Below are 57,088 nucleotides of genomic sequence, written 5' to 3'. Positions count from 1 at the left end.
GCCGTCGTGGCGTCAGGAAGGATCGTTTTTGGGTCTAAAATTGAGTGGCGCCGTCTCCGGCATCATGAGCATGGCAAAGAGCCCGGCTGCGCTCGCGAAAAGCATGTACCATGCGGGCACGAGTGCGCTCCCCGTAAGGTGGATCAGCCAGGTGACGATTGGTTGAGCTGTGCCTCCGAAAACCACTATCGCAAAAGCGTAGATCGTCGCGAAGGCGCCACCACGAATGTTCCTGGGCAACCCTTCGGCCATGCTCACGTAGAAGGCGCTATACGGAATCGTTCCGATCAGGGTGAGGGCGCCGAGGCCTCCTAGAAGTGCGAAGGCACTGCGGCTCTCCGCAATCCACAAGAATACCGGATAGGTCATCAGCAATGCAGTGACCTGCGGCCATATCATGATGAGACGACGGCCTGCGCGGTCGGCGAGCAGGCCGCCCAGCAGTGCTGCAGCAATTCCGACCGCATTGCTGATGAGCGTGGTACCAAAGGCGACGGGTGCGGAAACGTGGAGAGTGTTCATCGCGTAGGTGGTCATATATCCGGTAACATAAGTCGTGATCGTGCAGCTGGCCAAGATAACAAATCCCAAGCACATGATGCGGCGATCGGCACGCGATTGCCCTCCAGGCTCGGTGACCAGAACAGGCGCCTCGGGCCGGTGCAACGTTTCGGGCAGGACGCTCCGCAACCAAAGTCCAAACGGCAACGTAGCGGCACCGAGCAACAGCGCGATCCGCCATCCGTACGCATTGAGAGCTTCGCTTGTCATGGTGAGCGACAGTATTTCTCCAACCAACGCTCCGGCCGTCGCAGCTATCTGTTGGCTCGCGGGCTGAAAGGAGACAGCAAGACCGCGGGCCTCAGCGGGGGCCGCTTCCATCAAGTAGGCGGTCGTCGGACCCACTTCACCTCCGAGAGCAAAGCCTTGCAGCAAGCGTGCGAAGACGACCAGTGACGGAGCGGCAAGTCCTATTGTCTCATACGATGGCGTGATAGCTAACAATAGGACCGCGGCACTCATCATGGTAAAGCTGGCGGTCATCGCGGGCCGTCGGCCGGCCCGATCCGAATACGAGCCGAGCACGATGGCCCCGATCGGTCTGGTTACAAAACCAACGCCGAAGGTTGCGAGTGAAAGCATGAGGCTAGCGAACGAGTCGGTTGCCGGGAAGAACGCTTGGCCGATCTGTATCGCGAAAAAGCTGTAGGTCCCGAAGTCGTAGAATTCGAGAATATTGCCGATGGTTGCGCCCAACACGGCGCGGCTCGTCAAGCGTTCCTCTGCGGGATCGAGGACCGGCTCCAGCCTCTCTCGAGTAGATTGCCTCGACATCCTCGACCTAATCTGAAGCGCGATTCCGACCCAAAATTTTGGCCAGACAGGACGCACCGTTGCATTGCACTGCCCGCTCCCGTCCCTCACGGCCATTTCGTCATGCAACGTGGAGGCTGAAGCGTGTCACGACGAATCTCATCGTAACGTCTGCAATAAAAATGCCTGCGTCTCCGCCACCATTTAGCCCTTGATCTGATCGCTGGCCCGGCCGGCAAAGGCAAATATGCCAACCTGCTGCATCCGTGAGGTGGATGCAGACTTTTGCGCTGCTGTGGCGAGTGTGCGACAAAATTGACGAGCGTCGCACACGACTGACGACGACTCGAGCCATTCCGCCTCGGCCAGGTTACGTCCACTCCCTAAGGAGCCAATGGGCTAGGCCCTTCATCGTCTAGCATTACAGTTGCATTTTCATGGAGGTTCTGAATCCATGGGCGACCATGATTCGGGATCTGATGATTGGTGGTGCGTCGGTTGAGGATACGCTGACGCTGTGGGCTTCGTCGTTGCGAGATGCCAAGCAACGGATCCGTCGGCTGTTTACGCAGGAGCGGGTCGCGGCCTCGGCGGGGCAGTTTCTCGACGGACTGTTGGGCAACGAGCCGCGCAAGACGGGTTGGATGCGGGCGGAAGCGGCCGGCGATCCGGGCCCGTGGTGCCAGCAAGCGATCCTGGGCCGGGGGCAGTGGGACGCCGATGCGCTGCGCGACATTGTGCGTGAGTACGCGCTGGAAACGCTCGGCGATGAGGACGCGGTTCTGGTCATCGATGAGACCGGCTTTTTGAAACAGGGCAAGGCCTCGTGCGGGGTTGCACGCCAAGTACATCGGCTCGGCGGGCAAGATCACCAATTGACAGATCGGAGTGTTCGCCTCCTATGTGTCGCGACATGGCCATGCCTTCATCGACCGGGCGCTCTATCTGCCAAAGGAATGGATGGACGACCCCGCTCGCCTGAAGGCAGCGCATGTACCGAGCGATGTGGGCTTTGCGACGAAGCCCAAGATCGCGCGTCGAATGATCGCTCGCGCGATCGCCGCACAGGTGCCGTTCTCGTTCGTGGCCGCTGACAGCGTGTATGGCACGGGTGAGATCGAAACCCTGCTGCGCAAGGCGGGCAAAGGCTATGTTCTGGGTGTTGCTTCCAATCACGTGTTCCGTTCCTGGGGCAAGCAGCAGCCTGTCGCCGGCACCGCTTCCGCGATCGCGCAGAGCCTTCCCAAGAAGGCTTGGCGCCGCCTGCCGTCCGGCGAAGGGACCAAAGGCCCGCGCTGGCACGACTGGGCCTATCTTAAGCTGGCTGATCTTGACGCCAGCGAATACAACACGCCCTTGCCGGGGAATGGACGCGGGGTCTTCTGATCCGCCGCAATATTGCCGACGGCAGCTTGGCCTTCTTCTCCACATGGTGCCCCAAGGGCACCTCCATGCAGAAGCTGGTGTCGGTGGAAGGCCATCGCTGGGCCATCGAGGACAGCTTCGAAACCGCCAAGAACGAACTCGGCCTTGATCACAACGAAAGCCGCTACTGGCATGGCTGGCATCGCCATGTCTCACTCGTCATGCTGGCCTTCGCCATGATGGCCGTCATCCGTCACCGGGCCAACACCGGGCCATTGCTCAAAAAAACGCGACCGAAGCATCGTTCTTGATCCGCTGGTCGATCCAGGAAATCCGCCGCATCGCCATGAAGCTTGCCCAGCGGCGCATCTCGCACGCCCACATCCTCGCATGGTCGTCCTGGCGCAGGGCTCATCAGGCCAACGCGCGCAAAGCCCATCTCAGGCAAAAATTGCAACTGTAATGCTAGGGTCTGTACCTAATTAGCGAACTCTGATTCCCTCGGCCGAGTTGATTCGGTGCGAGGGACTTCGATGCGAAAAGGACTGTTCTGGCTCAACGACAAGTAGTGGGTTCGGATAAGACCGCATCTGCCAACGAACCAGACCGGGCCGACGCGCGATGACGATCGACGCATTATCAGCGGTATCATTCACATGCTTCAGTGCGGCGCACGCTGGCGCGATTGCCCGTCCGATTATGGTCCTTACACAACGATCTACAATCGTTTCAATCGCTGGGCCAAGCGCGGGCATTGGCAGGCGATCTTTGAAGCGCTCGCCCGCTGCGGCAAGGACGGCGTGACTTTGTCCATCGACTCCACCTCGATCAAGGCGCACCGCTCGGCGAGCGGCGGAAAAGGGGGGAGCATGGACAGGCGATCGGCCGTTCGCGTGGTGGGCGGACCACGAAAATCCACGCGCTGAGCGACCCTGATTGCAAACCTTGCGCGTTTCATCTCACTCCGGGTCAAGACGCAGATATTTCCGCAGCGTCAGCCCTTTTGAAACTCGCGCCGCCGATGTCTACCCTCATCGGAGACAAAGGCTACGACGGCGACGGCTTTCGCGCCGAAATCGTCAATCGCGGCGCAAAGCCGGTCATTCCAAACAAATCCAACAGGGTGACCCTCCACAGTTTCAGCAAGCGCGCCTATAAAGGGCGCAACGTTATCGAGCGCTGCTTCTGTCGGCTCAAGGATTTCAGGCGTGTCGCAACTCGGTATGACAAACTCGCCAGGAACTTTTTGGCTGCCATCCACCTCGCCGCCATCGTCGCCTATTGGATCAATTGAGTCTGAACCCTAGAGCTTCGTATTGTTCGCGCGTCACCGCAATGTCAACGATCGGGTTGTGAATCCAAAGTAGCGCGCCTTTAGGCAGACGAGTTGCAGAGAAACGTCCAATACCGCCAAACTGGTCTGGCTTCAAAATAGTTTCAACAATCAACATCGAAGAAATCTCCCAAAGTCACTAACACCGAGCAAGCTAACTGACGTGAGCGGCGAAATCTCCTGCACGAATTGGTAGGATCGTCTATCCGCGCCTTCCGAGTTCCTCGGGATTCGTTTCGGCTGCTTGGTCCGGATCGCCCTCCGCGGCACTGCCATCGTGGTGATGCTGGAAGGGGCTGCAGGTCGGTGGGATTCCGGGCAAAGATCCGCGCCGATCAAGCAGTCGAGTGATCGTGACCTGTGGACTCTCAGCGCGGCGGCACGCCGGACTTTCTCGCGACCCTGCAAGCCGCCGACAAGACCTTCATCAAGACCTTCAAGAGCAGGGTATTCCTCCGTTGAGGGCCGCCTTGTTTGACGGACGCGAACGCTGCAGGTCCTAGGGGTAATCCTAGGACAAGCGCTATGACGATTTCGCGGACAGAGGTGATCACATCGGTCGAGCGGCGGCGCCGGTGGTCGCAGGATGAGAAGGAGCGGCTTGTTGCAGCATCGCTCGAGCCCGGCGCATGGCTGGCCTTCATGTAAGCCAGCTGTTCAGGTGGCGCAAAGAGCTTTGCAAGCACGGTGAAGCGAGTATGGCGTCGTTCGTGCCGGTCGAGATTGGGCCGTCTGTGGCGCCCCGGGTGGTGGCCGAAGCGCCCTTGACGACGACGGCGGCGCGTCGACGGAAGAGCCTGGGCATCATCGAGATTGATCTTGGTAGCGGGCACCGCATCCGGGTCGATGGCGACGTTGATGGAGACGCGCTACGTCGCGTTCTCGATGCTTTGGTCCGCCGATGATCCCGGTTCCGACGGGCGCGCGCGTGTGGCTCGCGACAGGCTACACGGATATGCGACGAGGCTTTCCGTCGTTGGCCCTCCAGGTGCAGGAGGTGCTGCGCAAGGACCCGCTCAGCGGTCATCTGTTCGTCTTTCGCGGTCGCCGAAGCGATCTTTTGAAGCTGATCTGGCACGGTGTGCTGCAGAGCATGAAGGAGGTGAATAACCGAATTTAATGCGTACAGCTTTATGAGAGATGGAGGGTGGCCCTCCTGCATCGGCGTTTCAGGCGCAGATGCAAAACCACGACACTGTGGCTTCGCTTAAAAGGCGCGGTCATGAGCAAGTGCTGTAAAAGTTCCGGGTTTACGGGGCAGGTAAGTATCCAGAAGGCGAGCGAAAGCGAATCTTCCGATGACGCGTCGAAAATTACTAAGGCGTCGCCAAAATCAGGGGCGCGTGCCATCCCTGAGATCAATCCGTGAGGCGCCTGGATTACTGCGCGGTTGGTGACCGGCGTTTAGGGGACGCGATCTGGATACAGGCTCTTGTAGAGAACTGAAGGAACCAGTCGTTGTGATGCCAAGGGGAGAAGTTCAAGCGGCGCACACCGCGAGACGAGAGTACCGAAGCACAACACTGGGGCGGATCGGCTCGTAGTAGTGATGAAGGTGCTGTAATGGGACTGGAGCGAAGGGGCCGAAACAAGTGGGTTGCTCCCATATGCAACTGTGATGAGCAGGAGGACATGTGAGTGTAGACCTGACTCGGCTGATAAGCAGCTTAGCTGTCCGTAAGCTGACGCGGGCAAATAAAGGGAGAACTAAATTCGGTGAAACGACGGGGCGAGGCGCGCAGTCCGGCGCCGCGCTCGCCGGGGCGTCTTCATAAGTGTCGTCCGTGAAGAAGTCCAAGCCGTTGAGTGAGATTCGGTTCTTGGCCCCGCTGCGATACGAGATTGCAAGCTTTTCACGGCGGAAGGCCGGAAAGCCTGCAGATTAGCCAGCCGTGATTCCTTCGTAGCGGAGGCGCGCGATGCGACCGAAGAAGCCGGAAACGACGGGGGAAGGCGACCTGTTTCGCGCCAGGTTCGATCGGATCATCCACCTGAAGCACGAGCAAGGGTTTACTCGTTGCTTTCTTGAGGCGTTTCCGTGATCAGGATCTTTTCGATGCGGTGCGGCTTGGCATGGAACGCGACCAAACTCAGTGGCTCTGCTTCGCCACTCAGGGCGGATGAAGCCTGACCACGGGCCGATCTTGAGTAGTCGATTAATTGTAATTGCGAAGTTCGGTGTCATACATCCTCGTGCGCGTTAGACTCAGAGCAGGGGCCGAATGCGTCAATGCTTATTCGTTCCTGTGCCTTGCCAGAAAGAAAGTGGAGACATCGGCAGACATTATAACGACGAGCGGCCCCTGAGGGGTCGGCAGTCACCTCCGATTTTTTCTGCACTATCACCTCGCCGCAATCAGCCCGCAACGTGATGACGCTGTTCACAAACAGGAAGGGGCCGTGGCTGTTCGGCTCAACAAGGAGCCGCTAAGCGATGGCGCCCGCAAGTTCGTTGGGGCCGGCAGTGCTTATCCGCACCGCCCTGAGCCCCACTAAGCTCGCAAGAGTCGCTCAAGCAAGCTATGGTCCATCACCAAGTCCGCTACCTGAGCTATCTGGAGCGGCCCCTGACGTAGCGACTGTTCCGGGTGTCTACATCTGTGGATGGTGGATGAGCCGAACGTCGTTCGGTCCTCCCGGCCCCAAGAGGGCCGTGTAACGCTCGCCGCGAATGTCGTATTGCTTCATCGGCTGCGCTGCGTCCGGCAAGAGGCCCCAGTGGCCGAGCCTCGAGATCATCGTGATTGGGGCGGGTTGTGTGCCGTGCGAAAAGCCCTCAGGAACGGCGAATGATGCGGCGTAAATCTCGCGGGCCGCGGCCGGCGTCGTCTCAGCTCTGACGGACGCCGGAGCGGCTTGCTCCATCGTCTCTGCAAGCGGTGCTGGCGAGGACCGATTCGCCGGCTGTGCGCTCGGCTGCGAAACGCTTTCCGGTCGAGATCCGAAATGAATGGTTGCGCCTGATAGATTGAGTGGAGAGCCGCCCCTCATCGCCGCCGCGGGTACGAACAGCGCCGTGAAGCGGTCGTTATGAACTATGAACGGAGCGCGTGGGCTGTCCTGGCTCGGCGGGACGGTGCTACCCTCATGCGCAGCTGACGTGCGCTGGTCGTCCTGCCGCGAGTTGACGGAACGAACGGCCGCTCCTGAATCCAAGGGGTGGTCATGAGGGGCGGTTGCCTCGAGAGACGACGATGAGCCGGCGTTTCCCAGCATCGCCCACAGCAGATCCTGGTCGTAGTCTTCCGCAGGAAGGATCAACGGACCGCTGGCCCGAAACAGTGTGCCGGCGTCTTCAATCAGCTCGCGAGCGGCTGAATTGCTAGGGTCGGTGGGCTGGCGCTCAATGGCATCGCCTTCCGTCTGGCTTAGTGTCCTCTGCCTCTTCGTAGGCCTCAACTGGCCGGTGTAGCCCTCGCCCATCAGGGCAGCGGCGTCCTCGCGTCCGATGACTGCCTGTTCGGAATGAGAACCGTCGGCCCTCTGGTGCTCAAGTCCCAAGGCCTCGGCGAGCCTGAGGCCTTCTTCAGACAGATGAGGATAGTAGGGATCAGGAGAAACCGGATCCTCTGCGACGGTAGAGGTACCAAGCTGAGGCACTTCATCCAAGTACGGCTCAAACTCCGCTTGCTGCTGTTGCGCTTGCGGCACCGCGGCGTTGTAAGCAGAGAACTCTGGGTCGAATGGGTTGATGCGGTTAAATGGGTCCATGTCCCCCTCGGTTCAAATGTTTCGCTCTCTAGTTCTCGCTCTATTAGGACCAGCTGTCGACAAGCTGACGCACTCAGAGAATTCGGTGAGCCAAATGGGCCTGCCCGATCTCCACACTTTGCTCGAGAAACGCGGCAAGATGCCGGATTGCGCTTTATGTGGCACGCCTTGCCGCAATTCGCGGTATCCTGCTGGATCGAGGCCGGCCTGAACTAAAAGCAGTTCGAAACTTTGCCGGCCATAGCAGTCTTTAGGTCAAGGACCTCTGCGGCCATCTGTTCAAATCGGACGACCACAATACTCGCTGGACATGGTTGCGAGAAGTCCATTTGAGTGAAAGGCATAAGGGGTCTTCGGATCGCTCATCGATATGCCGCACTGGGCGGCGGCATTCACCGGGTGTCTGATCCGCGTGAGTACCTATATCAAACGGATCGATCGCAATGATCAAACACTCATGAACATGGTGAGCGGCTCGGCAACGGCGTCGTGTTCAGCAACTTGGCTTTCTTGCGTAGCGACGTTCGGACGGCGTATCACTTGCCGAACTGTGCCGCACGGCGCACGGCAGGAAATGCGAAGCTTCATCCCGCGCTGGATTATTCGCGCCTCGTCTCAAGATGGCGGCTCTTCATTCCGTCGACCTGGGTTCGCGGAGGCAGACATTAATCGGCAAGCGCCCAATTCTTGCTGTCGCAGGACAGAGCTCGCTCGTTCCGCATGTTGTCGAAAAGGACTGCGTTCTCGGCTGATTTATCGCCGGCGTCCGCGCGCATGAGGAACTCGCCGAAGGCTAGGTCTTCAAGGGCGGTACCTGTCTGAAAACATGCTTATAAAGCGGGTGTTCGCGGAGGTGGCGCCTGGGTCTATGACGAAAGCGGCATCGTGGTCCCGGTGGATCAGCAAGAATTCGAACTCTTCCAAAATCCGCGCGGCAAGCTCTCATGTCAAAGCAAGATCAGCTACAAGGGGCCCGTTTCACGCCCCGTCCACTTCCGCGAAATAAACTTGGTTCGACGGCTGACGAACGCATCCTCTTGCCGCCGGTGCCCGTCGATATCTTTCACCCTTATTCCGACATGCTTGAAGACGGCATCGAGGTCCTGGCCTACGACTACTTGAGGCGTTCGCGTAAACCTCAGCGCTTTGGCCGAGCGAACGCGCCCGCGCGATCTCTACGAGGTCCTGAATCTTTGTCTAACCGCCGGTCGAGCAGACAGAATGTTGTCTCGATCGAGCGACCTCCCCTTAAGGGCGCCATTAAATATCTCAGGCTGATCGCCTGCCTCTTCTATTGTGAGGCAGGGACTTATAGTGGCCGCCTCGCGACGTAACGGCAGGAATCGAATTAGAAGCTTTCACCCGTTCCGTCGGCGTAAGATAATCTGGACTTCGGCCCGCGCTTTCCGAACTGCAAGCGCGTCGAGATCAGATATATTCACTCGACCTCGTGGTATTCGGCCCGGTCGAAATCCGAGCCGAACAGCGCTGCTGCGGCGTCGTAGAGCGCGACCGTATTGACGGTTGACTGCATGGCTTACCAGGTGCGCAATGCCTCGATAGCCGATGCATCGGCTAGCAACTGACGGGATTTGGCAATCGAGCACCTCCAGCTTGGGCGCCTCACGCTTCGTGCCGCTCTCGATGTTCCGGTCGATTGTCATTTCTCTGCCTTCGCCGTCCTAGTTGGTCCGCCAGACTCTATGCGGTCGCTACCAGGCTGCCAGTCTGCGCCGTGTTGACGGATCATTTCGCGATGGGACCGTTTGACGAAGGCGCGCTCGGCGCAAAAGCCGGCGGTGACTGAAGCGGCTACCGCTAGGCCGCAGGCGACGTAGTCATCCAGCAAACTCCAAATTATGTTACTGCCGGCGACCACGACAAAAGTGAGTGCCATGACAGTATTTCGAAATGCTTTAACCATGCTTGTTCCCCCAGCCGATGGGCGAGGGATGCTAACATTGCAACCAGGACGTTCTGCGGCGTTTGAGGGGCATGATCGGTCGTATTTCTGCTAGATCAGCTTGTAGTTGCGCGCGATCTCGCGCGCGACTAGACGGCACTCAGCGGTGCGCCAGTTCGCGAGAGGAGGTCCTTCCCCGGCTTTAACTGCACGATGGTCCCATGTAGCCGCAGGCCAGACGAACGACTTGGAAAGAACTGGTGGCCGACACGGGATGTGATCACCGGCACCAGGGCTATATCGCGCCGAAGCAGCATCTGCAGCTCAGAGCAATTTACTGCAATTGCTGTTGGCGCAGTGGCCTCCGGCTGCGACGTTGGGCGTGGCTTGGTAAGACTCGTGGAAGGACCGGTTGCTCCGACGACATGTTAGGAGAGCCGAATGGTATGAGAGAAGCTTCGTCAATGACAAAGCCTCCGGACGGGGCTGAATTGGACAAAACTACAGGCTAATCTGCTGAAATCCTGCAATGTGAGGCTGCTGACCAAACGATCATAGCGCGCGAATCGCGCTAATATCGTGAGAGCGATGATGTTTTCGCGCGACGTGTAGCGATGATATCGAGGCGCGAACGCAGCGCGGGCGTCCAAAGTTCCGATGAGTTATCAAGGCCGGTGATGATGCGCGAGCAACGAATCCCATTCCGAATTTTATATGACGGCGAGTGCTTCATCTGCTCTCGAACTGTGACTGGCATCAGAAAGTTGCGTCAGACCGTTGCTGTCCCTGGGTTTGGCGTCGAGGTGGACTTGGCCGTTTATAGTGAAAACAACGCTCATCCAATCTCGAGCATGGAGAACGCGGCCATCCTTATCGCTATCCAGATGGTCTCGCGCGCCAGCCATGCTCGTGTTGCGCGGCGCCGCGCCGCCCCAGGCGCGTAGTTGTCTTTTGCTATGCTACCGTGGCCGCCAATGGTCAAAGGATGCGGCTTTTCCAATCTGCGCGAAGTTGGGCTTGGGAGTTTTGAGAGCTACCTAGGCCCAGCCATATTCGTGTGCATTTCTTTTCCGGAACGCCCTTCGAGCGCATCGCACCGTGCGATCATGGCCTTGATTTCCTGGGCGGTAAACGGTGTCATGTTCGCGCGTGCGGCATGGTCATTGAGCTGCTTGGCAGCACGCAAGGATGCGAACGGAAAACTGGCTAGATAGCGGTGAGAAACCTCTTGATCCTGTGTCTGTTGCCATAACATCGCTGGTGAAGCGCCGCGCCTTGTCCCATCGGAACGCCGCATGCAGCGTAGCATGAATGTGCAGGGCGTGAGCGCGTCCCGTTAGAAATTCGAAGAAGGTTCTGTCGCTGATTGGGCAGAAAACCTCACCGTCCTGCACCAGCTGTTGCTTCGAGGAAAGCAGATCAGACACTTCCCCACGCTGCGGGCGCAGCGCTTATCGCACCGCCGTTCGGCCAGTCGAGAGACCAGATCGTCGGTGCGATGGGAGATTGCGAAAGGTTGCGACAATGTGTCGTTATTCTGCAGCGAGTTGTCGTCTCTATTGAGGCAGCCACTCAAGACGCGCCTGTGACGAGCGGCGGGATCAATAGAGCATTTGAACCAGCTACTGATGCAAAAGCGCGAGCAGTTGGCCAGGATCGCCCCTTCGGAGCTGGCTTCGCGGGGCCTGAACATGCGCCTGCATTGATCATCTCCACTATGGCGTCCTGTGATGCTGCTTTCTTGACTTACCCAATGTTACCCAACTTCGATCTGAAGGGGTGCATATGGGCGGAAAATGGCGGTTAGCGTTCCCAACACTCGCGGCCCTGGAAGAGGAGGGGCATGTGAATTGCGGGCCAATGAGCCCAGAGGAGGGACTAATGCCAAGGACGCCAGCCGCTTTGCGCGGCCATTCGGCTCATTATGTCAAAACCGCTCTGATTTGCTCAACGCTCTTGGCCGGTGCGGCCGCATCTTTCGTCCAGGCCAAAGCGGAGGATATCAACTGGCGCCAGTTCGAGGGCTCTTCGATCGTGTGGGCTTACGACATCCATCCATATGCTGACGCCGTTGCAGCACAGCTGCCTGAGTTCGAGAAGTTGACAGGCATCAAAGTGACGCCCGAGCTTTATCCGGACGACGCCTACTGGAATAAGCTGACAATCCAGCTGAGCACGAAGTCGGCCTCGTGGGACGTCGTCGGCACGGGGATTCAGCCGGCTTGGGATCTCGCGCCCGGTCAACTACTCGAGCCGCTCGACCGCTATCTGAACAACCCAAAGCTCACCTCGGCAAGCTATGACTACGAGGACTTCTTCCCCGCATTGCGTGACGCGCTGACGTGGCAAGTCGATGGCGGGCAAATCGAAGCGGGCCGGGGTCAGGTGTGGGCTATCCCGCACGGGTTCGAAAACATCCAATTATTCTACCGTAAGGACATTCTGGACAAGCACGGTATCAAGGTTCCGACAACCCCGCCGGAAATGTCCGCGGCTTGCGAGAAGCTGAAATCTGCGGATCCGGCGATCACACCCCTGGGCGTGCGGGGAGTCCGCTTTTGAAGCAGCATCCACACGGCCGCCATCTCGATTGCCAAGTCTTACGGTGTGCACGACTTCGTGGTTAAGGACGGCAAATTAGAAACTGGTCTCGATTCGCCCGAGTCGGTCGCCTTCCACAAGGATTATGTGGAGATGATCAAGAAGTGCGCGGCTCCATCCTTTGCCAACGACAACTGGTATCAGGTGGTCGATGGCATCAATTCGGGTCGGACAGCGATGGCGATCGATTCCAACATGTTCGGGTTCTGGAACAATGTCGCCGGCAAGCCCGCTTCGGGCAAGATTGCATTCGCTCCCCCTCTGCGCGCTCCAAACGGCAAGAATTTTGAATCGAACATCTGGATCTGGTCCCTCGCCATGAATGCGGCCTCTCAGAAAAAGGGAGCAGCCTGGCTGTTCATCCAGTGGGCGACGTCAAAGCAGGTCGAGCTCAACGGTGCCGTCGCCGGGAAGCTCGTCAACTCTCCGCGCGCCTCCACCTGGAGCGACAAGGTTTGGCTCGACTACGCGGCTAAACCGGAATTCACAAACTTCGTGGATACCTTCAAAATCGTGCAGGACAGGGCTGCATTGGCCTTTACGCCGCGCGCAGGATTTGCCGAGGCAATGAACGCCTGGGCAGTCGCCATGCAGAAAATGGTCAACGGCGCGGACGTGAAGGCGACGTTGACCGACCTCGCCTCCGAGATCCGCTCCTCCATGTAAGGCGGTCGGAGGGCGGCATAAGGGTTTGCCGCCCCACCGCGCCCGAGTAACTTTTGAGAAGTGAGCGATGGACCTTCAAGGCATCGACGCAATCGTGACGCTACAATCATCGGTCGACCAGCTGGCCTCGTCCAAAAACGAGCGGGCGCAAAAGGCCGAGCAGAATGCTCTTGACTGGTGGAGCCTTGCTGCGATTGCCCCCGCAATCATCATCCTCCTTGGATTTCTTTTTCTGTTTTTCTATGGGGTCTTTCAATCACTCACCGATCTCAAGTTTGGCCGTCCCGTGGTTCGCTTCATTGGATTCACCAACTATGAAGTGGCAATCAAGACCCAAGATTTCTGGAATAGCGTGCGGGCGACTATGGCGTATGCCTGCTCCGCCGTGCTCGCCGAAGCGTTCTTTGGGCTTGCGATCGCCAAATTGTTCGCAAGTGGGGTGTTCCTTGCCAGGCTGATGCGGCCCGTCATTCTCCTTCCCCTGGTTCTGCCGCCAATGAGCGTCGCCTTGATGTGGACCACAATGATGGATCCGCAGATTGGGATCTTGAACTATTTGCTTTCGCTCGTTGGGATCGGACGGTTCGCATGGATTTCGGATGCCAGCACGGCGATGGTCTCACTGGTACTCATCGACATATGGACTTACACACCATTTTTTGCGCTCATCATCTTCGCCGGGTTGCAGGGCATCAACGATGAGGTCAGAGAAGCCGCGCGGGTCAATGGCGCGCGGGGTTGGGCAACGTTCCTCCATATCGAGCTTCCGCTCATCGCGCCGTACATTCTGATCGCCGCGGTATTTCGGCTGATCGAATCGCTCAACCAGTTTGATATCATCTTCGGAACAACCCAGGGGGGGCCGGGTGACAGTACTTCCGTGCTCTCGGTTCGCGCCTACATCACGGCCTTTCAAAATCTCGCCTTCGGGCGTGGTGCCGCGCTCATGGTTGTCAATTGGATGATCGTGCTTCTCGGGGCCTTTGCCGTGGTGAGATTGTGGCGGTTGGTCCGTCAGCGCGTAAGCTAGAGGAGGCTGACATGCGTTTCAATCGCTCAACGCCTGCAAGCTTGTTCCTTAATCTCCTGATTGTTGCTTGTACGCTGATCCTGACATTTCCGCTGGTCTGGATCGTGATGATGTCGGTGAAGCAGCAGGCCGAGGTCATGACCTGGCCGCCGCGCTTTATCTTCACTCCAACATTTGAAAACTTCCGCGTTTTGTTCGATGCCGCCCACGCCGGGGCAACAAGCTACGGCACTATCAAGGTTGATTTCTTGACCCCGGTCACCAATAGCGTCGTGATCTCGCTTGGTGCGGTGCTCGTATCGCTCGTTGTCGGGGTACCGGCAGGCTACGTCCTGGCGAGGCGTGATATCCCTATGAAGGAGGACATCGCATTCTTCATTCTGGGCTTCCGCTTCGCGCCGGCACTCCTTGTCGTCATACCGCTGTTCAGCGTGTTTCAGACAATTGGCCTTTATGACACCTATTTCGGTATGATCTGGGTCTATCAAGTCGTCACGCTGCCAATGATCATTTGGCTGAGCCGTTCATATATCGAGGACATCCCAAAGGACGTTGAGGAGGCGGCCGCCATGGATGGCGCAAAGCCAATCCGGGTTGTCTGGCACATCGTTCTTCCGCTTCTAAAGCCCGGCTTGATAGGCGCTTCTTTGCTTATCTTCCTGCTCGCGTGGCACAACTTCGCGCTCGGCCTGATCCTCAGTTCGACGAAAGCACCAGTCACCGTCGCCCTGCTCAAGCTGCTCAATCCGGGCGTTCAGTTCTATCCGGTGATGGCTGCGGGTCTGGTGGTGACCATGATTGTGCCGGTCGTCCTGATCATCCTTGGCCAGCGTCATCTCGAACGTGGTCTTACCTTCGGGGCCGTGAAATGAGCCCCAGACCATTGATGTTCTTCGGCACGACAAATCTCGACCTCTGCTTCAACGTCGAGCGGATTCCAATGCCGGGTGAAAGCTTGATGGGAAGCTTGAAACGGAATGCGGGAGGCAAGGGGGCCAATCAGGCGGTCGCCGCCGCTCGATTGGGCCTTCGGCCGAGCTTCTACACCCGGCTTGGCGGCGACGAGGCCGGTCGATCCTTGCTGCAAGCGCTGCGTGAGGCAGGTGTCCGTCTCGATGCCATAGCGGTGTGCCCAGGGGAGATATCGGGTTCTGCTCTCGTCCTTGTCGGTGACGACGGCTCCAACATCATTGTCATAGACCCGGGAGCCAATGCAAATGTCACACCAAGCATGGTCGAAAAGGCGGCCGAATTCATTGAGCGAGACGCAATCGTCGTTGCCGAGATGGGCATGCCGGTCCCCGCGCTCAATCACCTGTTTGCAATGAAGAGCAGCAAAGGATTCGATCTCATTTTCAATCCAGCCCCCGTGAGGGCAGGCCTGTCCGCGGCGGCGTGGAGGAGTGTCGATTTCCTCACTCCAAACCAGACGGAAGCTTTCGAGCTCACCGGCGTCGAGGTGCACGACTTCGACGGCGCAGCTCAAGCGGCCGGAAAGCTTCTCGATCTCGGGCCGAGAGCTGCCCTGATCACGCTTGGTGCGCAGGGGGCCTACTACGCCGATGCCAGCGCGTCTTTTGCGCTCAGGGCATTTCCTGTGAAGGTCGTTGATACGACCGCCGCGGGCGATGCCTTTAACGGAGCCTTCGCAGCCTCTCTTGCCCACCGGTTGCCGATTCGAGAAGCGATTAAAAAGGCGCTCGCGGTTGCTGCCTTATGCGTGACGCGACGCGGGGCCCAGAGCTCGATGCCCAGCAGTGGGGCCGTCGACGAATTTCTGAATTCTCAAACGATCTTGGAGTTGGAATGACTGAACAGTTCTCAGTTGCAGACAGGACCGTGCTCGTGACCGGTGCGGGCGGGGGCATTGGCTCAGCCATTGCCAATGCTTTCCGTCAAGGCGGTGCGAACGTCCTGGCAACCGACGTAAATGTGGAAAATGTCCGGAACATTCTGACGCGCTTGCCGCACGGCAATGGCATCCTGCCCATGAGCATGGACGTGTCTCGAGAAGATGATGTGGGCAGGGTGCTTGATGAGATCGCCAAGCGCTTCGGCAGGCTCGATGTCCTGATCAATAACGCTGGAATAAAATCGGCTCAGCCGCTTCTAACCGGCAATGCCGACAGAATCGAAAAGACCATACAGATCAACTCCGTCGCGGTGCTTCGCTGTGCCAAGCAAGCGATCGAGCGCTTCATGAAGAGCAAGGGCGGCCGCATCGTCAATGTCGGGTCCTCGTTGTCATCTCAAGGCGCGGTTTTCAACTACCAGGCTGGCGGCGCTGATTATTGCTTGTCAAAGGCGATCGTACACGACGTGACAAAGCTGCTCGCTTATGAATGTGCTCCGCTCAAGATCAACGTCAACGCGATTGCACCCGGAATCATCGATACACCCATGCACGGGCGTCCGCGGGAGGAGACCGAAGCGCGCCACAGTGGCCGAATTCCGCTGGGCCGGGTCGGATTGCCGGAGGATATCGCAGGCCTAGCGGTGTTCCTGGCCAGCCCCGCGGCCTCCTACATGACCGGGCAGGTCGTCCATGTGAATGGCGGGATGCTGATGCATGGTTAGCACCGGCTCAAACGTGAACTGGCCGCCAATAGAAGGGATCATCTCTGACCTGGATGGCGTCGTCTATCGTGGCAGCACCCCAATCGTGGATGCGATAGAAGCATTTAAGCGATGGCAGGAAGCCGGCGTGCCGTTCTGTTTTGTAACGAACAATTCCACGCATGCCCCGGAGGACGTCGTTCGCAAGCTGAGAGGATTTGGTCTTTCCATCGCACCGTCAAAAGTGGTTACAAGCGCCATCACCGTCGCAGACCTCATTCGAGCGAATTATCCGCACTTGACGCGAATCTATGTCATCGGCGCTCCCTCACTTGTCACGGCCATGCGCAATGTTGGGCTGGAGGTCACTGACCGAACGCCCGAAGCCGTTGTAATGGGGCTTGACCGGGATATCACGCACGAGAAGATGCGAATTGCCGTTGAGGCGATCCTCAATGGCGCCGTCTTCATCGGAACCAATCCCGATCTTCTGCTGCCGACGGCCAGCGGGTTTGAGCCTGGGGCTGGCGCGACGATTGCAGCTGTGGCTGCCGCCACGCAAGTGCAGCCATCGATCGCCGGGAAGCCGCAAGTGCCGATGATCGAGACAGCGCTCTCACGCCTCGGCACGAACCGCGCTTCGACCATTATGATCGGAGACCAAGTTCCTACGGATATTCAAGCGGGAAAGAGGGCGGGGCTTGCCACGGTGCTTGTCACAACCGGCGTGCCGATGCGTCAGGATCCCTCCTTGATGGCCCCGGACTTCATCGTATCGAGCTTGCGCGAAATTGAGGTAAGTGCTGCTCGCGCGGCCGAGGTGCGACAGAGGAGGGCATAATGGCCAACGTTCGCCTGGAGAGCATGAAGAAGGCCTATGGGACCATCGAGATCCTGCGTAATATCGATTTGACCATCGATCACGGCGAATTTGTCGTCTTCGTTGGTCCGTCCGGGTCTGGCAAATCCAGGCTTCTGCGCATGATTGGCGGGCTCGAGCCCATCAGCGGCGGGCGGCTCTTCATCGACAATGAGCTCGTCAACGACATCGATGCGGCCGATCGTAACCTCGGCATGGTCTTTCAGAGTTACGCTCTCTATCCGCATATGACGGTGAGAGAGAACCTGGCCTTTCCCCTGCGCATGGCCAAAGCCTCAAAAGCCGAGATCGCCGCCAAGATAGCCAAATAGCGTCGCTATTGCAGATCGACCATCTATTGGATCGCAAGCCTCGACAGCTTTCAGGCGGGCAACGCCAGCGCGTCGCAATCGGGCGCGCCATCATGCGAGAACCAAAAGTGTTCCTGTTCGATGAGCCCCTGTCCAACCTCGACACCGAGTTGCGCGTGCAAATGCGGGTTCAGATCGCCAAGCTCCACAGGCAGCTCGGAAATACCATGATCTATGTGACGCATGACCAGGTCGAGGCGATGACCATGGCCGACAAGATCGTCGTCCTCAAGGACGGCAACATCGAACAGGTTGGCAGCCCCCACGATCTCTATCACAATCCGGCCTCGCGTTTTGTGGCAGGATTCATCGGCTCGCCGAAGATGAACTTCCTGGGCGGCAAGGTCGAGGCAGCTCATGAGCAAGGCCTGGACGTCCGACTGGAGGCTGGTTCTACAATCTCCGTTCCGGTCGAGCCGGACCAAATGCTAGTTGGCAAGCCGGTCACTGTCGGAATCCGCCCGGATGACTTCTCCTCGCCGGCACCCGAGCAGCAGGAGATCTCCATTGGACTTGAGATCGATTTCGTTGAGCATCTCGGTAGCGTCACGTACATCTATGGCAACGTTGGAGACGAAACGGTCGTCGCCAGGGCGCCAAAATCCGGCTCGCCCAAAGGCGCCGGAAAGCTTACCCTCACCGCCGCTCCAGCCGATTGCCACTTGTTCATGAGCAATGGAAAGGCGGTTCGGCGGTTGCAAGCGCCTGCGACTTGGAGCTAGTCTTGACGTTGAGCCGTGCGATGATGCCGGCTCCGGATCGACACGCGGACCACTGAGGTGAAGGGAGCCGGCATCAGGCAGTTCTTCCGGAATTCCCGTTCGTTTGTACTTGGTGCGGGGATCGGATCGGGCATGACGGCCAGGGCCGCGGAGCGGGCGGGCGCCGATTTCGTGCTCGCACTCAATGCTGGCCGTTTTCGTGCCATGGGCGGGGCCTCGCCCGCCTCGATTCTTCCAATCCGCAATAGTAACGAGTTCGTAGCGGGGTTCGGACGGACCGAGATCCTGCCAAATACGAAACTGCCGGTCTTCTTCGGCACCTGTACATTCGACCCCGAGCTTGATCTGGATCGATGGCTCGACCGGATCATCAAATGGGGATTTGCTGGCGTGACCAACTTCCCTTCGGTCATACACATCGATGATGATCGCAGGTCGTTGCTCGAGAAGTCCGGCCTTGGCTATTCCCGGGAGATCGAGCTCCTTGTGAAGGCTGCAAAACGCGGCCTGATGACGATTGCCTATACTCGCACTCAATCTGAAGCGCGTCGAATGGTCGAAGCCGGCGCCGAGGCCATTTGCATCAACTTCAATCTAAACCGCGCGGTTGAAAGCGGGTCCGATCCGTCGATCAGCCTGTCTGAACTTGCAGCGCGTACGAATGCCGTTGCGCGCGTTGCTCAATCCGTCAACAAGAGCACCATCTGCTTGCTTGGGGGCGGCCCGATCACAAAGCCGGACGAGCTCCTGGACATCTGCCGCGAAACCGGAATCCAGGGGTTCATCGGAGGCTCTTCGCTGGACCGCGTGCCTCTGGAGATGTCGGTCCTCGAGGTGACGTCGGGCTTCAAGACCATCCACCTGTTGCGCGAGAAGGTGGATCTGCTCGAAAGGAAGCTGCAGTTGAGTGGCTTCAGGCACGGCGTGATCGCGCAGTCCTCGGCAATGAAGCGCGTCCTAGAGATCACCAAACGCGTTGCCGCAACCCCAAGCCCAGTCCTCATCTGGGGAGAGGCCGGCTCCGGCAAGCGTAGAATAGCTAGCCTGGTTCACGCGTTCAGCGACCGCAGGCACGCCAAGGCGACGCTGTTTCATTGCCGACCCGGTCCGGCGATAGATACACTCGGCCCGTTGTTCGGCGCCGAGCGCCTTGAGAGTGGCAGACGCCAATTGTCGCTCCTGGAGGCGTCGAACGAGGGCGCCGTCTTGCTGCTGCATGTTGACCAGCTTTCGCGCGAAGGCCAGGAGCGCCTTGCCGATTACCTGGAGACAGGCGGGTTTACCCCTCTGAACGGGGTAACTGTCATGCGTTCCCACGCCCGGATCATTGCGACCGCGACGGTGGCCCGAGGCGCTGGCCTTGAAACGGTTCTGTGCGCGCGGCTTCTCGACCTTTTTACCGGGTTGGATGTCCAGTTACCTTCGCTAACCGACAGGCTTGAAGATCTGCCGCAACTCGTTCAACACTTCACCGTCGAAGCCAAAGGAGATTCCAGCGCCCAGACGCTCACAATCGAAAACTCTGCTTTCCTTGCGCTAGCCGGGCACGACTGGCCAGGCAATTTGCGCGAGCTGCGGCAGGTCGTGAACCAGCTCGTGACCCTGCCATCAACTCACATCACCGGTGAGATGCTAAAGCCGCTGTTGGAGCCGACTTCAGGCGCACGGCCCGCCGCCTCCCTGTCCGAGAGAGACTGGATTATCGAGGCCCTGAAGAGAAACCGGCTTCACCGCGGCAAGACTGCTCGCTCTCTCGGGCTTTCGCGCAAAACCCTCTACAACAAAATCAAGAAACTGCGGATCCTCGAATAAGGCCTCATGCCCGTCGGAGCGGCTGCTTGGCCGTGGCAGCCTGCTCCAGGGAGAACTTCGGTACCGACGACGATCCATGAGAGCCAAGGCTCACGAGCCCGATGTCAGATCCAATCGGCAGCGCAAGCGCCTCGGGTCGCAGATAGACGGACCCATCCAGCTGCGAGCCTAGGCGTTGCTCCGCTACTGTCATCTTTGCCTCGTCCGCCGCAACAAACAGGACTTTGAACCCTCGGCTTGCAAACCACTCCATACGGCGAAGCTCGAGTTCCTGACCGCGATCGAGCGGCACTCCTGCCGGTGTCCGTTCAATCATGGAGGCAGGCGGAAAGTTCGTCACTCCGGTCATCCTTGCGCCTTCCAACAAATCAACAAGATCTTCCCAGCATGCAAACGGGTCAATCATGACGATCGCTGCATAGCAGGAAGGGGGCACTTTGGGCCCCCCTTGCAAGTCCCGCAGGAGACGGTCGTTCCAGTCGATGACGGGAAGCGTGGCCATGACCAGCATGGCGTTTTGTGGAAGGGTCCGCAGTGACGGCGCATAGATCGTCATCTGATCACCGCGAGACGAAGAGAGACTTACGGCAAGGCGACCTAAGACATTGGCTCTCACGGTTTCTACCCAACCCTACCCAATTGATGCTTCCGCCGATCTTACACGCCGCTTCATCCAGGTCTAGACCACGACGTCAATCGTTATCGGAAGGAATGGTCGTTGGCGCCGTTCCTCCTGGCTGCTTAACTGGGCTCTCGCGCGGTCCTGAGTGCCGGATGCGATTTGCTGCAGGCTACTGAGCGAGCTCGGCTCGCGGTGAAAGAGGGCCATGAAGCGTCTCGGGTAAAAAATTCGGGCGAGCTATCTGCGCCCTACGGATCCGCTAGCAGACCGGCTCGTCTGCTTCCTCCCCGACTGGCGCCGCTGCTGGAAACTCCGGCAGCGGCTCTTTTTGACTCGCACCGCGCTTCGCCGCGCGAGAGAACTGGTGTCGCGGAATTGGACGGCTCGCGACCATGCCGGAGCCTAAATTCATCAAAGATCCGCCAGCTAGCTGAGCAAGGAGAGGCAATCGTTCAATCGCGCAACTTCTTTGCAGTATTCGAGTCAGCGGAGGAGTGGCGACTTACTGTCTCGGGGAGAACCCTGGGGACATTGCCGATATCGTTCCCGGTCCATAAGGATATCCACGCAATCCGCACTTTTGAGCCGGGCAGAAATCGCCCGCTCTTTAGCAAAGAACTGGCTTTGCCACATTGAGCGGTTGAAAGGGCAGTCTTCGATGTTCCTGTTATGTACTCGCGGCCGCCGTCAATTGGTTTCCCATCTGATGCATGTCGGGGATCGGATCAGCGGGCCCATGTTGAGGCGCAAGGTGCACACGGTAAACTCTTAGCCTTTCTAGGGAGCGCTTGGCGTTTTAAGGCGCCAATATGTGGCTTTGCGGTAGCTTAAGGCGCCAAGCAGTTGACTGCAGGGAGGGGGTGCTATATTTCTCGGTGCCATAAGGCGCCAATAAGCCTTTTAAGGGAGCCTTAAGACGCCATGCGATCGACGATGCCGATCACGAGCTTGAAGCGGCTGGCAACGCCATGTGCGCCGTTGGTGTCAATCAGGTGGCGTGGGAAGGGACCGTCAAGGTCGAAGCCGGTGAGGTCCAGGCCGGTCATCTGGCGCAGCTGAGTCAGCGAGAATTCGGGCTGGATCAGCGCATTGAACTCCTCCTGGCAACCGGTCAGCCTCGAGCTGCGTACTGGCGATGAACGGCGAGATGCCGGGCAGGATCTTGATCTGATCGGGATTGCGATCAAACGCGCGTGCCTGACGCTTGATGTCGGCATAGAACTGTTGCGCGCTCGCCAGCGTCTGATGTGCCGTGAAGATGGCCTCGGCGAAGCGCGCCGCGAAAGCGCGTCCATCCTCGGAGGAGCCGGCTTGGACATAGACGGGGCGCCCCTGTGGGGGCCGGGAGACGTTGAGCGGCCCGCGCACACGAAAATGCTTGCCGATGTGATCGATGCTGTGGATTTTGGCCGTATCGGCGAAGATCCCCGAAGCCGGATCGTTGACCAGTGCGTCGTCTTCCCAGCTGTCCCAAAGCCTGGTGATGACATCCAGATACTCGCGTGCGCGCTCATAGCGCTCATGATGAGGCGGATGCTCGGGAAGCCCGAAGTTCTGTGCCGCTTGCGGCGAGCTCGTCGTGACGATGTTCCAGCCGGCTCGGCCTCCGCTGATGTGATCCAGTGAGGCAAACAGACGTGCCAGATTGTATGGCTCGGAGTAAGTCGTCGATGCCGTCGCGATCAGTCCAATTCGTTTCGTAGCGGACGCGATTGCCGCCAGAAGCGTGATCGGCTCGAGCCGGAACCATTGTGCATAGCGAACATTGTCCGCAAGGGCCGGGGCATCGGCGAAGAACACCGCACCGAATTTGTGCGCCTCGGCTCGCTGCGCCAGCTCCTGATAGTAGGTGACATCGAGAATGCGATCCGTCGTCGAAGCCTTATGGCGCCACGCGGCTTCGTGATGGCCGTCGGGATAGATGAAAAAATTGAGAGATAGCTGCCGCTTGCTCATGCCTGCCTCGCCAATGATCCGATGCCGCGTTGTCTCGTGCGCCCGAACAAAACTCTACGTCGGCGATTACAAACCTGTCGATGAAATGAATTTGCTTTGTTGTGTGGCGGGCCAGCACGAACCGCGTGAGATGGCCATCCATCGCAGACGACTGCGTGCGCGCGCACGAGACACAGCATAGATTGAGGTGCTTCCGCGCGTCATTCGGTCCGATTTTGTGGTCCGCGAAGCAATCGAAATTGCGGGCCGGGCGGTCACGATTGCAAATCTTTCAGCGGTTGGGTCACGGGCGAAGCGATCATTGCCTTGCAGCAAAAACAAAGCTGATTTCGTTTCATTGACTGGATTGCGATCGCTTTTACGATCTGCGGTGTCCAAACGAGGTCGTTCATCATGCGGCAATCCGATCAAATCTGCGTCCTTCGCAAAGCGTTGCAGCCGGCTTCGGCTCTGAACGCGCTGCGCTGTGCAGACGCGACGACGGAGAGCTGTATCACCGCGCATCGGCTACAGCGGCCTGTTCGCCGACCGCCGGAGCGCATCGCGGTCCACTAGGATCGAAGCCAGAAAATAACTCCATCCCTAACTCCGCTGTTGCTCGGGCGACCAGCGCGCGGCGGAGCTTTGTTCAGACATCCCAATCGAGAGCACAATCATGAGCAATATTACCATCATCGACAACGTCATTCCCCGTGCGGACATCGTCAAGCGCGCGGCCCGGCTCGGAGCCGAAATCAAGAACGTCAGGTTGTCAGGGGATCTCCCCGACGACGTTGTTCGTGCCATCAATCAGGTGCTGCTCGAGCACAAGGTCATCTTCTTCCGCGATCAGGCACATCTGGATGATGCGGAGCAGGAGCGCTTCGCCGTCAGGCTCGGCAAGCTGGTGCCGCATCCGACCGTGGGCGCAACCAAGGGAACGTCATCGATTCTGGAGCTGGATTCGGAGCGCGGCGGCGGTCGCGCGGACCAATGGCACACGGACGTGACGTTCGTCGATGCTTATCCGAAGATCTCCGTGCTGCGAGGCGTTGTGATTCCGGCCTTCGGCGGCGACACAGTGTGGTCGAACACCGCGGCGGCGTATCTCGATCTACCGGCCCCCTTGCGCAAGCTCGCTGAGGAGCTTTGGGCGGTTCACAGCAATGCCTATGATTACGCGGTGAGGACCCGCGCGAGTGAGGCGGACAGGAAGCATTTCGAGGAAGTCTTCACCGGCACGATCTATGAGACCGAGCATCCGGTGGTGCGGGTTCATCCGGAGACCGGCGAGCGGACGCTGGTGCTCGGCAACTTCGTCCAGCGTTTCGTCGGCCTGCCGAAATATGACGGGCAGAAGTTGTTCAACCTGTTCCAGTCCCACATCACGGCGCCGGAAAACACCGTGCGATGGAGCTGGAAAGCCGGTGACGTCGCGATCTGGGACAATCGCGCGACCCAGCACTATGCGGTCAACGACTACGGTGATCAGCACCGGGTGGTCCGCCGCGCCACGATCGATGGCGACGTTCCGCTCAGCGTCGATGGCCGCCGCAGCGTGACCCGCATCAAGACATCGAAGCCGCAGGCGGCGAAGGCCGCCTGATCCGATCCGAGCAACCACCAGGATGCATGCAATGATCAAATTCCTTCGTGCGGGGCACGACGCCGCGCGGCTTCTGCTCGCAGGTGCATTGAGCCTTGGCCTGATGGCCCCGGCTTTCGCTGAGCCACCGCTTGAGAAGACCGAGATCCGCTACCAGGGTTGGGCCGGGCAGGTGACGTTCATCGAGCTCGCCGAGGACCTCGGCTATCTCGCGCCGCTGAAGCTCAAATGGGTCGGCAACACCATCAGCGGGCCGCAGGATATCCAGGCTGTCGTGACCGGCGATATCGACATCGGGGGCGCCTTCTATGGCGCGATCCTCAAGCTGATCTCGGCGCGGGCACCGATCAAGGCCGTCGTCGGCTACTACGGCTCGGACGCCAACACTTACCAAGGCTACTACGTCAAGGACGACAGCCCGATCAAGACGGCGCGAGACCTGATTGGCAAGAAGGTGGCCGTCAATACGCTGGGCGCCCACTTGGAGTTCGTCCTTCGCGAATATCTCGCGCGGAACGGCCTTAGCGCAAGCGAGGCCAAGCAGGTCACCCTGGTCGCGGTGCCGCCCGTCACGGGCGAGCAGGCGCTGCGTCAGGGACAGGTCGAGGTGAGCACGCTGAGCGGCATCTTGCGCGACAAAGCTCTGGAGCGCGGCGGAATCCACGCGCTCTTCAACGACACTGATCTATTCGGCCAATTCACCGGCGGTTCCTACGTGCTGCGGGAGAAGTTCATCAAGGACAATCCCGAAGCATCCCGCAAGCTCGTGGAGGGCGTCTCCCGCGCCATCGGATGGGCACAGACAGCACCGGCTGAGGAGGTGAGGGCGCGGTTCGAGCGGATCATCGCAGATCGCAAGCGCAATGAAGACGGCTCCTCGATCAAATACTGGAAGAGCACGGGCGTTGCGGCCAAAGGCGGCGTGATCTCGGATGCCGAGATCCAGGTGTGGATCGACTGGCTTGTGGAGGATGGCTTGTTCAAGCCGGGTCAGATCAAGGCGTCAGATACCTATACCAACGCGTTCAACTATTTCCGTCCTGGGAAGACCGCGGAGGCCAGATGACCACGTCCAAGATCCGCTTCGAGCATGTGCGCAAGGAATTCCTTGTCCGCGGCAAGGATGGCAGGCCGGCGCAGGGCTTGGCAGCTCTGGATGACATCACGCTGGACGTCCGTGCCGCCGAATTCCTGGCGCTGGTGGGACCGAGCGGCTGCGGCAAGTCGACCCTGCTGGACCTGCTCGGCGGCCTCACCCGGCCGAGCAGCGGACGGATCCTGATCGACGGCAAAGTGATCGAGGGGCCTGCGCGCGATCGGGGCATCGTGTTTCAGCAATACGCGTTGTTTCCGTGGCGTACGGCCGCACAGAATGTCGAGTTTGGGCTCGACATCGCTGGTTTAAAGACGAAGGAGCGGCGCGAACGCGCGCTGCATTACCTCGACCTGGTCGGGCTATCCGGCTTCGCCGACCGGTACCCCCACGAGCTCTCCGGTGGCATGAAGCAGCGCGTCGCCATCGCGCGAAGTCTCGCCTACGATCCCGAGGTCCTGCTGATGGATGAGCCCTTTGCTGCATTGGATGCGCAGACGCGCGAGACGCTGCAGGGCGAGCTGTTACGGATCTGGCGGGCGACCGGCAAGACCATCGTGTTCATCACGCATGGGATCGATGAAGCGATTGTGCTCGGACAGCGCGTGGCTGTGATGACGTCGCGTCCGGGGCGTATCAAAAGGATTATCGACGTTTCAGAGGGGCTGCGCAGTGAGCACGAGGATGTGCGTTCTCTGCCGGAGTTCGGGCGCATCCGGCATGAACTGTGGAGCTCGCTGCGCGAGGAGGTCCAGAAGGCACAGCAGGCGGGCGCTGGCGCTGACCGTGTCATGCGCGAAGTGAAGGAGGTTGCCTATGTCTAGCGAAGTGCTGGGGTTGCTCGAGCTGACGCAGGGACGTCAAAGCCAGCGCGCCGGGGCAGGGGCGCCACCGCCGCTACTCCTGCGCCGGGTTGCTGCGGTTAGCCGATCATTAGTCGGCTACGGACAGCGGTCGATCTTGTTGATCGGCCTTTTGATGCTATGGGAGGAGGCTCCGAGATTAGGCCTGATCGACGCAGTATTTTTGCCGCCGTTCTCGGAGGTCATTGCCGCAGGTTGGCAGCTAGCGCAAACTGGAGAGCTCTATGATGATGTCTCCGCGAGCCTGCTACGGGCCTTAAGCGGCTTCCTGATATCAGTCGTGCTGATCGTGCCACTTGGTCTCGCTGTCGGTTGGTATTCGCGCCTCGGCAATCTCCTGAACCAGTTCATCGAGATCTGCCGGAACACGGCCCCGCTCGCGCTGTTGCCGGTGTTCATCTTGCTGCTCGGCATCGGCGAGATGTCGAAGATCACCATGGTGATCTATAGCTGCGCTTGGCCGCTTCTCCTCAACACCGTCGCGGCTGTAAAGCAGGTGGATCCGCTCCTCATCAAATCGGCGCGAACCATGGGGGCGACGCCGCAGCAACTCTTCCGCAAAGTTATTCTTCCCGCCGCGCTTCCGACCATCTTTGTCGGCATCCGCCTTGCGAGCGCGTCCGCGATGCTGGTCTTGGTGGCGTCCGAGATGGTCGGGGCGAAGGCTGGCCTTGGCTACCTCATCATCAACAGTCAGTACAGCTTCCTGATCCCTCAGATGTATTTCGGTATCTTGGGCATCACCGTGATCGGCCTCGCGTTGAATGCCATGCTTCAAGGTCTGGAGCGGCACCTCATGCGATGGAAGCCACAGGCAGCAGCCTGAAGCACCACCAATCGCGATTTCGGGCCGATCATGATCGCCCCAAGCCAGCGCGGAGGGCAGATCTGCGCCGGCCGGAATATTTGAACTTGATGCCGTCGCGTCGTGCTGGTGTTCGACGGCAGACCCGCAGGCATCTGAAAAGCGGTGCGTGCAGCCGATGTCATTCATGCTTGCCACAGGGATTTCGCGGAGCGCCAGTCCGGCGGTTCGGGGTGCCTGATATACGTGTGATCGGTGTTGTGTATCGGCGGTACAGTCGGCTACCTGATCGTGGCTGTCCCTCCTGCCGTTGGACAATCTCCGAGCTTAAGACGATGTCCCGAGAAAGTGCAGGACCTATCTCACACGTCGAGCAGCGTTGCCCAGGGGGCTTTGAAAATAAACTCGCTCCAAACAGGCTTATCAATCCTTGTCCTGGTCCACCTGATTCATTCAGTTTAACGAAAAGGTGCCAAAGTTTCGAATAGACATCTGACTGTAGCGTTTTCGTCAGCCTCCTGGTCCATCGTTGTGTCACCATTGGGAGATCTCGAAAATGCTTGATGCCGCCATAACTGCGCTTCTACGATCCGTCCTCGATGAGGTCTGTGCGAGCCTTCCCCGCGATGAGACCGGCGCTCGCGCTCACGTTGCCGCAAAGATCTTAGAGGCGGCCAATACAGGTGAGAAAGCACGCGAGCGTCTGAAGCACATCGCTCGTGAGGCTCTGTCAGGAACGACTAGAAATGTCAGAGCTGGAAGCAAGAATGTTGTGCAGGTGATCTGATGTATGGTCTGCAGCAGACCAGCGTTCACGGAAGGCAGCCGGACCGCCGAATACGATCGCTGAGCTCTGATAGGTCGGCGCGGATCGACCTTATGCTCAAGCTCGTCTGCTTCGAGATGAGAGTAGACCCAAGTTTGCCGCGTTCGGCGCGCCACTGGCGCTCATGCGCCGGACTGAGCCCGACGCGCTGCTTCGGAGCGCGGACCCTCTGAGAGCAGTTCAGCTCTCGTCCGCCTGCGTTGCTTTAGGGTGGAAAACTACCATACGCGCCTGAATATATCCGCGCCCTTCAGCTTGCGCGGCTTGCCTTTGTTGTCAACGTAGAACAGCGTCCATGACGTTGGCATCTGCGATCCCTTGATTGTACCCACCCAGCGAGTGAAGGAATTGCACTGGGCAAAAGTGACAACAAAATACAAGCCGGTTGGACTAACCGATCCCGATGCAGGATACGGTATGCCCTGGCAGGCGAAACCTTGGGCATGGTTTGTGAAGGTCCCTTGTAGTACCCCGCCATTGGTAGACCAAACAAACAGTTCAGAGCCGCGTTCATTTTTCCAGTAAGAGGGGGCAGGAAGCCCTTGCGCCATGGCCTCGGCGGAGAGCAATACGGATTGAACGAGCAACAAAAATCCTAGAAGTTTCTTCATATTGAAGCTCCCAAACAGACTTGAAACACCGTGCAGTCTGGTACAACCTGAGGTCACGTTCGCGGCTCATATCGTGCATTCGACAACAGAATGCGGCGCGCATGCCCCAACTCACGCTGGATCGCGGCGCAGGGCTCAGTTGAGTCCCACACTCTTACTTGCCACATGGTTTCTGGCGATGACTGCCCCGCTACTCGGCTCGTTGACGTTTGCGCCGAATGAGTTTTGATCGCGAGTTGGAGAGCGACTTTGGCCCGGACTTTTCGTCAAGGCATCGATTGCGTGTCTATACTGCGGCTGAGTTAGGCCGAACAGTCGTCGAGGGCGAGAAGATTGTCGTTCCAGACCCTATCGGCATAAGTCTGAATGAATTTACGTCCCGAGGGGCTTTTTCGCACGGCAACCCAGGCCGTCGAATTGCCGGTTTGCGTATAGAACCGATGGTACTTGTTCTCGATAGAATGGACGACGTTCTCCACCTTGTCCCGCCATCGTCCTCCTTCGGGCTTGGGTCCACCACCTCCGTGATGTGTTCATGCTGGCTCATGCGGTTCGGCTTGCGAACACAATCAACACGGTAAGTCGCCATAGTCTTAGTTTCCTTCCAACCAAGAATATATTCGGCGCGATCAAGCCCTGTGTCGGTACGTGAGGGGCTTACCGGAGCTCCTGCGAATGCGTCGCGCACGTCCTTGATCGTCAATTCAGGTGCCAGCGGCAATACCGAGAACGATGGCGGCTGGGGTGCCACGCAATGCTTTCAGTACTGCGTGATCCGATTTGCATCGATAACACAACGCGATGCAGATATTCGGCAAAAAATCTCTACTGGTCGCCGCGAATCACTATCGAACTGGTATTACGCAGCACGGGAGGCTATTGCTTACCGCGATCAGCAATGTGCGGCGCCAGTCGTGCCCGCTAGTGTCGAAGCTATGGTGAGGCCTTTACTCGACTCCATCGACAGAATTCCTGAGCTTGCGGCTAGAGCTCTAGACATTCAGCGGCGACAATTGATGGCTTTAGTCGGGGAGAAAGAAGCTGAAACATGTAAGTTGGCTTGCGCGGCTTCTACAATCACCGGTAAATGATGATGTTTTGCTTGCCGGTGAAAATAAATGGCTCAATCCCGTATCCTTGCTGTTTACGTCGCGGCGCTAACGGTTCTGTTTCTCTCTGCGCCGGCGAGAGGGCAGCAGGCTCAGCCGGCACAGGGTGACGGACAGAGCCCTGCGCAGTCAGCGGGCGCTAACGCCCCTCAGATCGCGCCGAGCGATCCGCAGAAGCAATGTGTCAAGCCCGGAGAGTTCGCTGTAGAACTTCGATTTGGTCGCAATCCTGTAGGCTCCCCAATCGTCCTGGCCACGAACTTCTTGCCCACCAACCAGCGGGTCGATGTTGGCGTGCGCGCGCCGTTTGTCGATGATGTGCGCTATTTCGCGGGCATCGACTACGGAGACGAGACCTATCTTTTTAAGCGGCAAGACGTCGTCACCCACCGCGCGACGGAATCGGACGCCTTAGTCAAGAAGCATCTGCTCGAGCCCGATCAGACCATCGTCACATTGAATATGGGCGACGATCTGGCCTGGTTTTGGAGTAGGGTCGATCTCTATCTCTACACCTGCAAAGGCCTGAGTCGGCATGCGCTCCCCGTCAATGCGGCCTAGGGCGCGGGTGCGGGTGATGTACCGGATGTGCGCAGCGGCGGTGTAGGGCTCGTCCTGGGTGGACTTGCCAATCGAGCTGTGATGCAGGCTGTAAATCGCCATCAACACCTCGGGTACGGGCGCGGGTTTGCCTGCAAACCCATAAGTGCGCACTACCGAAAGTTTAACCTCGGCTATTCGGTTGGCAAGCGCCTCGGGGGCCCACGGACCGCGACACTTTCGCAGATGTCCCGGCTCCCCCAGCACATTTCCAAACCGCCGAATGGCGCTGCCACGCTCAAGCCGAAGCGCCGGCGCGACGGAATGGCGCGACGCGGCGCGGCCGGGTAGGGTACGCTGGCGGACCGACCGCTAGAGGCTAGTGGCGAGCCGCGAAGAACGCGCCCGGCGGCGCGGGACATGGGGCAGAGGACATGGTGGGCAAGGCGCCTTTGACGCTCGGCGTATTCAAGGAGACCGGTCAGGAATACATCTTCGATGGCGCAGAAAGCCTGATCACGATCGCCCGGCCGGGGCGCGGCAAAACGCAGGCCCATGTAGTCAGGAACCTCCTGCAGTTGGAAGCGCCCGCCATCGTCCTGGATGTCAAGCCGGAGATAGCCGATCTGACCAGCGATTGGCGGAGCCAGAACGTAGGCCCGGTACAGGTGTTCATGCCCGGCAACGCGGCAAGATCAGAGAGCTTTAACCCGCTGGATGCCGTCCCCAATGACCCAATAGCCGCTTACACCGCCATTGGGCGCCTTTTGCCACTGCTCATGGTACCGACAGATTCCCAATCGGCAAAAAGCTTCTGGGAGGGCCGGGCGGCCCAGCTCCTTCAAGGTGCCCTCTATGACATTTGTCTCCGCGGGTTTGATGGCAGACGAGACATGTCAGCGGTGGTGGACTGGTTCTCGGCGTCACCAGAACAGCTCAAGCTACGGATTGAGTCTGAAGCGTTCCGGCGTCAGAAGTCTAATGCGCATCGGCAACCAGCTCGCCGGTGCCGATGAAGAGACCCGCTCGAACCTGTTTGAGACGGTACTCCGGCATGTGGACGTTTGGGGGGCTCCTCAACTTGAGCCGGTGGTTTCGGATACGACGATTAATTTTGACAATTTCAGGCGGAACAACGGCACACTGTACCTCTGCGTCACTACAGAAGAGCTGGTGATGTATCGCTCCCTCATTCGAACCCTGCTTGGCCACATTTTCTACTCCATACGTGAGGCTCGCGATCAGTGGGACCTGGCGCCCGTTACCTTCTTCCTCGATGAGTTCCCCCAACTAGGCTACATGCAGGAGATTGAGCAGATGCTCGCGCTCGGCCGCCAGTCCGGCCTGCGACTTTGGCTCTTCGCGCAGGGTAGATCACAATTGCAGAAAGCTTACGGCGACGCGGAGCGAATTCTGGAGTTGATGGCTGTGCGATGCTTCATGGAGCCGACTGCTACAACAGCACACGAACTTTCGAAGGAGCTAGGAGCGAGACGCGACCTGCTGACGGGCACAATGAAGCCGTTGGCCACGGCCCAGGAACTGATGGGGCCTGAATACGTGGATAAAGTAATTGTCCTGGAGGGCGGACGCCGTCCGGCGCGGCTGCAGGCCATGAAGGCTTATGAAGATCATCGCCTCAAGGGGCGACTAACAGACCAACGCAAAAGCGTTTCCATCGAAAATGATTAGCGAGACGTGGCCCAGCCGTTATCGCTGTCTCGATCTTCCACAAACCATCTGATGAGTTCGCCCCTAGGCCCCTCATCATCAATCCACTTATCCAGTAAGTCGAGGTAGTGCGACCATTCTTTTTCCAAATCGACTTCGCGTCCCTCCTGATATTCCATGTAGTTATCGCAAGCCCAGTCGCTACCTCTGACTTGCACCCGACCGTCACAATTGAGGAGCCAGAAGAGGTAATCTGCGGTTGGACTCGAGATGCCTGCCCTGTTACCCCAGAGAGCAATCTTCAGGCACGCGAGATGCTTCGCGCTCATGGATGCGAAAGACCGAACAGCAGAAAACTCTCGGTCCTTCCATATCATTCGAATTCGGACCCTTCGTGCCTGTTTAAACGCAACCTGCATATTGGTCAGCAACCTCGCACCTCCGCCTCTTTCTAACTTCGGGTAGTCGCGAGGTTGTATGTCGATACATTCTTCTTCGATTTCAAACTTACAATACTCCTCGGCCAGCCGCCTTTGGTACGCCACTAGCTTCGCCGCTTCAGCGGCGGCGGCACGTTCCTTCTCGGCAGCAAGGGTGGCCTGTTCAGCAGCAACGGCAGCTTGCCGAGCGGCATGTTCTTTAACCTTCCACTGCGCGGCCAGCGCTCTTTCCTTCCAACCCGGGCGGTAGAGGATATCGGTATATGGCCAAATTGACGCCGGCTCCCTGCAATCTACGATGCGTCCGATGTCGTCGACTGTTCGCGCAAGGTCGTCATCTGTAAGTGCGGAACAATATTCGATAAGCGTCATCAGCAATGTGTCCCGCAATCTATTGTCGTTAAGATCGATCGGGTCGTATGTCGCCATTTGGCGGCCCAGTGCTATCAAGAAGAGCCAGCAGAACCTGGCCAGCCAAAGACGCGTCGTATCGTCCCCGATGCCTGGCAGAAGTTCGCGGCGGAGCACCTTGCCTGGCTCCGTATTGGAAAACGATTGCGGCCTACACCATTGCTGCCAGTCGGCGTCAATCACGGCGGCAACCTTGCTGAACGTAAGTTTCTCATCCGCACCGAACTTCGTGCGAAAATAGTAGATCGATCGAAGGGCGGCATTCCTTCGCCCTTCGGTAAGGATATAGGCCTTAAGTGCGCGGTCACGGAGCGCGTCCCGGTGTCTTGCCGGGTTGAAGGATTCCAGGTCGCCTATTAGCCCTTGAGGAAGTCCTGCCAGTTCTGAAGGCAGCCGACCCGTCTCGCATTCTCCGGGAAGTAGCTTTCTCGTCGCCCAGCCTTCCAGCACGCTGCGTTGGGCCACTTGTAAAGCTTGTTTTTCGTAATGCGATAATTCGACAATAAACTTCATTGCAGAGCCCCATCAGCCCACGCACACTTTCCACGAGCACATGGCGTGTGGTCAAGCGCCGGCCTCGGCAAAAAACTCGGCCTACCGCCTGCGGCGGTAGGCCGGCGCCCGCGGCATTAGCCAGCCAGCTTACGGGCACCCGCATGAAGCTGCGAATTCAACCGCAGCTCAGCCGTATGGCAGTGCGTGGTCTCCAGCTCAATACCGACGCAACAACGTCCGGCAAGCCGCGCCGCCACCAGCGTCGATCCCGACCCGCAGAACGGGTCGAGCACCTGCCCGTCGGGCGGACAGAACGCTTCAATAAGCGGGCGTAAGACATTGATGGGCTTTTGAGTTGGATGCAGGCGATTGCCGGTGTACTCCCAGTCCATGACGTCTGGCACCGGTGAGCCAGACAGCTCCGGCCGCCCCTTGGCGAGCAGGTAGGCCTGCTCGTGTCGGCTTTCGGTGTAACCCGTGGCCGAAGCGTAGCGCTTCCTGAAGACGATGTGGCCAACCAGATGAAATCCCGTCGTGCGCCAGGCGGCGACGAACTTGTCGACAGCGTTCCAGCCGTAGAAGCTGACGCAGAAGGCGTCGGGCTTGAGCAGTCGGTACATCTCGGCAAACGCTGGCCCCACCCATCCATCGCGATCGTCATTCGCAATGGTCTGGCCTATGCGCGACTTGTACCGGCACAAGTACGGCGGGTCGGTGAGGATGAAATCCACCGACCCGGAGGTCATGCGTTGCATGACCTCCACGCAATCACCGTGAAGCACGGTGTGGCGTATCAGGTGAGTGGGGAGGACGCTCATTAGCACACCTCCTGGATCAACGGCTGCGCGCTCCAGTGAGATTCACTGCGGATGAGCTCAAAACCGTCTATCGAGCCGAGACTGTCGGTGAGATAGATGGCCTCGCCCTTGCGGATGGCGTCCTCGCGGCTCGTGGCCTCGACGATGACGCCCCATTCCTCGTAATCAAAGCACTTGACGAGGAAGCGCCGCGTGGCGGCGGGGCTCATCGCCCCGCCTCCGCGTCGGCTTTCGGTTCGCGAATGACCAGGCGGCCGTTCAAGGGCAGGCAGCTGAGCTGGATGTTGAAGCCCTTGCCGTCTTCGTGCGCCCAGGCTGCGCCGATTTTGGTCCAGAAGGCCTTGTCGCCTTCGCCCTCGACCACAAAGACACTGTGGGGGCGCTGGGTCTTTTCATTGCGTTTCATTTGGTTATCTCCCGTTTGGTTTTGCCGGCTGCGCCAATCGCGGCCGGACGGGAAATTTCGGGAGACGAGGAGATAGCGGGCGCGCAACGGAGGGTCCGGCCGAGGGACCCTTCAGGGATACGGTTGGATGCCTTGCGCGTACGCGCCTCGGCTCCAGTTTCCCCGTCCTCCTGGCCGTGTATTGGGGACAGACGCGCAACGGGAGAGTGGGCGTGACGCAGGAGAACCGCGCCACATTACAGATTAGTGGTCGTTTACGAAGGAGCCGCTGAGGTCCAGTGCGATAGTGTGGAAAAACACTTTGACGAAAGGCATTGCTCCGATGGCCCTGGCGTTACCCCACCTGGCGGCAGAATGATCGGCCAATAGGGTGAAGAGTTTTAGGTGAAGAGAACCCCGACTAGGGCGCGGACTCATTAGCACTCAGCCAAATTCGGATTGATGCGAGTTTGACGAACGCAAGATAGTTCGCTGCGAGTTTGTCGTATCGGGTCGCGATACGCCGACATTGCTTGATCTTGTTGAAGAACCGTTCGATCAAATTGCGTGCGGCAATGCCCCCGTCACCATGTCGCTAATGCTCTGAATTGACTTCCGCTTTCGACGGCGCAACGGAGGTGACCTTACTCGTTCCCGGCTCGCCCCAGTCGCGAATGACCCGCAGCAGACTTCACTATTGAGCCGACCCAACCATGCTGCTATGCTTTAGCCGCATCATGCCTTTTTCGGTTTTGATGGCGGGCGGGTAATCAGGCTTACGGACTGCCGCCTGCGTTTTGAAAATGGGAATACTTCAGCCATAGGCCCCGCCTCCGGACGCATTTTTAAGTCGGCCGGGAAATGTTTATTGGACGTCATTTCCCTCCGTTCTTCCCCAGACTCGGAGGCGGGCCTTTTTCTATCAAGCTTGATTGAAAAAGGATTTCCCCATGTCTCTTTTGACAACCAGTGCGCAATTAAACGCGATTGATCGTCATCTTAGCGCGAATCGGGCCAGCCACTACCTCCTTGTCTTGATAGTTGCAGCTGGCATCGCTCACTTAGCGACCTGTGCGGCGCAAGCTCAGTGCGCGGCTCGCGACGTTTTAGAAAGACAGCTGAAGCTCAAGATGCGCCCTGCCGAAGCGTCTCAACAACTCATTAAGTCCGAGCGCGATGTTGTGACGTGGAGAAGGGTTGCAATAGGCACTTTTGCTGATTCACTGAAGCTTCGCAACGAGCTCGACCGGATAGGCTGCAGTGTCGGTGGGCAAGCCGCAGAAGTTTTCGCTCGGCCGACGTTTCTCATTGCCACTCGCAAGACGAACATCGAGCTTGCACTCGTATCACCAGCGCAGCTTGGGTTCACGTCCGATACTGCGACCTTGGCTGACGTTTACACGCGCGCTCGAAACTTGGGCTTTGAACTTGCAGCAGCCGAAGTCGGGCCGCAATTGCGCATTCAATATTTCGACCAGCCGATTGGTGAGTTTCTCATCATCGGAATGGATCCGATCAAGACGTGGAGCGGCGAGCCGGTTATTCTAAATGTGGCGAATGGCGGTGCCGGATTGATCCTAATCGGCCAAGACGGTAGAGCCGAAGCCGAAATACCGATTATGTCTCGGATCATTTTCGCACGCTCGAGTAAGCCAGCTCCCAGCACCGAACTCACCGATCAAGCTGCAGTTCTTCTACCGGACTGAAAAGGAAAGGGCCGCTATTGGCCCTTCGCGTCATTTAGCTGCGCTGGAGAATTTAGTCGCTATCGAGGCATAGCGGACTCTGGCAAGCCGTGCGCTGGCAGATTTATGGGTTCACGGCCTAAAAAGTACAAGTGTTGCGGGGTGCCGGTTGAAAATGCCGGCACCCATGCATTTCTCAGATATCTACGCCAGTTCTATATAAAAAAGAAAAAAGCCATCCGACGGGCCGCGTATGGTCGATACGGCCCACGCAATTGTGCGATACCGCTGGTGGTGCTTCCGTATTGAAGAGCGGGCCTACTCGGCAAAGATACTGTCGAGCAAATTCGCGAGCCGAACGCCCGCCTTCTGAAGCTGCTCCCTCACGATAGGTTCGTTTGCGGCGAGATATTCGGTGTTGACGGTCACGCTGCCCTCGGGCTGGTCGCAGTAGGAGCCGTGCATCACGCAATAGCCCGTCTTCGCGGCTTCCGAGATAGCAAAAGACTCGTTGGCCCAATCGCTCGGGTCCGACGAAGTCCACTTGGTCTTCATCGCAGGAGTGATCGCATCGATGAGGTCTGAAGCCGCTTCATCGACATCGGGCCCGACTGCATGATTCACAAGACAGCTGTCCCAGGCGCCGTGCAGATTGCCCGAGCACTCGCCCTTCACCCTGATATTGTTTCCTCCCCGGTCGTCCTCAAAGGACACGTGGAGAGGCTGATGTATGTCGCCAACCCAGTGTCCAAGCGACTTGAGCGCAATAAGCCTGTCGGCCCGCTTGGCGTGCTTCGAGTTCACAATCTTCGAGTCGTTGAGGATGGCCGTGAGCACACATTCCGGAGCGTTCGGGCAGGTGTCCCCTGTTACCCCCCGCGCGTCGCGGGGCAGATTGATGAAGTGCTCCGATCGGCGAATGCGCGGATGGTCGGGAAACACGCAGGAGTCGGCGAACGTGTCGAACCTTTGGTCCGCCTGGATCAGCTTGCGTATGGCTGCGCGCGTATCCGGCTGAGCGAGCCGGTAGGCAATCTCGCAGACGATCTTGTGGCCTTCGTCGCCCCATGCCGAGGCGCTGGTGCAGAAAGCGAGAAGGAGAACAGCGGCTAAATAAAAACGGCGCATGCGGCTACCTCACGCCAAGACAATATGGCTGGAGCTTATCACCCCAAGTTGCGGTAGAGAAGAAGCTCGCGGCTGAGAAATGACAGGCTTCCGAGCAACGTAAAGTTGAACGCCGGCTCAGAGTGTGCATCAATAGGGATCGGGAAGGAGATCTGGGGAGGCTGCCCTTTTGCGGGCGGACTCTCGTCATCCGCCCGGTCATTTTCATTCAGCGATTTCAGGGGCATCCATGAGAGAGAACAGGACGAGGAACGGCCTGAAGGTCAACGCCGTTTCGGGCACCTACGTCGTCATGCTGGGTATCAACCTGCCGAAGCAGTCGTGCACCGGGCTGCGCGGCTTCGCGATACACCGCGTAGATCAGACATCCGAAGAGGCCGGATATATGACCGGCATGAAGGCGTTTGCAGAGACCGACCCCGGCTTCCCGGCCCCGGCGCACTACTCGACGCGGCAGCATCCCATTCAGAGCTTCCAGTGGGCTGACTACACGGCGGAGCCAGGCCACGACTATACCTACACTGTGTCGGCACTGAAGGGAGACCCGAAGGATCTTGAGGTCTTCCGGGAGGTCAGCGTCGACATCTCCACCGAAAGCCCCGAGGGCGGCGACGAGGACGTTTACTTCAACCGGGGCGTTGCCGGCTCCCAGGCCTATGTCGCGAGGTTCGGCGACAAAAGTCCCAAGAACGTCCCCAATGGGCAGGCCTGGATTTGGCTGTCCCGCGGGCTGTACGAGGCAATTGAGGCGTTCGTCAATTCCTGCAAGAAGGGCGACGGACTTCGCATCGCAGCATACGAATTCCACTACCCCGACTTCCTCAAGCTTCTTAAGGCCGCGAAGAAGCGCGGGGTCGACGTCAAGGTGGTTTACGACAAGCGGGGAGCAAAGCCCGGCAGGAAGAACCAGCAAGCGATCAAGACGGCAGGGATAGGTTCGTTCTGCATCCCGCGCACCGAGGGCAAGTCATACATCTCGCACAACAAGTTCATGGTGCGGATGCACAACAAGAAGCCGGTCTCTGTGTGGACCGGCGGCACCAATTTCTCGGACGGCGGCATCTTCGGCCATTCGAACGTAGGCCACCTGGTCGAGGACAAGGACGTCGCGGCCAAATTCCTGGAGTATTGGGAGTTGCTGGCGAAAGACCCGGAAACGCCGGCCGAGCGGAACGAGGTCGAGTTGATGACCCCGCTTCCGAAGGGAAAACTGCCCAAGGGCGTGACGCCTGTGTTCAGTCCCCGAAACGACCTGGCGGCGCTTCAGTGGTATGCCACACTGGCAAAAGGGGCAAAGGAAGGGCTCATGATGACCTTTGCCTTCGGCATGAACAAGATCTGGAAGGAGGTTTACCGCGAGAACAATGCTCAGTTCAGGCTCGCGTTGCTGGAGAAAGCCACGCGGCCTATGAAGGATGGCCCCGAGAAAACCAAGGAGCTGAAGGACATCCAGGCGCTGAGGGCGATGCCGGAGAACACGTTCGCCATCGGCGATTTCATCCGTTCCAACAAATACGATGGCTGGGTGAAGGAGCGGCTGACCGGCCTCAACACCAACGTTCGCTACGTGCACAACAAGTTCATGCTCGTCGATCCTTTGACCGACGATCCCATCGTGGTCGCGGGTTCTGCCAACTTCAGCGACGCCTCCACGACGGACAACGACGAGAACATGCTGGTGATCCGGGGCAATACGCGCGTGGCCGACATCTATCTCGGAGAGTTCATGCGGCTGTACACGCACCACACCTTCCGGGAGTCGCTCAAGTGGCGCAAGACGCCGCCGAAACCGCTTGAGACCGGTGACTGGTGGCGCGACTACTTTGGCAACACCGAACGTTCCATCCGTCGAAGGTTCTTCGCCCGGACGTCGGACTAGCCAACACTGTGGGGTCTGATTGCCTCACAACAATTTCACGGTCACCTTGGCTTTGCCTCCGTTGTTCGGGTAAAACGTGTCGCTGAGCCATGGCAGGCCGATCACCGCGTCGTTGACGTACAGAAAGAGCTCACCGCTGCGTGCAGCCTTGAACGTTGCCTTGTACGTTTGCGGAGTCGTGTTCGGAAGCGGGATGGGGTCAAGGAAATACTCGTCCACGCCGGTCTCGCCCACCCGCGCGATGATGCGGTACCAGGGTCTGAACAGGATGCGACGGAGGAATATCGCACCGCGAAACTTCCACCGGTTGGCAAGCTCTATGGTGGAGGTCCGGAAGCCACCTGGTGTGGTCGGCCGCTCGGCGTCGGTCCAAGGCTCTGTGACCGCGATCCTGATCTCATACGAGCGGCCGGAAAAGACCTTCAGGCCTGTTGGCGCACAGATCGCCGACGTCGCGAAGTCCGCGCTGTCCTGGTCGATGCCCTTGTTGACCGGGATAAGCCTGGCCTCTGCCGTGCCTATGCAGAATGCACCCATCGAGTCCGCGACGTTGAACAGGAAATGGCTCGCGACCGTCGCGCCGAACCAGACCATCACCACCACCAAAAACAGGGGCAGGACGTGCCGCTTCGCGGCGCGGATGACAAACTGATAGAGCGGGTGGGTCCTGAACGCGTAGATGGCGTCGTGCATCAGGCCAGAGAGCGGCACCGGCGCCGCCCGGTCTCGCCAGAGCAGGCGCATCCGGTCCTTGATTTTGCTGCTAAGGCTGCCGCCAAGAACCATAAGGATGATCACGGCGACGACGCCGCCGGCGAACCATTCGGGGTTCGCGGCGTACCAGTCCGTCCACCAGTGAAATGATTTCGGCAGGAAAGACTCGATGAACCGCACGGCTTCGGAGACCATCCGGATCGGTGACTCGAACTCATGCTCCTTGATGCGGTCGTGGAAAAGCCAGAACGCCGCAAGATGCAGCGTGGCGGCCAGGGTGGCGAAATACGCCAGCCGACGCATCCAGACGAAATTCCAGAGCTTTTCCTGTGCCGCAAAGCGGGCGGTCGCACCTGCTGGCGTCTCGAATGTCGTCGGCCCGAGCGGCGTGAGCTTGCCGTTGCGGGAAACCATGAGGTACTCCGGCGGCAAGCCGATCGGAGCATAGGCATTGCAGCCGCTGTCGATACGGTCGAACACACTTTCGTGGATCTTCGGCAACTTGACGCTGACGCCGACATACGGGTCATTGCACAGGTCAGAGACCTTCCGCGGGCCATAGCGATAGTAGGAGCCGAGGCCGGAACGCGAGTCATAGAGGCGGCCGTCCTTATCCTGCGCTGAACTGATCAGCTTAATGGAGTCGGGGTCTGCGAAGGGGGCCTCCTTGAAAACGAGACCACGCTTGATCGACTCGTCGACAAGCCAGGACAGCGGTACGAACGATACGGCATCGTCGGGATAACCTCCGCCCACGTTCGCGTGCATGCCGACGAACCAGACCTGGACCAGGCGCTCGTCGTCAATGGTGGTGGGGACCGCTGGCTTGGATTCGCCTTCCTCGGTCCAGAGCACGGGATGGAAGGTCGTCCGCTCATCGTCGAGCGCAAGCGCGTGCCTTGCGCATTTGACGCGTTGGCTCAAGACCCGGTTCGGAAGCTCAAGGGGCCAGATCCAGTTGCTGACGCCGCGCGTCATCTCGTCCATGGGCAGGCCGTAGGCCGCGACCGTGTCCCACACACCGACGAACTCTATGGATGGGATGTCCTTGCGGACGATCTTGGCGTAGGGCTTGTTGCCTTGCAAAAGGTCGAGCACCGGCACCAGGACGTAGTCGCGCAAGGCGCGGAAGAGCACCTCGATCCGCAAGATCGAGTGGTAGCCCTTTGCCCGGTAGGCCCTGTAAGCCTCGACCGCGCCGTTGTGCAGCTCCGCTTCGGTATCCGCCACAACCAAGCCCTGCTGAAGAATGAGCGCGCCGAGGACGCGCACGGTGAACGCGCCACGGCTGAAGCCGAAGAGGTAGATCTTTGAATGGCTCTGGTGATCGTAGTTGCGGCAGATGAACTTGTAGGCGTCGAGGATGTTGCGCTTGAGGCCGTATCCGAATGCGCCGCCCAGCACAGCGAGCGGAACGAAGGACGAGGTGCCCACGCCATCGTCGTATTTCGCGGCCTGGCTGTTGCCTTGCAGGTCGAGCGCCTGGAACATCCGCCAGACGTTCGTGCGCCAGACGCTTGAGGCGGCATTCCCGGTGCCGTCGGACAGGATAATGATCTTGGGGCTGGCCATGCGAGCGCCCTCCCTGAAAAGATAAAGTGAATGCGTAAGCGTAACAGGTGCCGGGAAGATTTCAACCTCTGATAGTCGTTCTATCAAATTCCGGAGCCCGCCTTCTCGCAGTGCTTTGGGGACAGACGCGCAACTGGAGATGGGCCTGAGACGAAATAGGACGGCGCCAGAATGCTTTTCTTTGGTCGGATGGACTTGGTGATCTGGACGAATAGGAGGCGCTGGCCCTCGGCGCTCCGCGGCTATTGCAGAGCACAACGTCAGCGGGTGTGCTATACGGACGCTCCCATTCAGGAGCGGCAGAGCACATGGCGAAAAAGAGGGAGATCGGAAAGTGCGTCCACTGCGTGAAGGAAGGCGTTGAACTTACGTCGGACCATATGTTTCCGAAGGCCTGGTATCCTTATGCAACGCCAGAAACCCTGGAGAGGTGGACATTTCCAAGCTGCTTCGGCTGCAACCAGCGCTTCAGCAAGATCGAAGGTGATCTGCTGAATCGCGTCGCTCTTGCGCTCGACACCAAGCACGAAGCATCGCAAGGCCTGGCCGACGCCGCTTTGAGGGCAATGGACCCCAAGGCCGGTCGGGATGAGAAGGACGCGGCCGCGCGAGCGGCCCGAGGCAAGAAGATGCTTGCAGAGATGTTCAAGGGGGAGGCAATCCCGGAAGGCCAGATCATGCCAGGGCTCGGCGAACGTTGGGGGCGGCCGAAGACCGAACAGCTTGCTATCAATATTCCCCGCGCGAGCTTTGACGCGATGACCGAGAAGATAGTGCGAGGGCTGGCTTATCGCGAGGATGGGCAGTTCATTGAAGCTCCCTACAAGATTGAAACCTTCATCGCTGAGGACGAGGCAGCGAAGGTAGTCAAGGAGTTGCTTGACAAGGCGGGCAAAGAATCAAACGCGAGAAGGGTCTAGAAATACGCCGCGCCGTGCTCGACGGAGACAAGCGGTCTGCACTGTATGAAATAACGTTCTGGCAGCAGTTCAAAACGTACGCGACGGTCGGATATGATTTCCTGCCGGGCTATCGTCTTCTAGACAGAAATGAGGCCGTCAAAGTCGGCGATCTCTGGTGTCACCAAGGTAAGGTGCACAGGTTTTGGCTACCCGCCAAGCTTATTGGGAAACAGCAACCCAATAACGACTATTGCAGAAAGATTGGTGTTTGAGTTCGCCTTGGGTTGCGGACGGTTCACTTGGTCAGAAATCAACGCTTCGCATGGCGCACTTCAGGCCCAGTTTCCCAAACTTGCCGTGCATCGAGGCAGGCCTGCAGTGATAATCGGCCGACCAACAATTTCGGTCGTTTGCCGCTTAACTCGTCGGTTGCTCGTTGGACTCATTCAAGCAACCTATGAGCGCCGAATCCTCTGGATATTTCAGTCGTGTCGGCCTTGAACCTCGCCGTACACGAGAATATCGACGTAGTGCTTGCCGGCGATGCGTGCGGCTGCCCATCTCACGACGTATTCCGCGCAACCGGGTTCGTTATAAATAAAGTGACGAAATCCACCGGGTGACCTGAGTTCATTGCGGGTTAAGGTGTGTATGGCAATCGGCCCTGGACAATCGGGGGCAGAGTTGGTGCTTACCTGTGGATTGGCAGAACTCATGAACAGTTCCTTTCCGTAGACGGCAAGGCACATGGCCGCTATCGCGTTTGACAGGAGAATGGCTAGTGAGACAACAGCTATGACGCCAAAGAATATGTAAGATGCGGGCAGGAAGAAGCTGTGCATAAAGCTGTCCACCAACGCCTTCGGAAAGGCGAAGATTCCTAGCACCGGAAGACACACAAGAAAAAAGATCCACCGTACGCCTTCACCGATAGCCTCCATCAGATTCGAATTGAATGAGGCGAGCCTCCGGCCCAATGCGCCAGCAGCGATTGATAGGGTGGCCTCGTCATCGATGCCTCGCAGTATGAGAAGGTCAGACTTGTGTTGGGGTTAGTCCCTCGTGAGATGTGTGCTGTACGAGCTGCTTACCCAGCCTGTCTCTCTTTTTCTTCTGGCGAGTGGAGTTAAAAAAGAAGTGGGCGACAATGGCGATGAGCGCCAGCGGACCATAAAGCACCAGCCAGAATTGCGTCAGGGGCTTAATGATGCCTGTCAGGAAAAGGAACGGGAAGACGCCAAGCATTACATTGGCAGCAAGATAGACAAACGTCAGAACTGGACTCGGCGAAAGTATGCTTGAGCGCGGAAAAATCTCGATAAACGGTGTCGCAAGCGTCGCGACCAGAATGTGCTTATCGGTACTCTTGAGATGCGTGGTCGCACGCACCGCAACGTTACCGCCGTGGCTATGTGCGATGACAAGCTGCCTCCTGCCTGGATTCAACCGCTGTTGCGATTCGAGCTGGTCCGCGAGCTGGCGCGCTGCGCTTTCTCTCGCAGCAATCGAGTTCGAACCGGACCATTTGCAGACTTCAAAATGCGGGGCAGGAATGCCCAGGGTTTCCAACTCAATGCTTAGGTGATGCCGGAATTCCGAACCCGCCTCAAACCAACGTGGAGACTTGGTCGGCTTATCCAGACTGAAGAACCCGCGTCCCCAGGTGCCGTGAACGAGAGTGATGATCCAAGCAGGATCGGCGGATGGTGCAACCATTGTGCCCCCCAATGCGGCATCCAATGTCATCTTGTATGGTCACCTGGATATTGGCAAGAGGCTGGCACGATGGCGGCGAGCCTCGTCAAAGGTCAAGCGGCTCGCGGACGAGGACCGGCAAGTACACGTATCCCGCTGCTACTGAACCGTAGAACCGATGGAAGCCATTGTGGACCGTGAAGCGGTATGGGCCCGACCTGGCGTGGTAGACCTCGACCGGAGGGAGCGCGCACTCGGGAGATTGGAATGCGAGGAGTATCGGGACCAGCTTGAACTTCTTAAGCATGGGTACGCCGGGATTGCGTTGAGGCGGCGCCACGTCGGCGAGAGGTACCACGTCCACGTCATTCCCGGCTCGCACCTGGTACGGGTAGTAGCCTCCCGGACCGGGCTGGAAGCGTTCCATTTCGGCGAATTGCCACCAATCGTCCGGTATCTCGAACGTGTCTGTATTTGCTGGAAGGCCGAAGCGCATGACTGGGGTTAACTTATCAGCCGATGAAAAGGCGTTTGGCTGCGCGAGAGATTCGCTGGAACAGGCTCGGGCTTGGCACCCGCTCAGGCAACTTCTCTGGGACATGGTCTCTGTTCGCAGGAGGTGCGCCAGTCACCTCAAACCCGCAGTGATCCCCCAGTGCGACGATATCGGCAAAGAGACATTCGGGGCTGCATTTCCCGTGTTGGCTCGGCTCCATGAAGCTGCCTACGAAATGATAGAGCTGCTGACCGGGGTTCGATCGGCCAAGAGGATCGAGAACCATCGCCAGCATCTGAAGCGTCTGAAGACTCGCGCAGGACATCGAGAAGGCGAAAACGTTTTCGCGAGCTTTCAGCGGGTGGCCCTTGTCCAATCCCTGGATGTAGGTCGGGTCGTCCAGGTAACCCTCCCGTTCCAGCTGAACAAGCCCAGCATCGTACTGGCCGATGCACTGCATACATTGATGTCCCACGGTGACTGTATGTGCGCGCCAGTCAGCGGCGGCCAATTCCTCCTGTCGGTTCGTGCGCACTGATATTCCGCCATCAATGACAGGAATCAGGTGAGCATAGGCAATCAAATTGAGGACATGCCTTCCCCAAGGGCGGTCGACGCAGGAGAACAGGACATTGCAATCCAGCGCGGCGCGAAAGCCGGCGTCCTCATAGACAGCCGCCACGACCGGCAGGGCGTTGAATCGTGCTGCCGTTGCGCATTCGCCTAAGTGTCCCGCCAATGCTTCCGCCTTCAGCACCCCGACATTGCTTCGCTTCGCGTAGAGGAGGCGGTCCAGATTCTTGGCCTCGATCCTGTCGAAATCAACCACCGTAACGTCTTCAATTCCGGTACGGGCCATGCCCTCGGCGATGAAGGCGCCCACACTGCCCGCTCCGACGATGCCAACCCGAAGCCGCGCGAGATCGGCCTGCTTCTTCCTGCCCCACGCAGAGATCGTTCGTATCTGCGCATCTGTCCCGCGTGGGACCGGCGCGAGAGCCTCCATGAACGTTGAGCGAAGTTTTTCTCCAACCACGCGGACGGTGGTGCAGTCCTGCCTTGCGTACTGGCGCGGTGCCGTGCGTTCCCAGAATCTGGCGCTCCAGGCTCCATCGCTTGCGACCGTGAAGCCCACGAAGGGAAACTTCGTGGCGCCGTAGACGGCGGCTGCATGACCCTGCTCGGTGTTGATGTCATCCGGACTCATGCCCTGCCATGCCAGGCCGCCCGGGTGACTGTGCATGAGCGCGAGACCTGCGCCAGCCTCCGCGGCTTCCGAAAGGGCTCGGGTGAAATAGTGGGATTCGAAGCTGGCGTTGCCGTGGACGTTCCGTTCGCCTTCGCGCGGTAAGATCAGCCGTTCAACCAGAGCGGTCGTCCGCGTCTGCCCTGTGCTCGGGTGCCAGAGCGCGAAGCAGAGATCTTCCTGGCGGTCGGCGCGTAACAGGTGACGTCGCGCTAACGCGTCGACCGCCTCGGACATGGCCGCACTCCGGACGGCCCTTGTCATTGCGTGTCCCATAGTTTCCAGACGTGGCTCATGTAGGTAGCCACCGCCTTCTTCGCGGCGCCCCAGTTCTTGTAAGGGCGAGACCAGTATTGCCATTCACCACCCAACGCGTTCTGAAAGTCGGCGCTGTCGTGAATGCCGCCCCTCGGATGTTCGCCTCCGCCCTGGTTGGGATAAAACCTGGGGGATACGTGGACTCCCCTAGGCGATGTCATCGGGAAGTCCCCCGGTACCACCAGACCCAGCTTGATCTGCTGCCCGGCGAATTTGCCGGTCGGAATTTCGTAGTCGAAGTAAACATGTTCGGTCTTGCCGGGTGCAATCGCGGGATTGAAACCGAGCGATTTCAGACCCGCGATGAAGCAGGGCACCCCGGTTCTTGCAGTCCCATCGGAAACTGGAGCGGGACCGACCGAGATCACCTGGAAGCTGGCGTGATCGTGCAATCTGAACGGGACGTCGCCCTTGCCTTGAAAGTTGGCCTGGTGGTGGGGATCGGTCTCGACGAGATAGTGCGTCGCGACATCCAGACCCGAGAACTCCTTGATGATCTCGTTCGGAGTCCACTTGCGTTGCTCTGTCTCGTAATCCTCACCGTCCACCGAGAAATGGATGATTTTCGGATGGTGGTGGGCCTCTTCAAGCTCCTCCTCGGCAGCTTCGAGCTTGTGCTCGGCCGCGTCCAGGTCCTGCATGCCGTGCTGGATCTCGTCCTTGGCCTTGTCGATGTCAGCCTTGGCCTCCTCGATATCGTGCAGGGCTTTGACTTCATCGTGCCCGCAGGCCTCGTGGCCCTTGGGCCCCGCCTCAATGGGCTCCTTATGACCTTCCTGGTTCGCTTCGCTCATCTTGCCGTCTCCTTTATCAATTAGTCAGCGGATATGCTGATTAGCGTATTTTACGCCGAACGACGCCCGAGTCAACTGGGCGCCAAGTTATTGATTTCAGGAGAAAAGATTACCGGAGGCTAGTTCCTGGCCGAGAATCCCCAGAATCTTCAGGCGCACGGTGGCCGCCTCGCGTGAGACGGCAAAGCCATTCACGACTGCATCGATCAGTGCGACGCCATTCTCGCTGGTTGGTGACGAGGGCCCGTAAATGTTCCGCTGCTGCTGGATGTCGCCCACGACTCTCTTGAGGTAAGTCCTTGGCATAAGGGCCGCGCCAGATACATAGCCGGCCTGCCATTCCATCCAGTCAGTCTTGCTCGCGGAGACCATCGTATCCCGCTTGCAATAGATGGCATTGGGCTTCCGATTGCCGTCCACGGCTAGCTGGCGCTGCTCGAGCGCGAAAAGGTAGGCGTGCAGGATCACATGCCCGTATTCATGGGTAAGGGTGGTGCGCAGCCGGTTCTCGAACCTGTGGACGTCATTGGAGATCGAGACCCTTGGCTTTCCGGCGCGGGCAAACTCAGTGACGCCTTCAACGCCGGCGCCATACATGGTCAGGTCGGCATGCTGGTCCAGATCCGTAACGTCCCGCTCGATCAAGGTCGTGATATCGTCAGTCGAAATAGGAAACTCGACCTTGCCGTGCTTGCTCCGCAGGTGGTCCGCCACGAGCTTTTCGAACATGGAATCAAGTTCGGCAGGCTCGTAGTGAGGCCTCTCCCGAAAACCATGCATCGTGTCGCGGACGTACCTCAAGCGCTATCCTTTCAGGTGTCTCCGAAACGCAACGAATGCCTGGTTGACCTGGTCAGGAGTGGATTTTCTTATCAGTTTTCTGTCCTGCTCGGGCAGCATTCCGATCACGCCGTACAAAGCCAGCGGGTCTATCTTTAGGACCTTCGCAAACTCGCTCACCAAATGGTCTGAGGACGGGCTTCTGCGATCGTGCTCGATGTCGTTCAAGTACTGCGGAGTTATTGCCTCGCCGTCCTCCTTCACGATCTTAGTGGCGAGTTCCTTTTGGCTCATGCCCTTCTCCTTGCGCGCGGAGGCAATTGCACGTCCAAAGGACGACATATCCAGACCCATACCGTAGACCTCTCCTATTTTCTGGAAGCTTATCAGCTAATTAGCTGATTGTCACTCGTGAAATGCCATTCGGTGCCGCAGATGCTATCGCCAGAGTGACATTTTAGACGGGAAGAAAGTGCCCCGCATCGTTTCCGACGCGGGCCAGGTAGCTCTGCACGTTGCGGGTCATCAGCTCTCAACGGGCTTCGACCATTTCCAAGTCTTGGAGGATGGTTTCCCTTGCCGCGCCAGCGTAGCCCAGTCGGTCAGTCGCCCTGGCGCGTATCATCCGTAAGCGTCCGCCTCAGTCCCTACTGGTTCAGTATTGGGACCGTCCTTGTCGAGGTGCTGGTTCTCTACCTCTGGATAGCCTTTGCACTCCGCAAGAAGGATCACACGTTGGGATCTTTCTTGCGCGCGTTGAACCCCGCACAGGTCTCCGCGGGCCCGGACGGCAAAGGAAGTCTGTCGACCTTCCAGACACTGGCTTTCTCTCTGGCGGTTGCTGCCCTGATTTCGCTGCTTCTCCTTCAGACCGGAACGTTGGTTGATCTGTCCGGATCGATCCTGACGCTCTTGGGCATTAGCGGCATTGGCGCAACCATAGCAAAGGGCACTGACAGCCAACGGAATACGTTGTCGGCAGACAATCGGGCATGGCTCCTGCGCCGCAATTGGCTTCCGATGGCAAAGACGTCAGTCGATCCGTCGAATGCGAGCTGGCGTGACTTCTTCTCCACTGACGGTGCCTTCGATGTGTACCGCTACCAAAGCTTTATATTCGGCTGGTCGTGATCGGTGGGCTGATCGCGGCGGGCGTAAACCAGCTTTCGACCTTCGTCGTTCCGGACACGATCCTGGGCATCGTCGGACTTAGCCAGCTCGTCTACATCGGCGGCAAGCTGGTGACACCCACGAACATTTCCGACCTCAATGCGGCCATTGCCAGTCTCCGCTCTGAAGAGCAGAAGCTCAAGGCCGCCGCGATCGCCGCTAAGCAGGGCCAGGTGATAAGCCTGGCAGAGGCGATCCCGCTCGTGGGCCAAAGCACCTACGACGCATACCGTCAGACAGCCAGGGATGTAGCCGCCATCTTCACCGATGCGACCGGCATTACCGTCGCTGATGCATCCCTCGAACCTCTCGTCACATGATAAAGGCAGACTGACATGGCTAAGAACATCTTGGTGTTCGCGGACGGCACGGGCAACGAAGGCGGTCTCCTGCCTGACGAGAGCCGCACGGTCTATAAGCTATACCGCGCTACGCGTACCGGGCCGGATTCGATCATCGACCCAGAGAGGCAATTAGCACTCTACATTCCCGGATTGGGACGCCTGTGCCTGGACACACCAACGCTTGGGGCAGGTTGAAAGAGACTGTCCAGCAGATGTTCGGATCGGCATCACGAAGAAGATCATCGATTGCTATGTCGCGATTATCGGCGTCGGGAGCCTGAAGATCGTATCTACCTGTTCGGCTTCAGCCGCGGCGCCTATACGGCAAGGTGCCTCGCGCACGTGCTCGAGCTCTGCGGTATTCCGACGAAGGAGGGGGACGGTCAGCCGATCAGTCTTGATCCGGCTTCCTTGAGGAAAGTTACCAAGGAGGCGGTCTCCTCGATCTACTGGCTTGGAATGCCAAGGGCAGCCGCGGAAGCCGACAAGCGGGCGGCGCAGTTTCGCAATGCCTACAGCTCACAGGTCGGACGTCGTGCAGGGGCTTCCGCCTATTTTATCGGAATTTGGGACGCTGTCGCCGCGATCGGTTGGCAACGCTTCTTTCCAGACTGGGCTTACGATCGACATTTTCCATCGGATATCCAGTACGCACGGCATCTGCAATCAATCGATGAGGGCCGGAGGGACTTCAAGCGGGTACCCTGGGGAGGAAGCGGTACTGTGAAGTGGCCAGACCGAGAGGGTGAGCCCGAGCAGTTCGACCAGATCTGGTTTGCCGGCAATCACGCCGACATCGGTGGAAGCTATCCCGAGAACGAATCTCGCCTGTCAGATGTCACGCTGGCCTGGATGGTGGAATTCATCACCCAGAAGATTCCGGAGGCCGGTCGCGTCTTGGTCGATAGTGACCGGTTAAGATTATATCCGTCGGCGGACGGCATGATGCACGATGAATGCATGGTGGGTATGGGTGGCACCGCGCTCAAATGGTCAAAGGCAGTGCGACAGGTGCCCGACACGGCGCAGCTTCACCCAACCGTCTATGAGCGGCTGTCAATGAAGGCGGTGCGCAATTTTACGAGCTTTGCACCGTACAGGCCCCTCGCTTTGCAGAACCATCTTAAGGCCAAGGCATATTACGAGGTCGCTAGCAGCGGAGGCGGTGGCACGGCCGCAACCAGCAGCTAAAAGAAGCAGGAGGCTACCGTGAATGGTACTTTTCCCACTTGATTCCAGCGCGGCTGCTACCTGCATTTCCGGATGGCGATCGAATGCGGGCGCCTTATGGATCGTCTCTGGTCAACCAAAGGATAAAGGAAAATTGCTGCCACAGCGGAGCTGAGTCCGATAGTCCAGCCCCACAAACAATCGCCGGCGCGGAACTATGCAATGTGCCAATGTGCGGGTATCCACCACATGGACAGAGTAGCCCTGTATCGCTGCGGGCAGGATTCGGTGAGTGTTCCTCGCTTTGAATAGGCTTGCCCCCGTCGGGCAGGTCGCAATGCGCTGACGCCCTGCCGCGGAATGAACCAGCATCCGAACTCCTCGAGGTGCCACTCACTTGGCGCGATCGGCCAGTGAGAGCGCCGCTCGGCAAGCACCCGGTCAATTTACCGTACGAGGCCGCCCATCCTCAACGCGGCCAATTCGGGCGTTTCATCGGATAGCGACCACGAAAGATGGCCGTCTCCTATCGAGTCGATGAACGCTTCCCGCGCCTTCTCGATCCGCCTTTCCGTCAGATTTCGGTAGGCCTTGTGGGCGCTGCCGGGAGCACTGCGAAACAGCGCGTCAAGATCAACCAGAGCTTTCCTGAGCTCGTCGCGACTTGCATTCGCAATCGCCTCGTTCCCGTGAGCAAGCTCTTGGGCTGCCTTTTTCCAGGCAGCAAAGGCCTCTCTCTCGGTTCGGTTGTCGACGGGTCCGGGCAAAATCTTGGTCCAAATCACGCAAGCAATATGTCTCTTCGATAAGCGCGCGTTAGCCTGTTTGCAATCGGCTCGACGCGTTGCTCACACCTCTTGGTCTCGATGTTGTCCGGTGATTCGGCTCGGCTTTCGATGACGCGTCGCGGCTCGCGGAAAATCTGCGCCAAGAACTCGGGGGGCAACGAAAAGCTGCAATGTGGTCACGATGCTATTGACGAACTGATGCGACTGTTTTTCAATCTAGCGGGAGATCCGCGCGTGGTCAGCGACGCGGACGGGGGCGATCATGTGGAAATTCAGCCGCGCCGCGGCATGCGCTGGCATTTGCCTTGCCATGGGCGGGTGCACGAGCCTGTACCATATTCATGATCCGCAGACCGGCGTGATCACGGCCGGCGAGCTGCCGTATTTTCTCAAGTCAATCAGGTGTGAGGTCGTGACCTTCTACCAAATCGAGCGCGAGAGGCGGAAGGAATACCTTAAAATCTACAAAACCCGGCCAGAAGAAGCGTTCGACAGGTACGCCCATTTTGACATCGACCCCTTCCTGTATGGCACCTTCTTCCTGGAGTTGAAAGTGACCGATACCGGCGGACTCGGGTCAGGGACAGCATTCGACTACAAGCGGATTCTAAGCGCGACGAGCAGCGATATCACTCATGTAGGCCCCACCGCTTCGGCCCAGGACACTTATGACCTGATCTGGTCATTCCTCATGAAGCAGAACGCCCAGCTTGCGTCCGATACCACTCCTGCCACTGCCGGTTCTGGGACCTATGAACGTGGTTGCTATCGTGGAACGCCGACTGATCTGGCCGAGCTCGAGGCCCTCGCCGAGAATAAATTTCCGGAGCGGGTCGCCTATAAGCGCATCATTGTCGATGCTTCGAAGCCGTTTGCGACGTGGTTGCGGGACAACGCTGTTCTCATCTCGGCCAACAATCTGACGCCGGCCATGCCTTCGGAGAGCGCGGAGCCAGCGCAAATGACCTACACGTTCTCGGTTCAGGTGACCGGCGGCGTCGAGGCAAAGTACTCGCTCACTTCGGTGCGTTGGACCCCCGCTGCAGTCCAGGCTTCTGCCTCCGCGCAGCAGTTCAGCAATCTCGGGATTTATATCAATGGTCCGAATGCCGTGCTTGCCAATGGAGCCAAGTCCGGCTCGGCTGGCTATGCGGCAAAAACGCCGCCGCTCGGATCAAAAGATAACCCCATTTATACAGCCCCTTTGCCAGGGGGAGAGAAATCGCAGGAACTCCCGGGAGGAGCGGGAGCTGGCGGTCGCCGCACTGGGGGCGGACCTCGGACCAATGGTTTCATTGTGGCGCCGGTGCCAGTCTTCCCGCCGAGCCCAACTCCGACCCAGTAAGAAGCGTGTTTCGCCTTTGGTTGCCCAGACTCGTACTGCTGCTCGCGCTCTCTCTGTCTTGGAGCGCGAATGCTCAGCCTGCGCTTCCTTCCGGCGTGTCCGAAATGGAGTTATACGGCACGGTCATCCGCGGTTCGAAATGGGACATCAAGGAAATCCCGGTCTGCTGGGAAAACCTCAAAGCGCAGGACAGCAAGTATGCCGACCTCGTCCGGAAAGCGGTTGCGGAGACTTGGGAGACGGCAGCGCAAGGGGGCGTCCGGTTTTCGAAGACGTGGCCCGCCTGTACCGACGGCGCGTCGGGCATTCATGTGCGGATCGCCGACGAGGGTGCTCACACGGACGTTGTCGGAAAATACCTGGACGGCAAATCCTCGGGCATGACTCTCAATTTCAGTTTCAATCATTGGAGCAAAGGCTGCCAAGACAAACGCGAATTTTGCATTCGCGCGGTCGCGGTCCATGAATTCGGACACGCGCTCGGCTTCACGCATGAGCAGAATCGTGATGATGCTCCAGAGCAGTGCCGCAAAGAAAAAGCGTCAGGCTCGGTCGGCGATTACAAAGTCACCAAATACGATCCCGATTCAATAATGAACTATTGTAATTCAGCATGGAACGGAAACGGACAATTAAGCCCACTCGATATCGCCGCTGTCAGGACATTCTATCCGTCCTGACATTTGGCGTCGTTACGTTGATGTGCGCGCCGGCGCGAGCGGACCGCGCGGCGGTGCAGATTGCCGCGCGCTACAACGTCAGGACGGTTCACGTCCAGTTCGTTGGCGTGATGTTCAACGGCAAGCAGGAAGTCGGTGGTGGTTCCGGGCTACTGATCGGCGATAGCCTCGTGCTGACCAACAGCCATGTGATCGGACGCGAGGAGAATTACCAGACCTTCGAGGTTGATGCCCGGCTCGGATCGCGCAATGCGAACCCGATCAAGGTCACTGCCGTGCATCGCGACGATACCCGGGACCTGGCACTCCTCGAATTGGCGCAGCCAGCGGGAAGCAGCGGCGGAGCCTCGCGGTGCCCGATGCCTGTGATCGACGATAACCAGCAGGCCCCGATGGGCACCCAGCTGTATCTGCTCGGCTACCCACTCGATCTGGATCTCAGCATATCGAGCGGCCTGATCAGCAACCAAACCAGCCCCAACGGCCGGTGGCAGACCGATACGGTGATGAACGTCGGCAACAGCGGCGGGCCGGCTTTCAACGAGTTCGGCGCACTGCTCGGGATCGCGGTCGGCGGTATCGTCAAGTGGAATGAGGCCCAGGTTTCGGGTGTCAACTTCATCATCCCCGCGACTGTGATCACGGCAAGCCCACTCTACAACATGATCGCCGCCATTCCCCAGCCGTCCGTTTGCTGGACGAAATGGGTGGACACAACGATCTCATTCGAGAACTGGAGCAAGCTAAACTCCACGCATGTGCAGACCCAGGCCAACGCTGGCGTGAAGATCCCCGAGATTCTAGCTGGAGCAATCCACACCCTCGTGCCCGAAGACCGTCGCCTCATCGTGAACGTGCCAGCATCGCAGCTCGTCGAGCCGAAGCAGATCGATCGCTCGTATACGGTCAACAAAACCAAGGACGATCACCCGGTCGTGTTTGCCGAGCATTCGGCGGATTATACCGAAAACTTCCCGGCTGAGCCCGGCTACCGCATCACAGGATGCAAATGGCATGTCGAGACGGCAAATGGCGCAAGCAATATCGCTTGCGCGATCAACGACGGCGGAGCGCAGGCGCGCTTCACCTATAAGCTCACCAGCGGGCCCGCCGTGGACAGGTACCGCGGATGGTTGGGGGCTACGGTCAATGTGTCTCAGGTCCTTGCGAAGTAGGTGTCTATAGAATGGTCATGCTTGCATCGCAAATTCGGGCCTCGAACCGTCTGCAACGGATCGGAGAGGTTTGCCGACGTCTCCGGACAGTGCTCATTGTTTTGTTCTGCGCGCTCGCGACCGGTTGCGCCCATCAGGGGCCGGCCTCACAGCCGCTCAAGCCACATGTCCACAAGGCCCCCAAGAAACATGGGAGCGCGTTGAAGAGATACGGCTACCGCTACGGCCCTGGATACTACCACCATGTTCGACACTATCATGGCTATCGGCCATGGCGGCCGGCGACGGGTGAGGCAAGCGAGGAGGCACCTCCCAACAAGAGCACCACCGGAGCCGAGGTGGTGGTCAACAAGTCTGCGATCAAGGGCTTGGTACCGGTCTACTTTGCCACCAATCGCGTTGTGACGGGCGGGCCCGGTCTAGAATTGAGCCAGATCTCGTATGGCCGGGCCGCTTCCAACACCTTGGGCTATGTGACGGTCAGCATTCCTGTTATTCACAAGATGGGCGAAGTAGAAGTACCTGGAACGACCTGGTTGGGAATCAAAGAGGCGGAGCAGGACGGTAAACATTTCCGTATTCAGAAGCTGAATCGGCTCTCACGCGAGGAGTTCGCGGCTGCTATAGCTAATCCGGCAGATAGCCTGATGCTCTTTGTCCATGGCTATAACGTTGCGTTTAATGACGCGGCTTTCAAGGCAGCCCAAATCGCTTTTGACGCCAACTACAAAGGCCGCGTCATGATGTATTCCTGGCCGTCCAAGGGCGGATGGAAGGACTACGACTACGACCGCGAGAGTGCTCTGTTCGCGCCGGATGGCCTCTTCGACCTTCTCCAGCTGATCAAGCAGGAGGGCAAGGTCTCCAGAATCATCGTCATTGCACATAGCCTCGGTAGCGAAGTCGTCCTTGGCGCCTTGCAGCAAGCTGCCTTAAGCCAGACGGCGCTTGGTATTACCGAGTTGATTTTTGCTGCCCCGGACGTGGACCGCGATCTTTATCTGCAACGTGCAAATCAAATTAAGGCAGCCGCAGGGGCCGTGACTCTCTATGCCTCTTCGACGGATCTGGCACTGCTAGCTTCGTTGAAGAAAGCACAGTCCAAGTCTCGAATGGGGTTCGTGACGAACAGCGGGCCAACTCTCGTGCCCGGTATCGAAACAATCGATGTTTCGGCCGTCGGAAGCGAAATGTTTGCTCTCAACCATAGTACGTATTCTACGAGCCGCGCAGTTCTCGATGACATTGGCCGGATTATCTCTTCTTCAGCGCATCTTAAACCGCCGCAGCGGACTCCGACCTTGCGATCGATGCCCGACGATTCCAACACGACTTATTGGATGTATCCCTACTAAGGCCTGGCTATTCGGCTGTTTGCAGACGCGTTTGTGGCGGCCGAAAAGAGACAGCAAGTGTGAGCGCGCTCAGCACGAAATGTTGAGCGCGCGGAACCGAGAGTGTTTGATTATATGACAGTCACGCCATCTGCCCGGAGTTGTGCTCCCCTCATCATCCGAAATTTACGATATGCAGGCTTTCTGTGTCGGGCTGCTTGCCGCGAATCATGCCTTCATCGCGCCGAAAGGCTGCGTTGATTGCTCTAAACGGCACGTACAGCACACCAGAAGCCGAATAAGAACGAAGCGTTGTCGATTCACTGCGGCCTCCGATTGTAATCGAACAATCTGAGGGCTTGGGGCCATAAGGAACGGGTGGGGCTACGACGGCTGCTGCATTGCTTGCGTTGTCGTATCCAAGAGGCTCTTGGGAGCTATGTCGGCTTCGATAAACGTCGGGCTGTATGGGAGGGGAAATGAAGCGTTTCGTGAAAATTGTAGAGAGGGCCGTCAGCTATTCGAATTATCGGACGATTGGCTAAGAGTCGGACGTTCGAGACGGCGGCGCCCCGTGAATGTGAACGAGACGATCGACGAGTCGGTATTCGAACGCTGGCGGGCGGATGCGTCATACCGTCTCAGGAATCTTGTCGGATGGCCGATCGGAAGCACGTGAATCCGGCAAGCTTGAACAAATCTGTTCGCGCAGACGACCCGGCCGTCAGCGCTTCGTATCGAGAGCATCGACATTTAGGTGTGATCGCCGCATCGGAATTAAAACTAATTGGGTTTCGTTCAAGAAAAACTAACTGGAAGGATTGCAGGTATGTTTGCGAGGGGCTCCGAATGGCGCGAGTGGGATCTGCATGTCCACTCGCCAGCCTCATTTCATTGGGACGGCGAGCGCTTCGGTACGGACAAGGTGCGAAACCGTCGCCTCGTCGACGAGATGATCGGTGCCCTAAATGACGCTGCTCCAGTGGCGTTCGGGCTCATGGACTACTGGACGTTCGATGGCCGGTTCGCGCTAAAGGCGCGACAGAGCGAACAAGGCGCTCCGGCACTTCTGAAAACAGTCTTTCCTGGTATCGAACTGCGGTTGGCAGCGCCAATGCAGGGCCGGCTTAATGCCCACGTCCTCTTCTCCGATGAAATCAGCGATCAGCACCTCAGAGACTTTCTCTCGCGGCTCAAGCTTGAACTCATCAATCAACCGCTATCTCGTGATGCGTTGATGGAGTACGCCCGCTATGTGGGCGCGGACAAACTGGCCAAACATGGAATTGACAAGAGCAGGGTTGTTTCAGAAGACGAGGAGGCCTTCGCCGCTGGATGCAGGATCGCGGAGTTGAAGGTCGACTCGTACAAGGAGGCGATACGCGAGGTTCCCAGTGGTC

Annotated in this window: 49 protein-coding genes and 6 pseudogenes (1 of these 55 running past the window's edge); 33 read left to right on the top strand and 22 right to left on the bottom strand. The window is 58.5% G+C overall.

Translation table 11 applies throughout. From position 1 onward, the window contains the following. Positions 1-12: 12 nt before the first annotated feature. Complete coding sequence (locus E4K64_RS30870) at positions 13-1,335, bottom strand: MFS transporter (protein WP_164719133.1); 1,323 nt, start codon at positions 1,333-1,335, stop codon at positions 13-15. Positions 1,336-1,778: 443 nt separating this feature from the next. Between E4K64_RS30870 and E4K64_RS30865 the strand changes: the two are divergent. Together E4K64_RS30865 and E4K64_RS30860 are read left to right on the top strand one after the other, a co-directional pair. Next, positions 1,779-2,990: pseudogene (locus tag E4K64_RS30865) on the top strand (IS701 family transposase). A 267-nt stretch (positions 2,991-3,257) separates the two neighbouring features. Then, a protein-coding gene (locus E4K64_RS30860; RefSeq protein WP_235884843.1) for an IS5 family transposase occupies positions 3,258-3,973 on the top strand; the annotation gives its coding sequence in 2 pieces (ribosomal slippage) (positions 3,258-3,539 and positions 3,542-3,973; 714 coding nt in all). Here the strand turns inward: E4K64_RS30860 and E4K64_RS30855 are convergent. After that, positions 3,966-4,130 carry a hypothetical protein gene (locus E4K64_RS30855; protein WP_235884838.1) on the bottom strand — a complete coding sequence of 55 codons (165 nt, stop codon included), beginning with the start codon at positions 4,128-4,130 and terminating at the stop codon, positions 3,966-3,968. The two genes, E4K64_RS30860 and E4K64_RS30855, sit on opposite strands and share 8 nt — an antisense overlap. Before the next feature lie 407 nt (positions 4,131-4,537). Here E4K64_RS30855 and E4K64_RS41655 point away from each other — a divergent pair, with 407 nt between their 5' ends. The 3 genes from E4K64_RS41655 to tnpB are packed head-to-tail and all read left to right on the top strand — an operon-like array spanning position 4,538 to position 5,132. Then, positions 4,538-4,660, top strand: a complete 123-nt coding sequence (locus tag E4K64_RS41655) for a transposase (RefSeq protein WP_164719131.1) — start codon at positions 4,538-4,540, stop codon at positions 4,658-4,660. Positions 4,661-4,710: 50 nt separating this feature from the next. Further along, the gene (locus E4K64_RS30850; RefSeq protein ID WP_126262003.1) at positions 4,711-4,917 is read left to right on the top strand and encodes a hypothetical protein; all 207 of its coding nucleotides are present in this window, start codon (positions 4,711-4,713) and stop codon (positions 4,915-4,917) included. After that, on the top strand, positions 4,914-5,132 hold the full coding sequence (gene tnpB, locus E4K64_RS30845) for an IS66 family insertion sequence element accessory protein TnpB (protein ID WP_126262002.1): 219 nt from the start codon (positions 4,914-4,916) through the stop codon (positions 5,130-5,132). Before E4K64_RS30850 ends, tnpB begins: the two co-directional genes overlap by 4 nt. A 1,472-nt stretch (positions 5,133-6,604) precedes the next feature. On the opposite strand, the gene E4K64_RS30840 is transcribed toward tnpB, so the two are convergent. Continuing rightward, complete coding sequence (locus E4K64_RS30840; protein ID WP_126262001.1) at positions 6,605-7,723, bottom strand: hypothetical protein; 1,119 nt, start codon at positions 7,721-7,723, stop codon at positions 6,605-6,607. 3,688 nt (positions 7,724-11,411) lie between these two features. Between E4K64_RS30840 and E4K64_RS30830 the strand changes: the two are divergent. The 8 genes and pseudogenes from E4K64_RS30830 (at position 11,412) to E4K64_RS30795 (ending at position 20,243) form a co-directional block, all read left to right on the top strand. Beyond that, positions 11,412-12,893: pseudogene (locus tag E4K64_RS30830) on the top strand (ABC transporter substrate-binding protein). A 67-nt stretch (positions 12,894-12,960) separates the two neighbouring features. Beyond that, on the top strand, positions 12,961-13,923 hold the full coding sequence (locus E4K64_RS30825; RefSeq protein ID WP_126261687.1) for a carbohydrate ABC transporter permease: 963 nt from the start codon (positions 12,961-12,963) through the stop codon (positions 13,921-13,923). Positions 13,924-13,934: 11 nt separating this feature from the next. Further along, positions 13,935-14,795: a carbohydrate ABC transporter permease gene (locus tag E4K64_RS30820; protein WP_126261688.1), complete on the top strand. Its 861-nt coding sequence runs from the start codon at positions 13,935-13,937 to the stop codon at positions 14,793-14,795. A gap of 14 nt (positions 14,796-14,809) precedes the next feature. Further along, complete coding sequence (locus E4K64_RS30815) at positions 14,810-15,733, top strand: ribokinase (protein WP_235884837.1); 924 nt, start codon at positions 14,810-14,812, stop codon at positions 15,731-15,733. Continuing rightward, a complete protein-coding gene (locus E4K64_RS30810) occupies positions 15,730-16,500 on the top strand; it encodes an SDR family NAD(P)-dependent oxidoreductase (protein ID WP_126261690.1) in 771 nt (256 codons plus the stop codon). Before E4K64_RS30815 ends, E4K64_RS30810 begins: the two co-directional genes overlap by 4 nt. Then, positions 16,493-17,320 (top strand): HAD-IIA family hydrolase, encoded by an 828-nt coding sequence (locus tag E4K64_RS30805; RefSeq protein WP_126261691.1) that lies wholly within the window; start codon positions 16,493-16,495, stop codon positions 17,318-17,320. Before E4K64_RS30810 ends, E4K64_RS30805 begins: the two co-directional genes overlap by 8 nt. Further along, positions 17,320-18,431, top strand: a pseudogene (locus tag E4K64_RS30800) (ABC transporter ATP-binding protein). Before E4K64_RS30805 ends, E4K64_RS30800 begins: the two are co-directional and overlap by 1 nt. A 132-nt stretch (positions 18,432-18,563) precedes the next feature. Beyond that, positions 18,564-20,243 carry a phosphoenolpyruvate hydrolase family protein gene (locus E4K64_RS30795; protein WP_235884836.1) on the top strand — a complete coding sequence of 560 codons (1,680 nt, stop codon included), beginning with the start codon at positions 18,564-18,566 and terminating at the stop codon, positions 20,241-20,243. A gap of 4 nt (positions 20,244-20,247) precedes the next feature. On the opposite strand, the gene E4K64_RS30790 is transcribed toward E4K64_RS30795, so the two are convergent. From E4K64_RS30790 to E4K64_RS40655, 3 genes and pseudogenes are all read right to left on the bottom strand, one after another. Beyond that, the gene (locus tag E4K64_RS30790) at positions 20,248-20,799 is read right to left on the bottom strand and encodes a hypothetical protein (RefSeq protein WP_235884835.1); all 552 of its coding nucleotides are present in this window, start codon (positions 20,797-20,799) and stop codon (positions 20,248-20,250) included. Positions 20,800-21,788: 989 nt separating this feature from the next. Beyond that, a pseudogene (locus tag E4K64_RS30780) lies at positions 21,789-22,821 on the bottom strand (NtaA/DmoA family FMN-dependent monooxygenase); the annotation flags it as partial. Between the two features lie 254 nt (positions 22,822-23,075). Continuing rightward, entirely contained in the window at positions 23,076-23,216 is a 141-nt protein-coding gene (locus tag E4K64_RS40655) for a hypothetical protein (RefSeq protein WP_164719086.1), read from the bottom strand. Between the two features lie 260 nt (positions 23,217-23,476). Between E4K64_RS40655 and E4K64_RS30775 the strand changes: the two genes are divergently transcribed. The 4 genes from E4K64_RS30775 to E4K64_RS30760 are packed head-to-tail and all read left to right on the top strand — an operon-like array spanning position 23,477 to position 27,188. After that, a complete protein-coding gene (locus E4K64_RS30775; RefSeq protein ID WP_126261694.1) occupies positions 23,477-24,406 on the top strand; it encodes a TauD/TfdA dioxygenase family protein in 930 nt (309 codons plus the stop codon). 31 nt (positions 24,407-24,437) lie between these two features. Next, a complete protein-coding gene (locus E4K64_RS30770) occupies positions 24,438-25,472 on the top strand; it encodes an ABC transporter substrate-binding protein (RefSeq protein WP_235884834.1) in 1,035 nt (344 codons plus the stop codon). After that, positions 25,469-26,323, top strand: coding sequence for an ABC transporter ATP-binding protein (locus E4K64_RS30765; RefSeq protein ID WP_135166773.1), 855 nt, complete (start codon positions 25,469-25,471; stop codon positions 26,321-26,323). The genes E4K64_RS30770 and E4K64_RS30765 overlap by 4 nt, the downstream gene beginning before the upstream one ends. After that, the gene (locus E4K64_RS30760) at positions 26,316-27,188 is read left to right on the top strand and encodes an ABC transporter permease (protein ID WP_126261697.1); all 873 of its coding nucleotides are present in this window, start codon (positions 26,316-26,318) and stop codon (positions 27,186-27,188) included. The genes E4K64_RS30765 and E4K64_RS30760 overlap by 8 nt, the downstream gene beginning before the upstream one ends. A 1,023-nt stretch (positions 27,189-28,211) precedes the next feature. Here the strand turns inward: E4K64_RS30760 and E4K64_RS30750 are convergent. After that, positions 28,212-28,604: an avidin/streptavidin family protein gene (locus E4K64_RS30750; protein ID WP_126261699.1), complete on the bottom strand. Its 393-nt coding sequence runs from the start codon at positions 28,602-28,604 to the stop codon at positions 28,212-28,214. A 302-nt stretch (positions 28,605-28,906) separates the two neighbouring features. Further along, positions 28,907-29,092, bottom strand: a pseudogene (locus E4K64_RS41300) (DUF3892 domain-containing protein); the annotation flags it as partial. Between the two features lie 204 nt (positions 29,093-29,296). Here E4K64_RS41300 and E4K64_RS40650 point away from each other — a divergent pair. The 4 genes from E4K64_RS40650 to E4K64_RS30730 all read left to right on the top strand — a co-directional run bounded on the left by E4K64_RS40650 (position 29,297) and on the right by E4K64_RS30730 (position 31,945). Then, positions 29,297-29,695: a hypothetical protein gene (locus tag E4K64_RS40650; protein ID WP_126261700.1), complete on the top strand. Its 399-nt coding sequence runs from the start codon at positions 29,297-29,299 to the stop codon at positions 29,693-29,695. 27 nt (positions 29,696-29,722) lie between these two features. Beyond that, positions 29,723-30,274, top strand: a complete 552-nt coding sequence (locus E4K64_RS30740) for a hypothetical protein (protein WP_126261701.1) — start codon at positions 29,723-29,725, stop codon at positions 30,272-30,274. A gap of 413 nt (positions 30,275-30,687) precedes the next feature. Next, the gene (locus tag E4K64_RS30735) at positions 30,688-31,269 is read left to right on the top strand and encodes a type IV secretory system conjugative DNA transfer family protein (RefSeq protein ID WP_126261702.1); all 582 of its coding nucleotides are present in this window, start codon (positions 30,688-30,690) and stop codon (positions 31,267-31,269) included. Next, the gene (locus E4K64_RS30730) at positions 31,235-31,945 is read left to right on the top strand and encodes a type IV secretory system conjugative DNA transfer family protein (RefSeq protein WP_164719087.1); all 711 of its coding nucleotides are present in this window, start codon (positions 31,235-31,237) and stop codon (positions 31,943-31,945) included. The genes E4K64_RS30735 and E4K64_RS30730 overlap by 35 nt, the downstream gene beginning before the upstream one ends. Here the strand turns inward: E4K64_RS30730 and E4K64_RS30725 are convergent. The 5 genes and pseudogenes from E4K64_RS30725 to E4K64_RS30705 form a co-directional block, all read right to left on the bottom strand. Further along, positions 31,942-33,288 (bottom strand): hypothetical protein, encoded by a 1,347-nt coding sequence (locus E4K64_RS30725; RefSeq protein ID WP_126261704.1) that lies wholly within the window; start codon positions 33,286-33,288, stop codon positions 31,942-31,944. The genes E4K64_RS30730 and E4K64_RS30725 overlap by 4 nt on opposite strands. 116 nt (positions 33,289-33,404) lie before the next feature. Continuing rightward, on the bottom strand, positions 33,405-34,088 hold the full coding sequence (locus E4K64_RS30720) for a DNA methyltransferase (RefSeq protein WP_126261705.1): 684 nt from the start codon (positions 34,086-34,088) through the stop codon (positions 33,405-33,407). After that, on the bottom strand, positions 34,088-34,297 hold the full coding sequence (locus E4K64_RS30715; protein ID WP_126261706.1) for a response regulator transcription factor KdpE: 210 nt from the start codon (positions 34,295-34,297) through the stop codon (positions 34,088-34,090). Before E4K64_RS30715 ends, E4K64_RS30720 begins: the two co-directional genes overlap by 1 nt. Next, a complete protein-coding gene (locus E4K64_RS30710; RefSeq protein WP_126261707.1) occupies positions 34,294-34,494 on the bottom strand; it encodes a hypothetical protein in 201 nt (66 codons plus the stop codon). The genes E4K64_RS30715 and E4K64_RS30710 overlap by 4 nt, the downstream gene beginning before the upstream one ends. Positions 34,495-34,894: 400 nt before the next feature. After that, positions 34,895-35,041 (bottom strand): annotated as a pseudogene (locus E4K64_RS30705) (IS5/IS1182 family transposase); the annotation flags it as partial. 382 nt (positions 35,042-35,423) lie between these two features. Here E4K64_RS30705 and E4K64_RS30700 point away from each other — a divergent pair. Continuing rightward, the gene (locus E4K64_RS30700) at positions 35,424-36,179 is read left to right on the top strand and encodes a hypothetical protein (protein WP_126261708.1); all 756 of its coding nucleotides are present in this window, start codon (positions 35,424-35,426) and stop codon (positions 36,177-36,179) included. 297 nt (positions 36,180-36,476) lie between these two features. Here E4K64_RS30700 and E4K64_RS30695 read toward each other — a convergent pair whose 3' ends face one another. After that, positions 36,477-37,286, bottom strand: a complete 810-nt coding sequence (locus tag E4K64_RS30695) for a S1/P1 nuclease (RefSeq protein ID WP_126261709.1) — start codon at positions 37,284-37,286, stop codon at positions 36,477-36,479. 229 nt (positions 37,287-37,515) lie between these two features. Here E4K64_RS30695 and E4K64_RS30690 point away from each other — a divergent pair, with 229 nt between their 5' ends. Further along, positions 37,516-39,165, top strand: a complete 1,650-nt coding sequence (locus E4K64_RS30690) for a phospholipase D-like domain-containing protein (protein WP_126261710.1) — start codon at positions 37,516-37,518, stop codon at positions 39,163-39,165. A 24-nt stretch (positions 39,166-39,189) separates the two neighbouring features. Here the strand turns inward: E4K64_RS30690 and E4K64_RS30685 are convergent, their stop codons facing one another. Beyond that, positions 39,190-41,451 carry a T6SS phospholipase effector Tle1-like catalytic domain-containing protein gene (locus E4K64_RS30685; protein WP_135166772.1) on the bottom strand — a complete coding sequence of 754 codons (2,262 nt, stop codon included), beginning with the start codon at positions 41,449-41,451 and terminating at the stop codon, positions 39,190-39,192. Positions 41,452-41,759: 308 nt separating this feature from the next. On the opposite strand from E4K64_RS30685, the gene E4K64_RS30680 reads away from it, so the two are divergent. Next, positions 41,760-42,371, top strand: coding sequence for a hypothetical protein (locus E4K64_RS30680; protein WP_126261712.1), 612 nt, complete (start codon positions 41,760-41,762; stop codon positions 42,369-42,371). Positions 42,372-42,835: 464 nt separating this feature from the next. On the opposite strand, the gene E4K64_RS30675 is transcribed toward E4K64_RS30680, so the two are convergent. The 6 genes from E4K64_RS30675 to E4K64_RS30650 all read right to left on the bottom strand — a co-directional run bounded on the left by E4K64_RS30675 (position 42,836) and on the right by E4K64_RS30650 (position 48,024). Next, positions 42,836-43,294 (bottom strand): hypothetical protein, encoded by a 459-nt coding sequence (locus E4K64_RS30675; RefSeq protein ID WP_126261713.1) that lies wholly within the window; start codon positions 43,292-43,294, stop codon positions 42,836-42,838. A gap of 94 nt (positions 43,295-43,388) precedes the next feature. Next, a complete protein-coding gene (locus E4K64_RS30670) occupies positions 43,389-44,069 on the bottom strand; it encodes a lipase family protein (protein ID WP_167772346.1) in 681 nt (226 codons plus the stop codon). A gap of 491 nt (positions 44,070-44,560) precedes the next feature. Then, a complete protein-coding gene (locus tag E4K64_RS30665; RefSeq protein WP_164719088.1) occupies positions 44,561-46,027 on the bottom strand; it encodes a ThiF family adenylyltransferase in 1,467 nt (488 codons plus the stop codon). A 23-nt stretch (positions 46,028-46,050) separates the two neighbouring features. Then, positions 46,051-46,902, bottom strand: a complete 852-nt coding sequence (locus E4K64_RS30660) for an E2/UBC family protein (protein WP_126261716.1) — start codon at positions 46,900-46,902, stop codon at positions 46,051-46,053. Positions 46,903-46,998: 96 nt separating this feature from the next. Next, positions 46,999-47,631 carry an ImmA/IrrE family metallo-endopeptidase gene (locus E4K64_RS30655; protein ID WP_126261717.1) on the bottom strand — a complete coding sequence of 211 codons (633 nt, stop codon included), beginning with the start codon at positions 47,629-47,631 and terminating at the stop codon, positions 46,999-47,001. Positions 47,632-47,706: 75 nt separating this feature from the next. Then, complete coding sequence (locus tag E4K64_RS30650; RefSeq protein ID WP_256464939.1) at positions 47,707-48,024, bottom strand: helix-turn-helix domain-containing protein; 318 nt, start codon at positions 48,022-48,024, stop codon at positions 47,707-47,709. A gap of 339 nt (positions 48,025-48,363) precedes the next feature. Between E4K64_RS30650 and E4K64_RS30645 the strand changes: the two genes are divergently transcribed. The 4 genes from E4K64_RS30645 to E4K64_RS30630 are packed head-to-tail and all read left to right on the top strand — an operon-like array spanning position 48,364 to position 50,387. Then, positions 48,364-48,813 carry a hypothetical protein gene (locus E4K64_RS30645; RefSeq protein ID WP_126261719.1) on the top strand — a complete coding sequence of 150 codons (450 nt, stop codon included), beginning with the start codon at positions 48,364-48,366 and terminating at the stop codon, positions 48,811-48,813. Further along, positions 48,810-49,172 (top strand): hypothetical protein, encoded by a 363-nt coding sequence (locus tag E4K64_RS30640; RefSeq protein ID WP_126261720.1) that lies wholly within the window; start codon positions 48,810-48,812, stop codon positions 49,170-49,172. Before E4K64_RS30645 ends, E4K64_RS30640 begins: the two co-directional genes overlap by 4 nt. Positions 49,173-49,187: 15 nt before the next feature. Continuing rightward, a complete protein-coding gene (locus tag E4K64_RS41775; RefSeq protein ID WP_126261721.1) occupies positions 49,188-49,391 on the top strand; it encodes a DUF2235 domain-containing protein in 204 nt (67 codons plus the stop codon). Between the two features lie 6 nt (positions 49,392-49,397). After that, complete coding sequence (locus tag E4K64_RS30630) at positions 49,398-50,387, top strand: phospholipase effector Tle1 domain-containing protein (RefSeq protein WP_126261722.1); 990 nt, start codon at positions 49,398-49,400, stop codon at positions 50,385-50,387. Positions 50,388-50,812: 425 nt separating this feature from the next. Here the strand turns inward: E4K64_RS30630 and E4K64_RS30625 are convergent, their stop codons facing one another. Then, positions 50,813-51,151, bottom strand: coding sequence for a hypothetical protein (locus E4K64_RS30625; protein ID WP_126261723.1), 339 nt, complete (start codon positions 51,149-51,151; stop codon positions 50,813-50,815). A gap of 265 nt (positions 51,152-51,416) precedes the next feature. Between E4K64_RS30625 and E4K64_RS30620 the strand changes: the two genes are divergently transcribed. The 5 genes from E4K64_RS30620 to E4K64_RS30595 form a co-directional block, all read left to right on the top strand. After that, on the top strand, positions 51,417-52,499 hold the full coding sequence (locus E4K64_RS30620) for a hypothetical protein (protein ID WP_126261724.1): 1,083 nt from the start codon (positions 51,417-51,419) through the stop codon (positions 52,497-52,499). A gap of 104 nt (positions 52,500-52,603) precedes the next feature. Further along, the gene (locus E4K64_RS30615) at positions 52,604-53,179 is read left to right on the top strand and encodes a matrixin family metalloprotease (protein ID WP_235884832.1); all 576 of its coding nucleotides are present in this window, start codon (positions 52,604-52,606) and stop codon (positions 53,177-53,179) included. Between the two features lie 53 nt (positions 53,180-53,232). After that, positions 53,233-54,354 carry a S1 family peptidase gene (locus E4K64_RS41295; protein ID WP_235884831.1) on the top strand — a complete coding sequence of 374 codons (1,122 nt, stop codon included), beginning with the start codon at positions 53,233-53,235 and terminating at the stop codon, positions 54,352-54,354. A gap of 11 nt (positions 54,355-54,365) precedes the next feature. Further along, positions 54,366-55,709 carry an alpha/beta hydrolase gene (locus tag E4K64_RS30600; RefSeq protein ID WP_235884830.1) on the top strand — a complete coding sequence of 448 codons (1,344 nt, stop codon included), beginning with the start codon at positions 54,366-54,368 and terminating at the stop codon, positions 55,707-55,709. An 808-nt stretch (positions 55,710-56,517) separates the two neighbouring features. Next, positions 56,518-57,088 carry the 5' end (the start) of a TrlF family AAA-like ATPase gene (locus E4K64_RS30595; protein ID WP_126261727.1) on the top strand. It continues 2,495 nt past the right edge of the window, so only the first 571 of its 3,066 coding nucleotides appear in the window; it begins with the start codon at positions 56,518-56,520; the stop codon falls past the right edge of the window.

The organism is Bradyrhizobium frederickii (assembly GCF_004570865.1).
GTDB lineage: Bacteria > Pseudomonadota > Alphaproteobacteria > Rhizobiales > Xanthobacteraceae > Bradyrhizobium > Bradyrhizobium frederickii.
This window is presented reverse-complemented; position numbering and strand designations above follow the sequence as displayed.

What these genes read in the sequence shown, in the direction of transcription:
- E4K64_RS30725 (WP_126261704.1), bottom strand. Translation starts at nt 33,288, where the DNA reads ATGAAGTTTATTGTCGAATTATCGCATTACGAAAAACAAGCTTTACAA.
- E4K64_RS30820 (WP_126261688.1), top strand. Translation starts at nt 13,935, where the DNA reads ATGCGTTTCAATCGCTCAACGCCTGCAAGCTTGTTCCTTAATCTCCTG.
- E4K64_RS30670 (WP_167772346.1), bottom strand. Translation starts at nt 44,069, where the DNA reads ATGGTTGCACCATCCGCCGATCCTGCTTGGATCATCACTCTCGTTCAC.
- E4K64_RS30695 (WP_126261709.1), bottom strand. Translation starts at nt 37,286, where the DNA reads ATGCGCCGTTTTTATTTAGCCGCTGTTCTCCTTCTCGCTTTCTGCACC.
- E4K64_RS30815 (WP_235884837.1), top strand. Translation starts at nt 14,810, where the DNA reads ATGTTCTTCGGCACGACAAATCTCGACCTCTGCTTCAACGTCGAGCGG.
- E4K64_RS41655 (WP_164719131.1), top strand. Translation starts at nt 4,538, where the DNA reads ATGACGATTTCGCGGACAGAGGTGATCACATCGGTCGAGCGGCGGCGC.
- E4K64_RS30735 (WP_126261702.1), top strand. Translation starts at nt 30,688, where the DNA reads ATGGTGGGCAAGGCGCCTTTGACGCTCGGCGTATTCAAGGAGACCGGT.
- E4K64_RS30870 (WP_164719133.1), bottom strand. Translation starts at nt 1,335, where the DNA reads ATGTCGAGGCAATCTACTCGAGAGAGGCTGGAGCCGGTCCTCGATCCC.
- E4K64_RS30655 (WP_126261717.1), bottom strand. Translation starts at nt 47,631, where the DNA reads ATGTTCGAAAAGCTCGTGGCGGACCACCTGCGGAGCAAGCACGGCAAG.
- E4K64_RS30775 (WP_126261694.1), top strand. Translation starts at nt 23,477, where the DNA reads ATGAGCAATATTACCATCATCGACAACGTCATTCCCCGTGCGGACATC.
- E4K64_RS30795 (WP_235884836.1), top strand. Translation starts at nt 18,564, where the DNA reads ATGACGGCCAGGGCCGCGGAGCGGGCGGGCGCCGATTTCGTGCTCGCA.
- E4K64_RS30680 (WP_126261712.1), top strand. Translation starts at nt 41,760, where the DNA reads ATGGCGAAAAAGAGGGAGATCGGAAAGTGCGTCCACTGCGTGAAGGAA.
- E4K64_RS30600 (WP_235884830.1), top strand. Translation starts at nt 54,366, where the DNA reads ATGGTCATGCTTGCATCGCAAATTCGGGCCTCGAACCGTCTGCAACGG.
- E4K64_RS30615 (WP_235884832.1), top strand. Translation starts at nt 52,604, where the DNA reads ATGGAGTTATACGGCACGGTCATCCGCGGTTCGAAATGGGACATCAAG.
- E4K64_RS30855 (WP_235884838.1), bottom strand. Translation starts at nt 4,130, where the DNA reads ATGTTGATTGTTGAAACTATTTTGAAGCCAGACCAGTTTGGCGGTATT.
- E4K64_RS30715 (WP_126261706.1), bottom strand. Translation starts at nt 34,297, where the DNA reads ATGAGCCCCGCCGCCACGCGGCGCTTCCTCGTCAAGTGCTTTGATTAC.
- E4K64_RS30770 (WP_235884834.1), top strand. Translation starts at nt 24,438, where the DNA reads ATGATCAAATTCCTTCGTGCGGGGCACGACGCCGCGCGGCTTCTGCTC.
- E4K64_RS30620 (WP_126261724.1), top strand. Translation starts at nt 51,417, where the DNA reads ATGTGGAAATTCAGCCGCGCCGCGGCATGCGCTGGCATTTGCCTTGCC.
- E4K64_RS30730 (WP_164719087.1), top strand. Translation starts at nt 31,235, where the DNA reads ATGCGCATCGGCAACCAGCTCGCCGGTGCCGATGAAGAGACCCGCTCG.
- E4K64_RS30840 (WP_126262001.1), bottom strand. Translation starts at nt 7,723, where the DNA reads ATGGACCCATTTAACCGCATCAACCCATTCGACCCAGAGTTCTCTGCT.
- E4K64_RS30740 (WP_126261701.1), top strand. Translation starts at nt 29,723, where the DNA reads ATGGCTCAATCCCGTATCCTTGCTGTTTACGTCGCGGCGCTAACGGTT.
- E4K64_RS40655 (WP_164719086.1), bottom strand. Translation starts at nt 23,216, where the DNA reads ATGATGAACGACCTCGTTTGGACACCGCAGATCGTAAAAGCGATCGCA.
- E4K64_RS30750 (WP_126261699.1), bottom strand. Translation starts at nt 28,604, where the DNA reads ATGAAGAAACTTCTAGGATTTTTGTTGCTCGTTCAATCCGTATTGCTC.
- E4K64_RS30690 (WP_126261710.1), top strand. Translation starts at nt 37,516, where the DNA reads ATGAGAGAGAACAGGACGAGGAACGGCCTGAAGGTCAACGCCGTTTCG.
- E4K64_RS30790 (WP_235884835.1), bottom strand. Translation starts at nt 20,799, where the DNA reads ATGACGATCTATGCGCCGTCACTGCGGACCCTTCCACAAAACGCCATG.
- E4K64_RS30720 (WP_126261705.1), bottom strand. Translation starts at nt 34,088, where the DNA reads ATGAGCGTCCTCCCCACTCACCTGATACGCCACACCGTGCTTCACGGT.
- tnpB (WP_126262002.1), top strand. Translation starts at nt 4,914, where the DNA reads ATGATCCCGGTTCCGACGGGCGCGCGCGTGTGGCTCGCGACAGGCTAC.
- E4K64_RS30685 (WP_135166772.1), bottom strand. Translation starts at nt 41,451, where the DNA reads ATGGCCAGCCCCAAGATCATTATCCTGTCCGACGGCACCGGGAATGCC.
- E4K64_RS30825 (WP_126261687.1), top strand. Translation starts at nt 12,961, where the DNA reads ATGGACCTTCAAGGCATCGACGCAATCGTGACGCTACAATCATCGGTC.
- E4K64_RS30675 (WP_126261713.1), bottom strand. Translation starts at nt 43,294, where the DNA reads ATGGAGGCTATCGGTGAAGGCGTACGGTGGATCTTTTTTCTTGTGTGT.
- E4K64_RS30660 (WP_126261716.1), bottom strand. Translation starts at nt 46,902, where the DNA reads ATGAGCGAAGCGAACCAGGAAGGTCATAAGGAGCCCATTGAGGCGGGG.
- E4K64_RS30665 (WP_164719088.1), bottom strand. Translation starts at nt 46,027, where the DNA reads ATGTCCGAGGCGGTCGACGCGTTAGCGCGACGTCACCTGTTACGCGCC.
- E4K64_RS30765 (WP_135166773.1), top strand. Translation starts at nt 25,469, where the DNA reads ATGACCACGTCCAAGATCCGCTTCGAGCATGTGCGCAAGGAATTCCTT.
- E4K64_RS30700 (WP_126261708.1), top strand. Translation starts at nt 35,424, where the DNA reads ATGTCTCTTTTGACAACCAGTGCGCAATTAAACGCGATTGATCGTCAT.
- E4K64_RS30850 (WP_126262003.1), top strand. Translation starts at nt 4,711, where the DNA reads ATGGCGTCGTTCGTGCCGGTCGAGATTGGGCCGTCTGTGGCGCCCCGG.
- E4K64_RS30810 (WP_126261690.1), top strand. Translation starts at nt 15,730, where the DNA reads ATGACTGAACAGTTCTCAGTTGCAGACAGGACCGTGCTCGTGACCGGT.
- E4K64_RS30710 (WP_126261707.1), bottom strand. Translation starts at nt 34,494, where the DNA reads ATGAAACGCAATGAAAAGACCCAGCGCCCCCACAGTGTCTTTGTGGTC.
- E4K64_RS30650 (WP_256464939.1), bottom strand. Translation starts at nt 48,024, where the DNA reads ATGTCGTCCTTTGGACGTGCAATTGCCTCCGCGCGCAAGGAGAAGGGC.
- E4K64_RS30805 (WP_126261691.1), top strand. Translation starts at nt 16,493, where the DNA reads ATGGTTAGCACCGGCTCAAACGTGAACTGGCCGCCAATAGAAGGGATC.
- E4K64_RS41775 (WP_126261721.1), top strand. Translation starts at nt 49,188, where the DNA reads ATGGCTAAGAACATCTTGGTGTTCGCGGACGGCACGGGCAACGAAGGC.
- E4K64_RS30760 (WP_126261697.1), top strand. Translation starts at nt 26,316, where the DNA reads ATGTCTAGCGAAGTGCTGGGGTTGCTCGAGCTGACGCAGGGACGTCAA.